Annotated in this window: 55 protein-coding genes (1 of these 55 running past the window's edge); 24 read left to right on the top strand and 31 right to left on the bottom strand. The window is 75.2% G+C overall.

Features of this window, described 5'->3' with window-relative positions; translation table 11 throughout:
* The 9 genes from ACI78V_RS17235 to ACI78V_RS17195 all read left to right on the top strand — a co-directional run.
* Positions 1-106: the final stretch of a LysE family translocator gene (locus tag ACI78V_RS17235; protein ID WP_456852908.1), read on the top strand. The gene continues 539 nt to the left of window position 1, outside the view; the window shows 106 of its 645 coding nt (coding positions 540-645); its start codon lies off the left edge, out of view; it ends in the stop codon at positions 104-106.
* Between the two features lie 173 nt (positions 107-279).
* Positions 280-1,767 (top strand): sugar transferase, encoded by a 1,488-nt coding sequence (locus ACI78V_RS17230; protein WP_456852906.1) that lies wholly within the window; start codon positions 280-282, stop codon positions 1,765-1,767.
* A gap of 8 nt (positions 1,768-1,775) precedes the next feature.
* Positions 1,776-3,032, top strand: a complete 1,257-nt coding sequence (locus ACI78V_RS17225) for an O-antigen ligase family protein (protein ID WP_456852904.1) — start codon at positions 1,776-1,778, stop codon at positions 3,030-3,032.
* Positions 3,033-4,139: a glycosyltransferase gene (locus ACI78V_RS17220; protein ID WP_456852902.1), complete on the top strand. Its 1,107-nt coding sequence runs from the start codon at positions 3,033-3,035 to the stop codon at positions 4,137-4,139.
* Positions 4,136-5,155: a hypothetical protein gene (locus ACI78V_RS17215; protein ID WP_456852900.1), complete on the top strand. Its 1,020-nt coding sequence runs from the start codon at positions 4,136-4,138 to the stop codon at positions 5,153-5,155. Before ACI78V_RS17220 ends, ACI78V_RS17215 begins: the two co-directional genes overlap by 4 nt.
* Before the next feature lie 73 nt (positions 5,156-5,228).
* Positions 5,229-6,665, top strand: coding sequence for an oligosaccharide flippase family protein (locus ACI78V_RS17210; protein ID WP_456852898.1), 1,437 nt, complete (start codon positions 5,229-5,231; stop codon positions 6,663-6,665).
* A 38-nt stretch (positions 6,666-6,703) separates the two neighbouring features.
* A complete protein-coding gene (locus tag ACI78V_RS17205; protein ID WP_456852896.1) occupies positions 6,704-7,837 on the top strand; it encodes a glycosyltransferase family 4 protein in 1,134 nt (377 codons plus the stop codon).
* Positions 7,834-8,955 (top strand): glycosyltransferase, encoded by a 1,122-nt coding sequence (locus ACI78V_RS17200; protein WP_456852894.1) that lies wholly within the window; start codon positions 7,834-7,836, stop codon positions 8,953-8,955. Before ACI78V_RS17205 ends, ACI78V_RS17200 begins: the two co-directional genes overlap by 4 nt.
* Positions 8,956-9,290: 335 nt before the next feature.
* The gene (locus ACI78V_RS17195) at positions 9,291-10,436 is read left to right on the top strand and encodes a putative glycoside hydrolase (protein ID WP_456852892.1); all 1,146 of its coding nucleotides are present in this window, start codon (positions 9,291-9,293) and stop codon (positions 10,434-10,436) included.
* Between the two features lie 70 nt (positions 10,437-10,506).
* On the opposite strand, the gene ACI78V_RS17190 is transcribed toward ACI78V_RS17195, so the two are convergent.
* The gene (locus ACI78V_RS17190; protein ID WP_456852890.1) at positions 10,507-10,869 is read right to left on the bottom strand and encodes a VOC family protein; all 363 of its coding nucleotides are present in this window, start codon (positions 10,867-10,869) and stop codon (positions 10,507-10,509) included.
* Positions 10,870-11,864: 995 nt separating this feature from the next.
* Here ACI78V_RS17190 and ACI78V_RS17185 point away from each other — a divergent pair.
* The gene (locus ACI78V_RS17185; RefSeq protein ID WP_456852888.1) at positions 11,865-12,104 is read left to right on the top strand and encodes a hypothetical protein; all 240 of its coding nucleotides are present in this window, start codon (positions 11,865-11,867) and stop codon (positions 12,102-12,104) included.
* 16 nt (positions 12,105-12,120) lie between these two features.
* Here the strand turns inward: ACI78V_RS17185 and ACI78V_RS17180 are convergent, their stop codons facing one another.
* On the bottom strand, positions 12,121-12,540 hold the full coding sequence (locus tag ACI78V_RS17180) for a hypothetical protein (protein ID WP_456852886.1): 420 nt from the start codon (positions 12,538-12,540) through the stop codon (positions 12,121-12,123).
* Between the two features lie 83 nt (positions 12,541-12,623).
* On the opposite strand from ACI78V_RS17180, the gene ACI78V_RS17175 reads away from it, so the two are divergent.
* The 7 genes from ACI78V_RS17175 (at position 12,624) to ACI78V_RS17145 (ending at position 18,872) form a co-directional block, all read left to right on the top strand.
* Entirely contained in the window at positions 12,624-13,841 is a 1,218-nt protein-coding gene (locus tag ACI78V_RS17175; RefSeq protein WP_456852884.1) for a MalY/PatB family protein, read from the top strand.
* 34 nt (positions 13,842-13,875) lie between these two features.
* Positions 13,876-14,652, top strand: a complete 777-nt coding sequence (locus ACI78V_RS17170; RefSeq protein ID WP_456852882.1) for a glycerophosphodiester phosphodiesterase — start codon at positions 13,876-13,878, stop codon at positions 14,650-14,652.
* Positions 14,637-15,545, top strand: a complete 909-nt coding sequence (locus ACI78V_RS17165; RefSeq protein ID WP_456852880.1) for a lysophospholipid acyltransferase family protein — start codon at positions 14,637-14,639, stop codon at positions 15,543-15,545. Before ACI78V_RS17170 ends, ACI78V_RS17165 begins: the two co-directional genes overlap by 16 nt.
* Positions 15,546-15,591: 46 nt before the next feature.
* Positions 15,592-16,938 (top strand): MFS transporter, encoded by a 1,347-nt coding sequence (locus tag ACI78V_RS17160; RefSeq protein WP_456852878.1) that lies wholly within the window; start codon positions 15,592-15,594, stop codon positions 16,936-16,938.
* Positions 16,935-17,690, top strand: coding sequence for a thymidine kinase (locus tag ACI78V_RS17155; RefSeq protein ID WP_456852876.1), 756 nt, complete (start codon positions 16,935-16,937; stop codon positions 17,688-17,690). The genes ACI78V_RS17160 and ACI78V_RS17155 overlap by 4 nt, the downstream gene beginning before the upstream one ends.
* Before the next feature lie 182 nt (positions 17,691-17,872).
* Complete coding sequence (locus ACI78V_RS17150) at positions 17,873-18,217, top strand: RNA polymerase-binding protein RbpA (protein WP_091322337.1); 345 nt, start codon at positions 17,873-17,875, stop codon at positions 18,215-18,217.
* Between the two features lie 97 nt (positions 18,218-18,314).
* On the top strand, positions 18,315-18,872 hold the full coding sequence (locus tag ACI78V_RS17145) for a dihydrofolate reductase family protein (protein WP_456852874.1): 558 nt from the start codon (positions 18,315-18,317) through the stop codon (positions 18,870-18,872).
* Positions 18,873-18,878: 6 nt separating this feature from the next.
* On the opposite strand, the gene ACI78V_RS17140 is transcribed toward ACI78V_RS17145, so the two are convergent.
* The 8 genes from ACI78V_RS17140 to kdd all read right to left on the bottom strand — a co-directional run bounded on the left by ACI78V_RS17140 (position 18,879) and on the right by kdd (position 27,365).
* On the bottom strand, positions 18,879-19,376 hold the full coding sequence (locus tag ACI78V_RS17140) for an FxsA family protein (RefSeq protein WP_456852872.1): 498 nt from the start codon (positions 19,374-19,376) through the stop codon (positions 18,879-18,881).
* 40 nt (positions 19,377-19,416) lie between these two features.
* On the bottom strand, positions 19,417-20,202 hold the full coding sequence (locus ACI78V_RS17135) for a polyprenol monophosphomannose synthase (protein WP_456852870.1): 786 nt from the start codon (positions 20,200-20,202) through the stop codon (positions 19,417-19,419).
* Positions 20,199-21,800 carry an apolipoprotein N-acyltransferase gene (gene lnt, locus ACI78V_RS17130; protein WP_456852868.1) on the bottom strand — a complete coding sequence of 534 codons (1,602 nt, stop codon included), beginning with the start codon at positions 21,798-21,800 and terminating at the stop codon, positions 20,199-20,201. The genes ACI78V_RS17135 and lnt overlap by 4 nt, the downstream gene beginning before the upstream one ends.
* A 165-nt stretch (positions 21,801-21,965) precedes the next feature.
* Entirely contained in the window at positions 21,966-22,391 is a 426-nt protein-coding gene (kal, locus tag ACI78V_RS17125) for a 3-aminobutyryl-CoA ammonia lyase (RefSeq protein WP_456852866.1), read from the bottom strand.
* Positions 22,388-23,191: a lysine 5,6-aminomutase subunit beta gene (gene kamE / locus ACI78V_RS17120; RefSeq protein ID WP_456852864.1), complete on the bottom strand. Its 804-nt coding sequence runs from the start codon at positions 23,189-23,191 to the stop codon at positions 22,388-22,390. Before kamE ends, kal begins: the two co-directional genes overlap by 4 nt.
* On the bottom strand, positions 23,184-24,773 hold the full coding sequence (gene kamD, locus ACI78V_RS17115; protein ID WP_456852862.1) for a lysine 5,6-aminomutase subunit alpha: 1,590 nt from the start codon (positions 24,771-24,773) through the stop codon (positions 23,184-23,186). The genes kamE and kamD overlap by 8 nt, the downstream gene beginning before the upstream one ends.
* Before the next feature lie 34 nt (positions 24,774-24,807).
* Positions 24,808-26,319 carry an amidohydrolase gene (locus ACI78V_RS17110; protein ID WP_456852860.1) on the bottom strand — a complete coding sequence of 504 codons (1,512 nt, stop codon included), beginning with the start codon at positions 26,317-26,319 and terminating at the stop codon, positions 24,808-24,810.
* Positions 26,316-27,365 carry an L-erythro-3,5-diaminohexanoate dehydrogenase gene (gene kdd, locus ACI78V_RS17105; protein ID WP_456852858.1) on the bottom strand — a complete coding sequence of 350 codons (1,050 nt, stop codon included), beginning with the start codon at positions 27,363-27,365 and terminating at the stop codon, positions 26,316-26,318. Before kdd ends, ACI78V_RS17110 begins: the two co-directional genes overlap by 4 nt.
* A 49-nt stretch (positions 27,366-27,414) precedes the next feature.
* Between kdd and ACI78V_RS17100 the strand changes: the two genes are divergently transcribed.
* Both ACI78V_RS17100 and ACI78V_RS17095 read left to right on the top strand, forming a co-directional pair.
* Positions 27,415-28,857 (top strand): KamA family radical SAM protein, encoded by a 1,443-nt coding sequence (locus tag ACI78V_RS17100; RefSeq protein ID WP_456852856.1) that lies wholly within the window; start codon positions 27,415-27,417, stop codon positions 28,855-28,857.
* 65 nt (positions 28,858-28,922) lie between these two features.
* Positions 28,923-29,453 (top strand): GNAT family N-acetyltransferase, encoded by a 531-nt coding sequence (locus ACI78V_RS17095; protein ID WP_456852854.1) that lies wholly within the window; start codon positions 28,923-28,925, stop codon positions 29,451-29,453.
* 12 nt (positions 29,454-29,465) lie between these two features.
* Here the strand turns inward: ACI78V_RS17095 and ACI78V_RS17090 are convergent, their stop codons facing one another.
* Both ACI78V_RS17090 and ACI78V_RS17085 read right to left on the bottom strand, forming a co-directional pair.
* Positions 29,466-30,338: a lysophospholipid acyltransferase family protein gene (locus ACI78V_RS17090; RefSeq protein WP_456852852.1), complete on the bottom strand. Its 873-nt coding sequence runs from the start codon at positions 30,336-30,338 to the stop codon at positions 29,466-29,468.
* A gap of 47 nt (positions 30,339-30,385) precedes the next feature.
* Positions 30,386-31,552: a glutamate--cysteine ligase gene (locus tag ACI78V_RS17085; RefSeq protein ID WP_456852850.1), complete on the bottom strand. Its 1,167-nt coding sequence runs from the start codon at positions 31,550-31,552 to the stop codon at positions 30,386-30,388.
* 244 nt (positions 31,553-31,796) lie between these two features.
* Between ACI78V_RS17085 and ACI78V_RS17080 the strand changes: the two genes are divergently transcribed.
* On the top strand, positions 31,797-32,642 hold the full coding sequence (locus tag ACI78V_RS17080; protein WP_456852848.1) for a hypothetical protein: 846 nt from the start codon (positions 31,797-31,799) through the stop codon (positions 32,640-32,642).
* 31 nt (positions 32,643-32,673) lie between these two features.
* Here ACI78V_RS17080 and ACI78V_RS17075 read toward each other — a convergent pair whose 3' ends face one another.
* Genes ACI78V_RS17075 through ACI78V_RS17065 form a run of 3 tightly spaced genes read right to left on the bottom strand, consistent with a single transcriptional unit; the run spans position 32,674 to position 35,470 of the window.
* Positions 32,674-33,813 carry an Rv2578c family radical SAM protein gene (locus ACI78V_RS17075; RefSeq protein ID WP_456852846.1) on the bottom strand — a complete coding sequence of 380 codons (1,140 nt, stop codon included), beginning with the start codon at positions 33,811-33,813 and terminating at the stop codon, positions 32,674-32,676.
* A gap of 45 nt (positions 33,814-33,858) precedes the next feature.
* Positions 33,859-34,350 carry an Lrp/AsnC family transcriptional regulator gene (locus ACI78V_RS17070; protein ID WP_456852844.1) on the bottom strand — a complete coding sequence of 164 codons (492 nt, stop codon included), beginning with the start codon at positions 34,348-34,350 and terminating at the stop codon, positions 33,859-33,861.
* Complete coding sequence (locus ACI78V_RS17065) at positions 34,325-35,470, bottom strand: M24 family metallopeptidase (RefSeq protein WP_456852842.1); 1,146 nt, start codon at positions 35,468-35,470, stop codon at positions 34,325-34,327. The genes ACI78V_RS17070 and ACI78V_RS17065 overlap by 26 nt, the downstream gene beginning before the upstream one ends.
* A gap of 66 nt (positions 35,471-35,536) precedes the next feature.
* Between ACI78V_RS17065 and ACI78V_RS17060 the strand changes: the two genes are divergently transcribed.
* Positions 35,537-36,442, top strand: coding sequence for a 5'-3' exonuclease (locus ACI78V_RS17060; protein ID WP_456852920.1), 906 nt, complete (start codon positions 35,537-35,539; stop codon positions 36,440-36,442).
* Between the two features lie 9 nt (positions 36,443-36,451).
* Here the strand turns inward: ACI78V_RS17060 and ACI78V_RS17055 are convergent, their stop codons facing one another.
* The 8 genes from ACI78V_RS17055 to ACI78V_RS17020 form a co-directional block, all read right to left on the bottom strand.
* Positions 36,452-37,099 (bottom strand): DUF4333 domain-containing protein, encoded by a 648-nt coding sequence (locus ACI78V_RS17055; RefSeq protein WP_456852840.1) that lies wholly within the window; start codon positions 37,097-37,099, stop codon positions 36,452-36,454.
* A 102-nt stretch (positions 37,100-37,201) separates the two neighbouring features.
* A complete protein-coding gene (locus ACI78V_RS17050; protein WP_456852838.1) occupies positions 37,202-40,048 on the bottom strand; it encodes a DEAD/DEAH box helicase in 2,847 nt (948 codons plus the stop codon).
* A gap of 9 nt (positions 40,049-40,057) precedes the next feature.
* Positions 40,058-40,945: a diacylglycerol/lipid kinase family protein gene (locus ACI78V_RS17045; RefSeq protein WP_456852836.1), complete on the bottom strand. Its 888-nt coding sequence runs from the start codon at positions 40,943-40,945 to the stop codon at positions 40,058-40,060.
* Positions 40,946-41,023: 78 nt separating this feature from the next.
* Positions 41,024-41,983, bottom strand: a complete 960-nt coding sequence (gene tatC, locus ACI78V_RS17040) for a twin-arginine translocase subunit TatC (RefSeq protein WP_456852834.1) — start codon at positions 41,981-41,983, stop codon at positions 41,024-41,026.
* A gap of 23 nt (positions 41,984-42,006) precedes the next feature.
* The gene (tatA, locus tag ACI78V_RS17035) at positions 42,007-42,318 is read right to left on the bottom strand and encodes a Sec-independent protein translocase subunit TatA (RefSeq protein WP_456852832.1); all 312 of its coding nucleotides are present in this window, start codon (positions 42,316-42,318) and stop codon (positions 42,007-42,009) included.
* 91 nt (positions 42,319-42,409) lie between these two features.
* On the bottom strand, positions 42,410-42,601 hold the full coding sequence (locus tag ACI78V_RS17030) for a hypothetical protein (protein ID WP_456852830.1): 192 nt from the start codon (positions 42,599-42,601) through the stop codon (positions 42,410-42,412).
* Between the two features lie 9 nt (positions 42,602-42,610).
* A complete protein-coding gene (locus tag ACI78V_RS17025; protein WP_456852828.1) occupies positions 42,611-43,606 on the bottom strand; it encodes a helix-turn-helix transcriptional regulator in 996 nt (331 codons plus the stop codon).
* Complete coding sequence (locus ACI78V_RS17020) at positions 43,603-44,571, bottom strand: helix-turn-helix transcriptional regulator (RefSeq protein WP_456852826.1); 969 nt, start codon at positions 44,569-44,571, stop codon at positions 43,603-43,605. Before ACI78V_RS17020 ends, ACI78V_RS17025 begins: the two co-directional genes overlap by 4 nt.
* Before the next feature lie 80 nt (positions 44,572-44,651).
* Here ACI78V_RS17020 and ACI78V_RS17015 point away from each other — a divergent pair, with 80 nt between their 5' ends.
* Positions 44,652-45,749, top strand: a complete 1,098-nt coding sequence (locus tag ACI78V_RS17015) for a DUF3866 family protein (RefSeq protein WP_456852824.1) — start codon at positions 44,652-44,654, stop codon at positions 45,747-45,749.
* A 169-nt stretch (positions 45,750-45,918) separates the two neighbouring features.
* On the opposite strand, the gene pafA is transcribed toward ACI78V_RS17015, so the two are convergent.
* From pafA to ACI78V_RS16975, 8 genes are all read right to left on the bottom strand, one after another.
* Complete coding sequence (gene pafA, locus ACI78V_RS17010; protein ID WP_456852822.1) at positions 45,919-47,277, bottom strand: Pup--protein ligase; 1,359 nt, start codon at positions 47,275-47,277, stop codon at positions 45,919-45,921.
* Positions 47,278-47,387: 110 nt separating this feature from the next.
* Positions 47,388-48,251, bottom strand: a complete 864-nt coding sequence (gene prcA, locus ACI78V_RS17005; RefSeq protein ID WP_456852820.1) for a proteasome subunit alpha — start codon at positions 48,249-48,251, stop codon at positions 47,388-47,390.
* Between the two features lie 4 nt (positions 48,252-48,255).
* Positions 48,256-49,098, bottom strand: a complete 843-nt coding sequence (gene prcB / locus ACI78V_RS17000; protein WP_456852818.1) for a proteasome subunit beta — start codon at positions 49,096-49,098, stop codon at positions 48,256-48,258.
* Positions 49,095-49,748 carry an endonuclease domain-containing protein gene (locus ACI78V_RS16995; RefSeq protein WP_456852918.1) on the bottom strand — a complete coding sequence of 218 codons (654 nt, stop codon included), beginning with the start codon at positions 49,746-49,748 and terminating at the stop codon, positions 49,095-49,097. The genes prcB and ACI78V_RS16995 overlap by 4 nt, the downstream gene beginning before the upstream one ends.
* Positions 49,749-49,876: 128 nt before the next feature.
* On the bottom strand, positions 49,877-50,086 hold the full coding sequence (locus ACI78V_RS16990; protein ID WP_456852816.1) for a ubiquitin-like protein Pup: 210 nt from the start codon (positions 50,084-50,086) through the stop codon (positions 49,877-49,879).
* A 117-nt stretch (positions 50,087-50,203) separates the two neighbouring features.
* Positions 50,204-51,709, bottom strand: a complete 1,506-nt coding sequence (gene dop, locus ACI78V_RS16985) for a depupylase/deamidase Dop (RefSeq protein WP_456852814.1) — start codon at positions 51,707-51,709, stop codon at positions 50,204-50,206.
* 239 nt (positions 51,710-51,948) lie between these two features.
* On the bottom strand, positions 51,949-53,724 hold the full coding sequence (gene arc / locus ACI78V_RS16980; protein WP_456852812.1) for a proteasome ATPase: 1,776 nt from the start codon (positions 53,722-53,724) through the stop codon (positions 51,949-51,951).
* Between the two features lie 126 nt (positions 53,725-53,850).
* Complete coding sequence (locus ACI78V_RS16975) at positions 53,851-54,762, bottom strand: tRNA (adenine-N1)-methyltransferase (RefSeq protein ID WP_456852809.1); 912 nt, start codon at positions 54,760-54,762, stop codon at positions 53,851-53,853.
* 83 nt (positions 54,763-54,845) lie between these two features.
* Between ACI78V_RS16975 and ACI78V_RS16970 the strand changes: the two genes are divergently transcribed.
* A complete protein-coding gene (locus ACI78V_RS16970; protein ID WP_456852807.1) occupies positions 54,846-55,808 on the top strand; it encodes a RecB family exonuclease in 963 nt (320 codons plus the stop codon).
* Between the two features lie 118 nt (positions 55,809-55,926).
* The gene (locus ACI78V_RS16965) at positions 55,927-57,102 is read left to right on the top strand and encodes an amidohydrolase family protein (RefSeq protein WP_456852805.1); all 1,176 of its coding nucleotides are present in this window, start codon (positions 55,927-55,929) and stop codon (positions 57,100-57,102) included.
* The last annotated feature ends 128 nt before the right edge of the window (positions 57,103-57,230 follow it).

Raw genomic sequence — 57,230 nt, 5'->3', positions numbered from 1 at the left:
CGCGGGGGCGTGGTTCCGGCGGCCACGGGTCCGGCGGCGGCTGGAGGCGGTCAGCGGCACCGTGTTCATCGCCCTGGGGGTCCGCGTCGCCGCATCCACTCGCTGAGCCCGTCGGGCAGCGAGCGGGGCTGCCACGGGGAGCGGCGGACCAGACGGGCTGCCGTGGCGCTCACCCGGTCGGATGGCGATGTCCTGACCGGGTCAGATGCAACCACGCCTTGCACGGGCGGCCCCGGAGCCCCTCGGTTAGCGTGTCGTGGCCGACACGCGGGAGGTGCCGTGACCGAGCAGGCGAACGAGGCCGCCGGCCCTGACGTGGACGTGGTCCCCCGGGTCGCCGGCCCGGGGGACCACGTCCTGGCGTCCGACGACGGGCCGGGTGGGAAGCCCGTCGCGCTGCCCCTCGAGGCGGAGTGGCGCAACCCGGAGCCCTGGTGGTTGCGCGGCGGTGTCCGCCCCTACCTCGTCCTCGGCGACGTGTTCGCCTTCGTCGTCGCCACCCTCATCACCCGGCCGACGTCCCCCGTCCACATCGCGGTGCTGGGCGTGAACCTGGTGGTGTTCTACGTGGCCGGGCTCTACCGGTCGCGTCTCAACCTCTCCCTCCTGGACGACCTCCCGTACCTGCTCGCGGCGTCGCTCGTGGGCTTCGCGATCAAGCTGGCGCTCATCCCGGTCTTCCCGAGGGTCGACCCGCCGTCCCGGCAGGTGGTCCACGCGCTCGTCCTGCTGGCCGCCGTGCTCGTCGTGCGGCGCGTCGCCTACACCGTCGTGCGACGGGCCCGACGCCGGCAGAAGGTCCGACACCGGACGCTCATCGTCGGGCTGGGGCAGGTGGGCGTCCGGCTCGCCAGCACCCTGCAGGACCGGCGCGAGTACGGCCTCGACCCGGTCGGCTTCGTCGACTCCGCGCCGCCACCACACGAACCGGCCATGCTCCCCGCGCCTGTGCTGGGGGGCTACGAGCAGCTCGGACGCGTCATCCGCGAGCACGCCATCCGCGACGTCATCGTGGCCTTCGGGTCGGCCGGCGAGGACGAGCTCGTCGACATCCTGCGGACCTGTGACCGGCTCGACGTCGAGGTCTTCCTGGTGCCCCGGTTGTTCGAGTTGCACAACGTCAACCGCTACGTCGACGAGGTGTGGGGCATCCCGCTGGTCCGGGTCCGCAGAGCGGCCTTCCGGAGCCCGTGGTGGAAGGCCAAGCGACTGGCCGACATCGTCGTCGCCGGGAGCGCCCTCATCGTCCTGTCGCCGGTGATGGCCCTCTGCGCGCTGGCGGTCCGGTACGAGGGCGGACCCGGCATCATCTTCCGGCAGCAGCGGGTCGGCGTCGACGGACGGCCGTTCGACGTGCTCAAGTTCCGGTCGCTGAAGCCGGTCGACGACACCGAGTCGCAGACGAACTGGAACATCAAGCACGACGACCGCCTCGGCCCGGTCGGGCGGTTCATCCGGACGACGTCGCTCGACGAGCTGCCGCAGCTGTGGAACATCCTGCGGGGCGACATGAGCCTCGTGGGGCCCCGGCCCGAACGGCCGCACTTCGCCGAGCAGTTCGCCACGCACATCCCCCGGTACACCGCCCGCCACCGCGTGCCGGCCGGCCTCACCGGCTGGGCGCAGGCGCACGGACTGCGGGGGGACACGTCCATCGAGGAGCGCGCCCGCTTCGACAACTACTACATCGAGAACTGGTCCCCCTGGCTGGACATGAAGATCGTGGCGAAGACGGTGGGCCAGGTCCTGCGACGGCAGGGAGGTTGACCGCGCACGTGCCCGCCGCTCGGGCCCTACCGGAGCCGGCCGACCAGCGCCGCGTGCCGGCGGCAGGGGCCAGGCTGCTGCAGGTCACGCTGGTGGCCACACTGGCCCTGGCCCCGCTCGAGGGCTACGTGCAGGAGGTCGACGCGAACCTCGGCAAGCTGGCGCCGGCGTTGTTCCTGGTCACCTGGCTGGGCAACCGGCTGGTGCACGACCGGCCGATCGGTGTCTCGCACCCCGTGACCTGGTGCGCCGTCGGGCTCATCCCGCTGGTCCTCGCGTCGACCGCCGTCAACCTCGACAACGGCTACGCCCTGATGTACGCCGTACGCTGGCTGCCCTTCCTGCTGCTCGTGGTCGCCCTCGTCGACGTGCTGACCCGCGACGTCGACCCGTGGGTCGCCCTGTACGCGCTGGTCGCCGGGGCGGCGGCCAGCGCCCTCGGCGCCGTGGTCAGCTTCGCCTTCCTCGGCTCGCCACGGGCCACCGGTCCCCTGGAGGACCCCAACGACCTCGCCTACGTGATCACGGCCGCCGTCCCCATCGTGCTGCTGGCGGTCCGCAGGGCCGGCAGGCCCGCGGCGGCGGTCGCCTGGGGGGCCGTCCTGGCCTTGTTGCTCGTGGGAGCGTTGGCGACGCTGTCGCGCGGCGGGATCCTCGCCACCACGGCCGTCCTCGCCTGGGGCCTGGCGCGGGGGCTGGTCCCGGCGCGCTTCCTCGCTGCCGCCGGAGCGCTGTTGGCCGCCCTCGCGGTGCCCATCCTGCTGTTGGCGCAGGACGTGGTGCGCCAGGCACTGGACCAGAAGCAGTACATCGCCGCGAGCAACGTCGACACCCGCCTGCTGCGGTGGCAGGCGGCGGCGCGCATGCTGGCGGACAACCCGCTGCTGGGGGTGGGACCCGGGGGCTTCCGCGGCGGTTACGTCGAGTACTCGGGCTTCGCCGAGCTGGCCGAACTGACCCCGGTCGCCCACGAGATGTACCTGGAGGTCGGCGCCGAGCTGGGGGCACCGGCCCTGCTGCTCTTCGTCGGTGGCATCGTGGCCGCGGTCGTCGCGAGCGAGCAGGCGATCCGGCGGCGCCGGGCCGAGGGGGCCGCGTTCGGCGACACTCGTGTCCTCGCCGCACTCGCCGTCCAGGGCAGCCTGCTCGCCGTGTGCGTCAGCTCGGTCTTCCTGTCCGAGCAGTACTACATGCCGCTGTGGGCGGGGCTGGCGATCGCGGCAGCGGTCGACCTGCGCAGCCGCAGCCGGGAGAGGAGCGGGTGAATGCACGTCCTGCACGCCATCGGGGAGATGGGCACGGGCGGGGCGGAGTCCCTGGTCGTCGAGCTCGTCCGACGGGGACCCGAGGTCGGGTGGCGCTCGTCCGTGGCGAGCGCCGGGGGATCCCGGGAGGACGAGCTCGTGCGCGACGGGCTGGCCGACGTCCACCGCGTGCCGCTGTCACGTCGCCGGCCCGCGGGGCTGGCCCGCGCCGTCGTGGCGACGCGCCGCGCGCTCGTGGACGCCAGGCCCGACGTGGTGCTCGCGCACAACGTCGGGGTGACGGCGGCGGTGACGCTGGCGCAGCTGACCCGGCGGTCGCGCGTGCCGGTGGTGACCGTGTTCCACGGTGTGGCCGCCGAGGACTACCGCACCGCCGCGCGGCTGCTGAGCGCGGCGCCCCGTGCCGTGGTGACGGTCAGCGAGGCGATCGCCGGCCGGCTGCGGGCCGCCGGGCTGCGGCGCTCGCCGGTCGTCATCCCCAACGCGGTGACCGCGCCCGCCCTCCCGGACCGCGCGGAGGCCCGTCGGGAGCTGGGCCTGGGGCCGGACGCCCCGGTCGCCCTGTGCGCGGCGAGGCTCGTGGACCAGAAACGCCACGACGTCCTGCTGCGGGCGTGGGCGCGCGTGCCCGAGCACTGCGTCCTCCTCGTCGCCGGCGACGGGCCCAACCGGCCGGCGCTGGAGGCGCTGCACGCCGAGCTGGGGTTGGGCGACCGGGTGCGGCTGCTCGGCAACCGCACCGACGTCCCCAGGCTGCTCGCGGCCGCGGACGTCGCCACGCTCGCCTCGGACTGGGAGGGCCTGCCCGTCTTCGTGCTGGAGGCGATGGCGGCCGCGCGGCCGATCGTCGCCACCGAGGTCGACGGCCTCACCGAGACCCTGCGCGACGGCGGGGGGCTGCTGGTGCCGCCGGGCTCGCCGGACGCCCTCGCCGCGGCCCTGGAGCGGCTGCTCACGGACGCGGCTGCCCGGTCGGCCGCGGCGGAGGCGGCGAAGCAGCGGATCGCCGCCGAGCACGACCCCCTCCGCATGGCGCGGCGGTACGACGCACTGTTCCGCGACCTGGTCACCGGGGCGGCGCCCGCGGTCCCCGGGGTGGCCCGGTGACGCGCTCCCAGGCCCTGGCGGCGCTGCGCCGAGCGCTCGTCCCCGCCCTGCTGGCCGCCGCCGCGGCGATGGCGCTCGTGCTGGCCCTGCTGCTGACCCGCGACCCCGTCTACCAGGCCCGTGTCGGCATCGTGGCCACCCCCGTCGCCGGCACCTCGGAGGCAGCCCCCGAGTACGGCGCCGTCGTGAGCTCGGTCATGCCGGCGCTGCCCGAGGTCGCGGTGTCGACGCCGGTCCTCGACCGCCTGGCCACCCGGCTGCCGGAGCTGGACGCCACCACGCTCGCCGAGTCCGTCGCGGTCGAGCTGGTCCCCGCCTCCGGTGTCGCCCGCGTGACCGTCACCGGGGACAGCCCCGAGACCACGACGGCGATCCTGCGGGCGGTGGTCGGCCAGATCCAGGACAGCGCGTTGCTCGCGCCGGTGGCGACGTTCACCGTGCTCGGTGACGTCGACGTCGCGCCCACGCAGGTGGAGCCGGACCCGCTGCTCGCGGGGGGCCTGGGCGCGCTGGCGGCGGTCGTCGTGGGGCTCCTCGCGGTCGCCGCCGTCCAGGTGCTGCGTCCGCGGCTGCTCACCGTCGCCGACGTGGAGCAGGTGGTGCGAACCGTGGCCACGCCGGAGGTGCCGGTGGTCGCCGTCGGGCGCGGCCAGCAGGGGGTGGACGTCCTGGTCTCGCGGCTCGCCGCGTGGGCCCCGGCAGCCACCCGGATCCGCTCCTTCCCGGCCGGTCCGGGGGCCGAGGACGGCGTCGTGACGGCGATCGACGAGCGGCTGGCCCGGCGCGCCGCCGAGCGGGGTCCCGGACCGGTCACCGTGGCCGGCGACGACGGGGCGTCTGCGAGGGTCAACGGCCGGGTGACCACCGACGCGCGCCACCGCGTCCGTGAGGCGGTGCCGGCCGAGCCGGCGGTCGTCACGGTGCGGCTGCGGCGCACGAGCGCGGAGGAGCTCACGTCGGCCCTGCTCGCGGCCCTGGACTCCGGCCACGAACTCGGTGCGGTGGTGGCGCGGTGACCGACCCGGGCGGTGCCGGCGCTCCCCGGCAGTGCCACGCTCCCCGACACGACCACGGTCGGCGGGGCCGCCGGTGAACCGGGGACTGGCGGGCGCAGCCTCGCGCGGAGCGCTCTGGCTCGGGCTGGTCAACCTGCTGAGCAAGGGCTCGCAGGTGGCGGTGACCCTCGCCCTGGGCGTGTTCCTGACCGCCGGTGAGCTGGGAACGGTGACCGTCGCCGTGGCGGTGGTGAACCTCGCGCTGGTCCTGCAGTCCGCGGGTGTGTACGACGTCATCTCCCGGACCTCCGAGGACCCCCGCCGCTTCGCGGGGACGGTGGCCTCGCTGTCGGTCGGTGCGGGCGCCGTCATCGCCCTCGTGACCGCGGCCCTGGCGCCCCGCATCGCCGGCCTGGTCGGCGCGCCCGGCGCGGCCGACCTGCTGCGGGTGGCGGTGCTCAGCCTGCCGTTCACCGCCCTGGCCGGGGTGCAGATGGCCTACCTGCACCGGAACCTGGACTTCCGGCGACGTCTCGTACCCGACGCCGGCAGCGCGCTGGTCGGCGCGGCGGTCACCGTGCTCGCCGCCGCGGCGGGCCTGGGGGAGTGGTCGCTGGTCGCCGGGCTGGTGACCACCGCCGTGCTGGCCCCGCTGCTGGGACTGGCCGTCGGCATCAGGGTGCCCCTGCGGTGGTCGGGACCCCACGCCCGGAGCACCGCCCGGTGGGCCGCGGTGACCGGGCCGGGGGCGGTGCTCGGCCTCGTCCTGCTCAACCTCGACTACGTCGTCATCTCCCGTGCCCTGGGGGAGGCGGCGACCGGCGTCTACTCCTTCGCCTTCCGCATCGCCTTCGTGCCCTACGTCATGGGCGCCGTCGTGCTGGGCGGCGTCGCCTTCCCGCTGTACGCCCGGCTCATGGCCACCGGGGGTGAGCGAGCGATGTCACCGGCAGTGCTGCGCTTCCTGCACGTGGTGCTGGCGACGACCGGCGGGGCGTACACCGCCCTCGCGCTCCTCGCCGACCGCATCGTCGTGATCGACCCCCGGTGGGCGGAGTCCGCGCCGGTGCTGCGGGTGCTGTGCCTGTACGGCGTCCTCCTCGGGGCGGTGCTCATGGGGCACGAGGCCCTCCGGGCATCCGGCCGCCCCGGCCTGTACCTCCGGGCGCAGGTCGTCCACGTGGTCGTCCTGCTGGCCGCTGCGATCGCACTGGTCCGGTTCGGCATCGTGGGGGTCGCCTGGGCCCAGGTCGGCGCGGTGACGGTCGCCGCCGTCGTCGTCGCCGTGATGCTCGCGGGGGCGGGGCTGCTGGGGCCCGGACTCGGCCGCGTGGTGCTCGGACCCCTGGTCGCCGCCGCCGTCGTCGCCGCCGTCCACGAGGCGTCCCGCTGGTCCGGCCTCCTCCCGCCCGCGGCCTCGCTGGTAGGAGGAGCCCTCACCGGGGTCCTCGTCGTGGGGGTCTACTGCGGCGTCCTGGTCCTCGTCGACCGGCCCCTGGTCCGGGACCTGCGCGCGGCCGCGGGACGGTGAGCATCCCCGGTGGATCGGTCGACGGAGGGAGCCCGACGATGAGCAGTGGCCCGGCGGCGCCCCGGCGCCTGGCGTACCTCCTCACCCAGGACCGCGGCGGCCCGGTGGACGTCACGGTGGAACTGGCCCTGGCGGTGAGCAAGGTGCCCGGCTGGGAGGTGCGGCTGTTCGGCCCGCGCCCGGCCCGCGGCGCCGAGCGGGTGGCCCACCTCCACACGGAGGTCCTGGTCGAGGGCAAGGGCGCCGCGGGGGCGATCCGGCGGGCCCGGCGCCGGCTCCTCGAGTGGCAGCCCGACGTCGTCCACGCGCAGGACCGTCGCTCGGGTCTGGTCTGCGCCGGCGCCGCCTGGGGCCGACCCGGCGGAGGCCGGCCGCGGGCCGTCGTCCACACCTACCACGGCGTGCCCGACGACGTGGCCGAACCGTGGTTCCGGGGAGGGCGCGGAGGAGGGCCCTCGCGGTACACGCGCACCGTCCTGGCCGCGGACGCCGTGGTCGCGCGGACCGTGACCCGCACCGTCGTGCCCGCCTCCTCGATGGGCCGGTTCCTGCGGGAGCGGCTACGGGTCCCCGCCGGCCGGGTGGTCCACATCGACAACGGCCTGCCACTCCCTCCGGCGACCGTGCCGCGGGGGCCGGTGCGGCGGTTGCTGTTCGTCGGGCTGCTCGTGCGCCGCAAGGGTGTGCACGTCCTGCTCGAGGCCCTGGCGGCCGCCGCACTGCCGCCCGACGTGACGCTCCAGGTGGTCGGCGACGGGCCGGAGCGGGCAGACCTCGAGGCGCTCGCGGCCCGTTCGGGGCTGCGCGGGCGGGTCGAGTTCCTGGGCTTCCGCACTGACGTGCCGGCCCTGCTGGCCGAGGCCGACGCCTTCGTGCTGCCGTCGGCCATGGAGCAGCAGCCGCTGGTGCTCATCGAGGCCCTCGGAGCCGGCAAGCCGGTCGTCGCGACCGACGTCGGGGGGGTCGCCGAGATGGTGGCCGGCGCGGGGATCGTCGTGCCCCCGGAGGACGTCCCCGCGCTGCGCCGTGCGCTGGAGCAGCTGACCACCGGCGGGGACGCCGGGCAGTGGGGGACGCGAGCGGCGGCCCTCGCCCGGGAGCGGTACTCGGTGGACACCGCACGGGACCGGCACCTGGCCCTGTACACGGAGCTCCTGGGGGAGCAGTCGTGACCGTCCACGTGGTGCACGTCACCCAGCCCACCACCGAGGGCGTGGCCCGCTGCGTCGTCGGGCTGGTCCGCCACCAGGTGGCCGCCGGGCTCGAGGTCACCGTCGTCTGCCCGGACGACGGGTGGCTGGCGTCGGAAGCCGTCGCCGGCGGGGCGCGGCACGTCCCCTGGGCGGCCGGCCGGAACCCGGGACCGGCCGTCGCCCGGGAGACGGCCGCCCTCCGGCGGGTGCTGCGCGACCTGCACCCGACGGTGGTCCACCTGCACAGCGCGAAGGCCGGGCTCGCGGGCCGCCTGGCGCTGCGGGGCAGGGTCGCCACGGTCTTCCAGCCACACGCCTGGTCGTTCCTGGCGGTCCGGGGAGCCCTGCGGCGGGCCACCCTGGCCTGGGAGATCTGGGCGCTGCGGTGGGCCCGGCGGGTGGTCTGCGTCAGCGAGGCCGAGCGTCGCGAGGCCGTCGCCCTGGGCGTACCGCTGGACGGCAGGGTGCGCGTCGTGCCCAACGGCGTGGACACCGACCGCTTCCGGCCGCAGGACCGCGCGGACGCCCGCGCCCGGCTCGACCTGGGGGACGGGCCGGTCGCCGTCTGCGTGGGCAGGCTCAGCGAGCAGAAGGGCCAGGACGTGCTGCTCCGGGCCTGGCCGGCGATCCGGGCGGCGGTGCCCGGGGCTCGGCTGGTGCTGGTGGGGGAGGGGCCGTGGCGCGAGCGGCTCTCGGCGGTCGCGGAGCCGGACGTCGTCCTCGCCGGCAACAGCCGGGACCCCCGGGACTGGTACGCGGCGGCCGACGTCGTCGTGGTCCCCTCCCGCTGGGAGGGGATGGCCCTGGTCCCGCTGGAGGCGGGGAGCAGCGGGCGCAGCGTCGTGATGACCGACGTCGCCGGAGCCCGTGAGGCCGTGCCGCCCGGGACGGGGGCGGTGGTGCCGGCCGAGGACCCCGCCGCGCTCGCCGAGGCCGTGGGGGTCCGGCTGCGGGACCGGGCGGCGGCCGACCGCGAGGGCACCGCAGCTCGTCGGCACGTCGTGGAGCACTTCAGCCTGTCGGTCAGTGGTGCCCGGATGCAGGCCGTGTACCAGGAGCTGCTCGGGCTGCATCGACGAGACGACCGGCACCGGTGACGGGAGAACTCCACTGCCGCCCGGCGCCCGCCCACCGAGGTCGGATCCGACCGGGCACCGGGACGCCGAGGAGGACGCACGAGCCGATGCCGTGAGGACGAGCTGTGAGACGGGTTCCGCGACGGCAACCGGCGGGCGGCCCGCCCGAGGAGCCGGGACCGCCGGCGCGTCACCCGGACGGGCCATCGAGGAGAGGGCCGGACCCGCCGATACCTGGTGATGTGAACCGTCTGCTCAGGACCCGACGAGTGTGGCGCGCGGGGGGAGCGGTCCTGTCGGCTGCGCTCGTCGTCGTGCCCAGCGCCTCCGGCTCCGGCCCCGGGACGGATCCGTCGGTGTCCGCGACCTGCCGCCCGTCCGCCGGAGCCGCCGTCGCCGAGCCCCTGGTGCGGCGTGGTCTGTGGTACGCCATCGGCGACCGGCCCACGGAGCAGGAGATCGACGACGCGGCATCCCGGTACGGCGTCGTCGTCCTCAACCCCTGGGAGACCTGGGCCCTCGAGCGGCTCAAGCAGCGGGACCCCTCCGTGGTCGTGCTCGTCTACAAGGACCTCGCCAGCACCCGTAGCTACCACACGGGCCCGCTCCCGCCGACCGGTGTGGGCCACGGCGAGGCCGATCCCTCCTGGTTCGCCCTCGACGACGCGGGGGCGCGGATCGAGTGGGACCCCTACCCGGGGCACTGGCAGATGGCCGTGTGGGATCCGGCCTACCAGCAGCGCTGGGTCGACAACGTCGTCGAGGAGGTCGTCTCGGGCGGCTGGGACGGCGTCCTCGCCGACAACGACCTGGCCACGCTGCGGTGGTACGACGCGGCGGTGGTCGCCGGCACCACGTCAGCAGCCGAGACCGATGCCCGACTCCAGGAGGGGCTGCAGGAGCTGGTGACCCGCGCGGGACGGGCTCTGCAGGACCGGGGGAAGCTGCTCGTCCCCAACACCTCCGACGCCCGCCTGCAGCACGGGCGGTGGGAGTCGCACACGGCGTTCGGCGGTGGCATGGAGGAGAACTTCGTGCACTGGGGGACCGACCCGGGGAGCGGGTTCCTGTGGGACTGGGGCCAGACCGGCTGGCTGACCCAGACCGGACAGCTGACGGCCCCCGGCGTCACCCTCACCGTGACCCGGGCCGCTGCGGGGGACTCCCGGGCCCTGTCGTACGGCTACGCCAGCGTCCTCGTGCGTGGTGACGGCGGCGACTACTGGACTCCGTCGACAACCGGTCCGGGGGACTACAGCGAGCCGGAGTGGGTGCCCGAGATGTCGATCCCGATCGGCGCAGCGACGTCCGAGGCCGTCCGCGAGTCCTCCGGCGCCTGGACCCGCAGGTTCGCCGCGGGGTGGGCGGCGGTCAACCCGACCCAGGCGACGGTCACGGTCGTCCCGCCCAAGGGTGCGGTGCAGCCGGATGGCAAGCCTGCTCGTTCGGTGACCCTGCCGCCGACGTCCGGCACGGTCCTCGAGGTGCCGTGCGGTCGCTGATGGCGGCCGTGGCGCCGGAGCCCGGAGGGGCAGGGACGGCCGTCCCCGCCCCGTGGCTGCCCCTGCGGGGTCAGAGCGTGTGCGTCAGGTTCACGACGTTGCCGTCGGGGTCCTTGACGTGGGCGACCCGCTGGCCCCACGGCATGTCGTTGGCCGGGCCGGGTGCCTGACCGCCCAGCGCCTCGACCCGTGCCAGCCGCGCGTCGACGTCGTCCACCTCGATGCTGAGCAGCATGCGCCCGGGGTCGCCCGGGACGACCGAGGTGTCGGCGGACAGGCCGAGCTCGGAGTCGCCGAGCGCGAGGCCGACGTAGGAGGCCGGCCCCTCGTCGGGGAATCGGATCACCTGCGTCGCGCCCAGCAGGCCGGTGTAGAAGGCGAGGAGCCGGTCGAGGTCGGCGGTGACGATGATCGGGCGGACGGTGCTCGGCACGGGCGGTTCCTCCTGTCCGACGGGTGTCGCTGACCCGACGGTCCCGGGGCGGGGAAGTCATCGTCACAGTGACGTAATCCGGTGGACCGGCGGACGGGGCGGCTGACCCAGCCAGCCTCGGCCATACCGTGGGTCATGACCAGGACCGTCAACGTCCACGAGGCGAAGACGCAGCTGTCCCGACTGCTGCCGGCGGTCGAGGCGGGGAGGACGTCGTCATCGCCCGGGCCGGCAAGCCGGTGGCCCGACTCGTCCCCGTGACGGTGCGCAGCGAGCCCCGGGTCCCCGGCAGATGGCGGGGCGCGTCGTCATCGCGGACGACCTCGACGAGACGCCGGAGACACGGACGTCTGCTGTGGTGCCTGGGTGTGGACGACTGGCTGACCCCGACGATGCGGGAGACGACCGCGGATCCCGGCACGGCGGTGGCGGTGTCGGCCGCGTCGACCCGGGAGATGGCGATCAAGGCTCAGGCGGCGCGGCGGCTGGTGGGGTCACCGCGGACCGCCGTGTCGCCGGCTACGGCGTTCCGGTGTTCGGATAGGGGGACTCTCCCCGGACGTGAGTTGACATAATGTGCATTATCGGCGGTATGCCTGGGAGCCTGGGGTGACCCGTCGATGTCCCGGTCCGGGCGTCATCGACGGCCGTGGTCGGGTTCGGCGGGCGCCGGCGCGGTGCGGCCGGTGGCCCGTGGCGCCCGAGGCCGTCCGGCCGGTGGCCCGTGGCGCCCGAGGCGGTCGCCGGTGACGACGTCCGGCTCGCCGGGCGCGCCGCCGGATCGCCGTCCTCGTCTGCTGTCGCGGTGATCGGCGGTCCCGACTCCCCCGGCGCCCGCCGTCCCGACGATGATCATGGTCTCCGCCGGTGGCGCCGGCGGAGCCACCCCTTCCCCGGGTCCGCTGACCCGCCCGCCATTCCGTCACTGTGACGTATCCACGGCGGTGTGGGCGGCTCGACGGGCGCGCCGACCGGGTGCTGCATAGGGTCGGGCCATGCAACTCCGACGCCCGATCGCTGCCCTGCTGACCGCCCTGGCGCTGTTCGGAGGCGGTGCGACGATGACCGCCTGCCAGGCAGCCGGGCAGGACCAGCGGGACGGCACCACCGACGACGAGAGCGTCAACACCGAGACCAACGACGAGTCCGACGAGTCCCAGGACAACGTGCCCGACCTCAGTGACCCCGAGGACGGTGCCGAGCAGGGCGAGGGCAACGAGGAGGAGGACGGCTGACCGGCGGCCGTCGACGTCAGCCGGCGCGCTCGGTGACCCAGAGCCGGTCGAGCCGGCCGGTGGAGCGCACGAGGTCGGACAGCGAGCGTTCCAGCTCGGCCTTGGTGGGCCGCTCGGTCAGCAGCGTCTGCACGTCCTCCAGCGCGCAGCGCAGCTGGTAGAGCCGGTCCTGCAGGCCGTCGAGCTCGGCCCGGGTCACCAGGACGACGTCGCCGGACAGCCCGGCCTTCGCCGTCGCCGAGCGCTGCTCGTAGGCGCGCTGCCGGCACGCCTGACCGCAGTACTGCCGCGGGCGCCCCACGGAGCCCTGCTGTGGGAGCACCCGGCAGCACCAGCCGCAGCGGCGCTCGGCTCCGCTCCCCAGCCGCGGGCTGGGGAGCTCGGTTCCGGTCGTCGCCTCCTCGTCGGTCACCTGGGTGGTGTGCTGCTTGGCCACGGTGCGCACGGTAGACGGCCCCACCGACAGCACCGAGGGACACGCCCGACACGCGGAGGGCCGGTCGGGCCGGGAGGAGAGCCGTGCCGCAGGACCGGAGGACCCACTTCGATTCCGTCACCGAGGAGGCCCTGCGCGCGGCCGGCGGGCTGAAGTGGACGCGTTACGGGACGGCGATCGGGGCCTTCGTCGCCGAGATGGACTTCGGGACCGCTCCGGAGGTCGCCCGGGTGCTGCACGAGGCCGTGGACCGTGGCGCGTTGGGCTACCTGACCCCGCAGGCGGCGGCGGCGATGGCCGGGGCCTGCGCCGGCTGGTACGCGACACGGTACGGCTGGTCCCCGCCGCCGGAGTGGATCACGCCGCTGCCCGACGTCGTGGCCGGACTGCGGGCCGCGATCGAGCACTTCACCCCGCCCGGCGGCGCCGTCGTCCTGCCGACACCGGCCTACATGCCGTTCCTGACGGTGCCCGGACTGCTCGGCCGGGAGCTGGTCCAGGTGCCGATGATCGAGCGGGACGGGGTGGCCACCTACGACCTCGACGGCATCGCCGCGGCCTTCGCGGCGGGCGGGGCGTTGCTGGTGCACACCGATCCGCACAACCCGACGGGCCGCGTCTTCTCGGTGGAGGAGCAGCTCGCCCTGGCCGACGTCGTCGAGCGCGCCGGCGCACGGGTGTTCGCCGACGAGATCCACGCGCCGCTGGTGTACCCGGGCGCGGTGCACCGCCCGTACGCGTCGCTGTCCCCGGCGACGGCGCGGCACACGGTCACCGCGACGTCGGCGTCCAAGGCGTGGAACCTGCCCGGGCTCAAGGCCGCGCAGCTGCTGTTGTCCAACGAGGCCGACGCCGAGCACTGGGCGCGGGTCGGCTTCTTCGGCGTGCACGGCGCCTCGACCCTCGGCGTCCTGGCCGCCACGGCCGCCTACACCGAGGGGGGTCCGTGGCTGGCCGACGTCCTGGCCTACCTCGACGGCAACCGGCACCGGCTCGGGGAGCTGCTGGCCGAGCACCTCCCGCACGTGCGGTGGACCCCGCCGGAGGGCACCTACCTGGCCTGGCTGGACTGCCGCGCCCTCGGCCTGCCCACGTCCCCGGGGGCGTACTTCCTCGAGCACGCCGGGGTCGCGTTCGTCGACGGCCCCGAGTGCGGCGCGCCGGGTGCCGGGCACGTCCGGCTCAACCTGGCCACTCCCCGGCCGGTGCTGGAGGCGATCGTCGCGCGCATGGCCGACGCCGTCGCGCTGCGGACGCGCGGGGCGCAGGAGACGGGTGGGGCCGGCGCACCGAGGCCCTGACCGGCGCGGGCGCCTGCGGCGTTAGCGTGTCGGCGTGGTCCCTGCCCGCTACGCGTTCCTCGACGGGCCGACCCCGATCGCCATGGCGCACCGCGGCGGCGCGATCGAGCACCTGGAGAACTCCATGCCGGCCTTCGAGGCCTGCGTCGCGCTGGGGTACCGGTACCTGGAGACCGACGTCCGGGTGACCGCCGACGGTGTGCCGATCGTCTTCCACGACGCCGTCCTCGACCGCGTCACCGACCGCACCGGCCGGGTCGACCAGCTGCCGTGGTCGGAGGTCTCCACGGCCCGCATCGGGGGGCGCGAGCCGATCCTGCGGCTGGAGGAGCTGCTCGGCGCCTGGCCGGACACCCGGTTCAACCTCGACATCAAGGCCGCGGGCGTGCTGGCCCCGCTGGTCCGCACGGTCCGGAGGCTGGGCGTCGCCGACCGCATCTGCCTGGGGTCCTTCTCCGACGCCCGCATCGCCGCGGCCCGGCGGCTGTTCGGGCCCTCGGTGTGCACCTCGCTCGGCCCGCGCGGGGTGGCCGCGTTGCGGCTGTCGTCGTACTCCCCCCGCGCGGCGGGCCTGGTCCGCATCCAGGCCGGCTGCGCCCAGGTGCCGCTGCAGCTGGGCGGCCGGGCGCTGGTCGACGAGCGGTTCCTGGCCGCCGCGCACGCCCGGGGCCTGCAGGTGCACGTCTGGACGGTCGACACCGCGGAGGAGGCGACGGCGATGCTGGACCTGGGCGTCGACGGCGTGATGACCGACCGCCCGGCGATGCTGCGCGAGCTGCTGGAGAAGCGCGGTCAGTGGGCGCCGCGATGACCGCCCTGGGCGCGCGGATCCGCGCCTGGCGGCCGAAGCCGCCCCCGCTGCCGGACGACGTCGCGCACCTGCTCGGCCCCGACGACCCCGAGTGGTTCGCCCGTGAGCTGGCGATCGCGGCGAACCCGCCGTGGTGGTTCTGGCGCGTCGCGCTCCGGTCGTTGTCGTGGCTGCCCGGCGTCGTCGGCCGCATGCAGGTCACCGGCTCGATCCGCGAGGACTGGCTGGAGGGGCCGCTGCTCCTGGCGGCCAACCACATCGGCGACTTCGACACCTTCGTCGTCGCGGTGGCGCTGCACAGGGCCGGCGTGACGCCGCGGTTCCTGGTCACCGGCGGCATCATGCGCTCCCCGGTGGCCGGTCCCCTGCTGGAGCGGGCCGGCGGCATCCGCGTCGAGCGCGGCACCGACGTCGCCGCGCACGCCCTGACGGTGACCCGGGTGGCGCTGGCGCACGGCGGCCACGTCGTCGCCTATCCCGAGGGACGGGTCGGCCTGTCCCCCGACGGCTGGCCCGAGCGCGGCCGCACCGGGCTGGCCCGCATGGCGCTGGCCGCCGACGTCCCGGTCATCCCGGTCAGCCAGTGGGGTGCGCACGAGGTGCTGCAGTACGCCAACGACTGGGGCAAGCTGCGCACCCTGCTGCGGGCGTTCTGGCGGCAGCCGGCGCTGAAGGTGCACATCGGCCCGCCGGTCTGCTTCGAGGACCTCCGTCCGGGGCGGGTGGGCGACGCCAACCGCGCCCGCACCCGCATCGCCGCGGCGATCACCCGCGGCCTGGCGCCGTTGCGGTCCGGTGAGCCGGCCGACCGGCCGGCCCACCTGGACCCGACCCGGCCGACGACGGCGACCGCGGCGTTCCCGGGTGGCGTCGTCCCCGACGACATCCCGTGACCACCCCGTGCTGGACGGTCACGGGCCCGGCTGACACCCTGCGCGCGTGACGACGGCCGCCACCCCGACCGCCCCCTCCGCCGACCCGGCCCTGCGCCGCGAACGGTTCGGCTGGTACTCCTACGACTGGGCGATGTCGGTGTTCAACACCAGCGTCACCACCGTCTTCCTGGGTCCCTACCTGACCTCGGTCGCCGAGGACGGCGCCGGACCCGACGGCCGGCTGGCGGTGCTGGGCCTGTCCATCCCGCCCGGCAGCTGGTTCTCCTACGTGCTGTCGCTGTCGGTGGTGCTGCAGGTGCTCGTGCTGCCGCTGACCGGCGCGGTGGCCGACCGCACCGGTCGCAAGCGGGAGATGCTGGCCGCCTTCGCCGCGCTCGGCGCGGTCGCCACCACCGGGCTGTTCTTCGTCGCCGACGGCCGCTACCTGTTGGGCGCGGCGCTGTTCGTGCTGGCCAACATCAGCTTCGGCGCGGCCACCGTCGTCTACTACTCGTGGCTGCCCGACCTCGCCGGGCCCGACGAGCGGGACGCCGTCTCCAGCCGGGGCTGGGCCTTCGGCTACGTCGGCGGCGCCCTGCTGCTCGCCGTCCACCTGGGGCTGGTCCTCGGGGCGCCGTCCCTGGGCCTGACCACCGGCGAGGCGGTCCGCATCTGCCTGGCCACGGCGGGGCTGTGGTGGGGCGCGTTCACCGTGTTCACGGTGTCGCGCCTGCGCAACCGGCCGGTGCGGGAGTCCGCGGCCCGCTCGCGCAGCGGCTTCCGGCAGCTGGCCACGACCCTGCGGGAGATGCGGGCGTTCCCGCTGACCCTGTGGTTCCTCGGCGCCTACCTGCTGTTCAACGACGGCGTCCAGACGGTCATCTCGCTGTCGGCCACCTATGCCACCGAGGAGCTCGGGCTGGACCAGTCCGTGCTCACCGGGGCCATCCTCATGGTCCAGGTGGTGGCGATCGCCGGGGCGCTGGGGCTGGGCCGGCTGGCCGGCCGCTTCGGTGCCAAGCGGGTCGTCCTCGGCAGCCTGGTCGCCTGGATCGGCGTCCTCCTGGCCGCCTTCTCGCTGCAGGAGGGCGCGGTCGCCCAGTTCTACGCGCTGGCCGCGGTGATCGGGCTGGTGCAGGGCGGGACGCAGGCGCTGTCGCGGTCGCTGTTCAGCCAGCTCATCCCGGCCGGCAAGGAGGCCGAGTACTACGGCTTCTACGAGATCAGCGACCGGGGCACCAGCTGGCTGGGACCGCTGGCGTTCGGGCTGACCTACCAGTTCACCGGCTCCTACCGGTACGCGATCGTCAGCCTGGTCGTGTTCTTCGTGGCCGGCTTCATCGCGCTGGCCACCCTCCCCGTCCGCCGCGCCGTCCTCGCGGCCGGCAACACGCCCCCGGAGCGCCTGTGACCGCCCTGCGCGACCCCGACCCGGCCACCGACCGGCGGATGTCGGCCGTCCCGGTGGCCGGTGACCGCCGCCGGCACCCGGCCCCGGCGCACCTGCGGTTCTTCCACGGGCCGATGGACTGCGGCAAGTCCACGCTGGCCCTGCAGGTGGACCACAACCACAGCCGGCAGGGACGGCGGGGCCTGCTGCTCACCCAGGGCGACCGGTCGGCCCGGCCGCTGATCAGCTCCCGGGTGGGCCTGTCGCGGCAGGCCGTCGAGGTGGGCCCGGCCACCGACCTGCGGCTGCTGGTCCGCGCCTCCTGGGCGGCCGGCGACCGGGTGGACTACCTGATCGTCGACGAGGCGCAGTTCCTCACCGCCGCGCAGGTCGACCAGCTCGCCGAGCTCGTCGACGACTCCCACGTCGACGTCTACGCCTTCGGGCTGACCACCGACTTCCGGGCCCGGCTGTTCCCCGGCACCCAGCGGCTGCTGGAGGTCGCCGACGACGTCCAGCGCATCCAGGTGGAGGTGCTGTGCTGGTGCGGCCTGCCCGGGCTGCTCAACGCCCGCGTGGTGGACGGCGCCATGGTGCGGGAGGGCGAGACCGTCGTCGTCGCCGACACCGCGCCCACCCCGGCGCCCGACCAGCCCTCCCCCGGGGCCGGCCCGGAGCCGGAGGTGCACTACCAGGTGCTCTGCCGGCGGCACCACGTGCTGGGCCAGCTGGGGCCGGCCGCGGTCGGCCCGGGGCAGCTCGCGTTGCCCTGAACCCACCCGTCGGGGGGTGGTCGGGGGGCGGTTTACCACCCCATGCGATGATTGTGAACCGACTCAGCGGAATCTCTCCGCGAAATCCGTCGTTGGTTCTTTCGACCCCGTCATCCGGTGGGTACTCCCGCCTGCGACGACGAGATCCGACCGACACCACCAGCACGAGAGGACGGTGTGCCATGGGCGAGCGTTCCCTGCGGGGTAGCCGACTGGGCAGCGTGAGCTACGAGACCGAGCGGAACACCGCGCCGATCGAGCGTCAGTACGCGGAGTACCGGTGCCCGTCGGGTCACCTGTTCACCGTGCCCTTCGCTGACGACGCCGAGCTCCCCGACACCTGGGAGTGCAAGTTCGACGGTTCCGCGGCCAAGCTGGTCGGTGGCGCCGAGCCCGCCCCCAAGAAGGTCAAGCCCCCGCGGACCCACTGGGACATGCTGCTCGAGCGCCGGTCGGTGGAGGACCTCGAGGAGGTCCTCGCCGAGCGCCTCGAGGTGCTGCGCGGCCGGCGGACCCGCGCCAGCTGACCCTCGGCACGACACGGAACGGCCCCGGTGGGACTCCCCCACCGGGGCCGTTCCGCGTCTGCGATGAGTCCGCCGGCCCGCCGCGGTCTGCACCGACATGACACACGTGATCGCCGGGCTCACCGTCTCCCTCGACGGGTTCTTCGAGGACGCCGACGGCAGCGCCGCCGCGCTGTACACCGACCTCGAGCAGCTGCAGGACTCGCCGTACCTGAAGGCCATGCAGGCCGAGACCGGCGCCGTGCTCATGGGCCGGCGGACGTTCGGCATGGGTGGCGACTGGGACCTCTACGCCGATGGCTACGAGTTCCAGGTGCCCCTGTTCGTCGTCACCCACCGGGCGCCCGACCGGACGCCGAGGGGCAACGACCGGCTGTCGTTCACGTTCGTCACCGACGGGCTCCGGTCCGCCGTAGCCCGGGCGACCGCGGCCGCCGGCGACCGGGCGGTGACCGTCGTCGGCGGCGGCGACCTGAACCGTCAGCTCCTCGCCGCAGGGCTCGTCGACGAGCTGCGCATCGACGTCATGCCGGTGCTGCTCGGCAGCGGGCGGCGGCTGTTCGACGGCGTGGACCCCGGCGCGGTCCGGCTGGAGAAGACCGGCGTCGAGGAGGCCGGGGAACGGACGAGCCTGTCCTTCCGGGTGCTGCGCTGACGGGCCTCAGGCCGGCGGTCGCCCGTCGGGACCGCGCACGACCTCGCCCTCGATGACCAGGGGACGCCCGGGGCGGGGCTCGGCGTAGGCCACTCCCTCGGCCCGGCGGCTGCGCACGTGCACCGGCCCGCGCAGATCGGCCGGCAGGCGGGTGGCCAGCGCCCGGCCGAGCAGCCCGCGCACCAGGAAGCGCGTGGGCGGCAGCAGGCACAGCAGGCCGACGACGTCGCCGATGAAGCCGGGCAGCACCATGAGCAGCCCACCGACGGCGATCAGCCCGGCATCGCCCAGCGCCCGGCCCGACGGCCGGCGTTCCCGGGCCCGGTCGCGCAGCTCGGCGAGCGCGCGGGTGCCCTGGCGGGCCAGCAGCGCCCACCCCAGCGCACTGGTGGCCACGGTGGCCAGCAGCGTCCAGCCGACGCCGATCCAGCCGGCGACCAGCACGAAGACGACGACCTCGGCCAGGGCCAGCAGCCCCACCCCGATCCGCACGCGGCGACCCACGGCTCTCCTCGGTCCGCCGGGGCCGGCGGTCCCGGTCCGCCTACCGGACCGTGCGCGACCGCCCGCCGTCGCGGACCCGTTCCGGCACGGGGCGGCGGACCCGGCCCGGCAGCCGATCGGCCAACCGGTCCTGCAGGCCCCACCAGGTGACCCGTACCAACGCCTCTGTAACGATCGAGCCGCTCATCTTGCTCCTGCCGAAGCGGCGTTCGGTGAAGGTGATGGGGACCTCCACCACGCGCGCACCGGCGCGCACGGCCCGCCAGGCCCAGTCGACCTGGAAGCAGTAACCCTGGCTGGCGACGTCGTCGAACGGCAACCGGTCCACCAGGGTCCCGCGCACGGCGCGGTAGCCGCCGGTGGCGTCGGCCAGCGGCAGGCGCAGCGCCCAGCGGGTCCACAGGTTGCCCGCCCGCGACAGGAGCAGCCGGTGCACCGGCCAGTCCTCCACCCGCCCCCCGGGCACGTACCGGGACCCGAGCGCGAGGTCGGCGTCCTCCAGCGCGGCGAGCAGGCCGGGGAGCTGCTCGGGGTGGTGCGAGCCGTCGGCGTCCATCTCGACCAGGACGTCGTAGCCGCGCGCGCGGGCCCAGCGGAAACCGGCGACGTACGCGGGGCCCAGCCCCGCCTTCGCCGTGCGGCGCAGCACGTGCACGCGGCCGTCGAGCGCGGCGAGCTTCTCGGCCAGCTCACCGGTGCCGTCGGGTGAGCCGTCGTCCACCACCAGCGCGTGCGCGTCGGGGACGCTGCGGTGCAGCCGGTCCAGGATCGGCTCGAGGTTGTCGACCTCGTCGTAGGTGGGGACGACGACCAGCACCCGGCTCATGCCGACCTCCGGTGGGCCCGGCGACGCGCGGGACCCGGCAGCACGACGGCGAGCACGGCGCCGGCGCCCACCGCGGTGAGCGCCCACTCCGGCGCCGCGCCCAGCCGCTCGGCGAGGGTGGTGGAGTCGCGCTGGGCGACGTCCTCGACGAACACGGCCGGCTCGAACAGCTCCGAGCGGGCGGCCAGCGACCCGTCCGGGGCCACGATCGCGGAGATGCCGCTGGTGGCCGCCACGACGACGGTGCGGCCGAACTCGACCGCGCGCAGCCGGCTGGCCGCGAGCTGCTGCTCGCTCTCGTCGGTGTAGCCGAAGGTGGCGTTGTTGGTCTGGACGACGATCATCCCGGCGCCGGCCTGCACGACGTCGCGCACCAGGCCGTCGTAGACCACCTCGAAGCAGATGACGTCGCCGACCCGGGCGCGGCCCATCTCGAGCACGCCGACCTCGGTGCCGTGGACGAAGTCGCGGCGCACCAGGTCGACCTTGTCGCTGAAGAAGCGGAAGAAGTCGCGGGCGGGCACGTACTCGGCCAGCGGCACCGGGTGGCGCTTGACGTAGGTGTCGCCGGGCCCGTCCTCGGGGTCCCAGACGATGCCGGTGTTGCTGATGAACCGGCCCGGCCCGTCGACGACCGCGCCGACCAGGATCGGCGCGTCGACCGCCGCGGCGGCGCGGCTGATCTGCCGGGCGGCGTCGGCGTTGCGGTAGGGGTCGATGTCGGAGCTGTTCTCCGGCCAGATGACCGCGTCGGGGCGCGGCTGCTCCCCCGCCGCGACCGCCTCGGCGAGCTCCAGGGTGCGCGCGACGTGGTTGTCCAGGACCGCCCGACGCCGCTCGTTGAACTCCAGGCCGGGCTGGGGCACGTCGCCCTGGATGACGGCGACGGTGGCCGTCGGCCCGCCGTCGGTGAGCGAGGGCCCGGGCAGCGGCAGCCAGGCCAGCCCGCCCAGCACGGGCACCGCGACGGCGCCGGCCGCGGCGAGGGCGGCGGCGCGCCGGCGGCGGCGCAGGGCGAGCAGTGCGGCGGCCAGCAGGGTGCCGGTGAGGGCGACGGCGAAGCCGACCACCGGCACCCCGCCGTAGGCGGCCAGCGACAGGAACGGCCCCTCGGTCTGGCTGAGTCCCAGCCGGCCCCAGGGGAAACCGCCGAGCACGAACCGGCCGCGCAGCGCCTCGTCGGCCACCCACAGCGCCGCCGTCCACAGCGGCCACAGCGGCAGCCGGGAGGTGGCGGCGGCCGCGGCGCCGAGCAGCGTGAGGTGCAACGCCTCCCATCCCGCGAGCGCCAGCCACGGGAACGCGCCGACGTAGATGCCGCTCCACGACAGCAGCGGTACGAAGAAGGCCAGGCCGAACACCAGCCCCAGCCACGCGCCGCCGCGGGCCCGCTGCCCGTGGACGGCCAGCGCGAGCGCCGCCGGGCCGAGCGGGGCCAGCGCCCAGACGCCGTACCCGGGGAAGGCGAGGAGGAGCAGCAGGCCCCCGGCGGCGGCGAGCAGGCTGCGCCCGGGCCAGCGCGGCCGGCGACTGGCGCCGCTCGCCGGGCGCGGTGCGTCCGACGGCCGCTCCAGCGTGTCCGGGGCGACTGCGCCCACCGTCACCTCCCGTGCCCCCGGCGCCTGCGCGCGAACCACCCCGCGCCGGTCGGACGGGGCCTGCGACCGCCGGCGCCGTCGCCGCGGTCGAGCCCAGCATCCCATCCCGGAGCGGTCCGACGGCTGCCCGCGGGAGCGGGCGTCGTCCGCGCCGGCCCCGAGGGGTCAGTGACGAGCGGGAACGCCGTCGTCACGGCGTGGCGCCGGCTCCGGGACGACGAGCGTGGCCGTGGCCTCGACGACCGGCTGCGGCGGGTCGAGCACCCGGGCCGCGGACGGGCCGCGCTCCGGCTCGGCGCGCGCCACCACCCGGGCGCTGCAGCGCAGCTCGCGGCTGCGCCGGCCGATGCGCACCACCTCCGCGGTGGCCTCCAGGACGTCACCGGCGCGCACCGGCCCGAGGAAGCGGACCTCGGTGTAGCCGGCCAGCAGGCCCTCGTCGCCGTCCATGACGATCGCGACCTCGGTGGCGACGTCGCCGAACAGGCCCAGGGTGTAGGCGCCGTCGACCAGCGAGCCGCCGTAGTGGGCGTGCGCGTACGGGACGTACCGGCGGTGGGTGACGGTGAGGCCGAGGCGGGGGTCGGTCATGGGGCGGCTCCAGCGGGGACGAGGGCGGACACGAGGTAGCTGGCCACCTCGCCGGGCGTCGTCCCCCGGCCGAAGACCTTGTCGACGCCGAGGTCGGCGGCCGTCGCCGGGTCGAAGCGGGGGCCACCGACGACCAGCAGCGGGCGGGACTCCCCCATCGCCTCGCGGAACGCCGCGGCGAGCTCGCGGGTGTTGCGCAGGTGGGCGTCGCGCTGGGTGACCACCTGGGAGACGAGGACGGCGTCGGCGCGCTCGGCGCGGGCCCGGGCGACCAGCTCGGGCACGCTGACCTGCGCACCGAGGTTCAGCACCTGCATCTCCCGGTGGTACTCCAGGCCCTTCTCCCCCGCGAAGCCCTTGAGGTTGAGGATCGCGTCGATGCCGACGGTGTGCGCGTCGGTGCCGATGCAGGCGCCGAGGACGACCAGCTTGCGCCGCAGCCCGGTGCGGATGGCGCCGTTGACCTCGGCCGGCGACAGCAGCGGGTACGCCCGCTCCTCCACCTGCACGGCGTCGAGGTCGACCAGGTGGCGGACGCTGCCGTAGACGACGAAGAAGGTGAACGCAGCGCCGTCGCCGCTCCCGATGCCGTGGCTGTGCACCACCATCGCCGGCTCCAGGCCCATCTTCGCGGCCAGCTGCAGCGCGGCGCCGTCCGCCCGCGGGCCGGGCGCCACGGGCAGGGTGAACGACAGCTGGACCATGCCGTCGCCGCTGGTGTCGCCGTACGGGCGGACCACGCTGCCCACCGTCCCGGGTGTCCCCGGGCCGACGTGGTCGTTGCTGCCGTGCTCAGGCACGGGTCACCTCCGGCTCCAGCAGTTCCAGCGCCGGGTTGTAGGAATCCGGGGCGAGCCGGATGACGCCGTCGAGGCCCTTGCCGCGGTCCGGGGGACGCCTGGTGATGCCGAAGGTGCCGTCGGCGATCGCCTGCAGCAGCCCCTCCTCGGCGATGCGCTCCAGCAGCTGCACCGCCTCGGTGAGCACCGTGTGCGCGCGGCGGTCGATGAAACCGCCCCTCGGCGGGGCGAAGTCCTCCGTCAGGCCGCCGGCGGCGTCCAGGACGTAGCGCACGTTGCGCAGCGCGAGATCGCGGTCGGACAGCCACGGGGTGACGACGGCCTCGGTCATCATCCCGACCAGCAGGATGCCCTGGCCGGTCAGCGCCCCCGCCAGGTTGAAGAAGCCGTCGAGCAGGTAGCCGCGGAAGACGTCGCCGGTCATGTGCTTGGTCGGCGGCATCCACTTCAGCGGGGCGTCGGGGAACAGCGCCCGGGCCAGCATCGCGTGGGCCAGCTCCAGCCGGAACGACTCCCGCCGGTCGGGGTCGATCTCGAAGGCGTGGCCCAGGCCCAGCTGCCAGTCCTGCAGGCCGGCCTCGTGGGCGAGGGTCTCGTTGAGCAGCTGGCTGACGGTGACGGTGTGCGCCTCGTCGACGGCGTCGGCGGTGGTGAGGTAGTTGTCCTCGCCGGTGTTGATGACGATCCCGGCGCGGGCGTGCACCATCCGGCTGAACCGCTGGTCGACGAAGGTGCGCTGCGGGTTGATGTCGCGGAAGAGGATGCCGTACATCGCGTCGTTGAGCATCATGTCCAGCCGCTCCAGCCCGGCCAGGACGGCGATCTCGGGCATGCACAGGCCCGACGCGTAGTTGGTCAGCCGCACGTAGCGGCCCAGCTCGGCGCTCACGTCGTCCAGGGCCGCCCGCATGAGCCGGAAGTTCTCCTGGGTGGCGTAGGTGCCGGCGTAGCCGGTGCGGGTGGCGCCCTCGGGGACGTAGTCCAGCAGCGACTGGCCGGTGGAGCGGATGACGGCGATGACGTCGGCGCCGGCCCGGGCGGCGGCCTGCGCCTGCGGGATGTCCTCGTGGATGTCGCCGGTCGCCACGATCAGGTAGACCCACGGCCGGCGCGGCGGGTCGCCGAGGGTGGCCACCAGCTGCTCGCGGCGGGCGCGGTGGGCGTCGATGCGGGCGATCCCGGCGGCCACGGCCTCCCGGGCGGCGTCCCGGGCCCGCTCGGCGGCGGCCCCGGTGGGCACGGCGAACCGCGCCGTGCCCGCGCCGACCCGCTCGGCGAGGGACTGCAGGTCCGGCGCCGCCCCGGAGGTCAGCGCGTGCCACACCGGCAGCGCGACGCCGGCCTCCAGGCCCACCTGGTCGCGGACGGCGTCGACCACCCGGTTCACCCACGGCACCCGGTCGGTGGCCGCACCGTCGCCGGTGACCGGGTCGGTGCCGGTGAGCCCGGCCAGCCGCAGCACGGCGCGCTCGACGGAGACGGTGGTGTGCCGCCGGGCGAGGTCGACGACGGGTTGCGCCGCGCGGGCGGCGAGCTCCCGCGCCCGCGCCACCAGCACCGGGTCCAGCTCCAGCACGTTCACCCGACCTCCCCGGGGGCAGGCATGGCCGTTCTCCTCACGTGTCTCCGATCGGGTCGCCGTCGACCACCAGCAGGCGGCAGGCCGGGCGGGACCGCTCGGCCAGGACGCCGGACAACGTCTGCCCCGTCGCCCACAGCGCCAGGTGCGCGGGCGCGCCGACGGCCAGCGGGCCCTGCGGGTGCTCGCCCCTGACGGCGTGCCAGCCGCCGTGGGTGGCCGCGTCGAAGGCGTCGAAGGGCCGCAGTCCGGACGAGGGCGTGCGGTGGTCGACCGCGGCGTGCACCCCGCCCCAGGGGTCCATGGGGGTGACCGGGGCGTCGCTGCCCAGCGCCAGGGCGACCCCACCGTCGGAGAGGTCGGCGAACGGGTTGCAGGCCCGGGCCCGCGCCGGGCCCAGACGCTCGGCGTACATCCCCTCGCTGCCGCCCCACGCCGCGTCGAACCCGGGCTGGACGCTGGCGACCATCCCCCAGTCGGCCATCCGCGCCACCGCCGAGGGGCCGGCCATCTCCACGTGCTCCAGCCGGTGCCGGCAGGCGCGCACCGCGGCGCGGCCGAGCTCCGCCACCACGGTGCCGACCGCGGTGAGCACCTGCTCGACGGCGGCGTCGCCGATGCAGTGGAAGCCGGCCTGCACGCCGGCGACGGTGCAGGCGCGCACGTGGTCGACGAGGGACGCCGTCGGGAAGCGCAGGCTGCCGGCGGTGCCGGGCCGGTCGGCGTAGGGCGCGCTGAGGGCCGCGGTGTGCGAGCCGAACGCGCCGTCGCAGAACAGGTCCCCCCCGGCTCCGGCCAGCCCCAGCTCGCCGACCACCGCCAGCCCCCCGCGCTCGGCGAGCTCCCCCCAGTACCCGAGGACCAGCGGGCCGGGCTCCTCGGCGGCGAGGGCGAGCAGCCCGGCGAGGTCCTCGGTGCCGGAGACCTCCGGACCGGCCATCTCGTGCACACTGCCGATGCCCAGGGCGGCCGCGGCCGCGAGCGTGGCGCGCTGCGCGGTGCGGCGCTGCCCGGCGCCCACCGCGCCGTAGGCGGCCTGCCGCGCCGCGTGGTGCGCGTCGAGCCGCAGCCGGCCGTCCGGCGCGAACCCGGGCAGCCCGGCGATCCCCGGCACGCGGTCCAGCAGGGCGGTGGAGACGGTGGCCGAGTGGACGTCGACCCGCGCCAGGTAGGCCGGGCGGTCGCCGACGACGGCGTCCACGTCGTGCCGGGAGAGCCCCCGTCCCTCGGGCCAGCCGGTCTCGTCCCAGCCGGTGCCGAGCACGATGCCGTCCCCACGGTGGGCGGCATGCGCGGCGACCGACGCCAACGTCGCCGCCAGGCTCACGCTCGAGTGGAGGTCCAGACCAGTGAGCGCCAGGCCGGTCGCCGTGGCGTGCACGTGGGCGTCGACGAAGGACGGGGTCAGCAGCGCCCCGTCCCCGGCGACCACCCGGTCGGCCGGCGCGGCGTCGGCCGCGTCGCCCAGCCAGGCGATCCGGCCGGCCTCGACGCGCACCGCCCGCTCCCGGCGGTCGCCCACGGTGACGTCGGTGACGAGCAGGCTCATGCGTGCACCCTCGGGTCGATCAGCGCCCGCACTCCCGGGGTGGACCGGTAGAGGTCCAGGGCCAGGGCCGCGTGCCCCGGCGTGTAGCCGTTCCCGATCAGCATGGTCACGTCCGCCGCCATCCCCTCCGCTCCGAGCGCCGCCTGCGCGAACGACGTCGCCATGGAGAAGAAGATCACGGTGCCCCCGTCGGCCGTGGCGAGGACCGCCCCGTGCTCCGCGCCGGGCGCGTCCACGCAGACGACGGTCACCTCGGCCGGCGTGCCGACGGCGGCGGCCACCGCCAGCGGATCGGTGGCGTCGGCGACCACCACCCGGTCGGCGAGCCCGGTCGCGGACAGCCGCGCGGCCTCCCGTTCGTCGCGCACCAGCCCGGTGAGCCCGGTGGCGCCGGCCACCCGCGCCGCGGCCAGGCTCAGGCAGCCGGACTTGCCCGCCGCCCCGAGGACGACGACCGACCGCGCGCCGGTGCGCCCGACGACCCGCGCCGTGGCCGCGGGCGCGCCGCACACGTCGAGGACGGCGAGGGCGACCGCGTCGGGCAGGTCGTCGGGGAGGACGGCGGCCAGCGAGCGGGCGAACAGGACCGCCGTCCCCTCGGCCGGGACCTGCTCGCTGCGCCCGTCCCAGCGGGTGAGGCCGTCGGTGATGGCCAGCGGCGTCAGCGTGAGCGAGACGAGGGTGGCCACCCGCTGGCCCACGGCGAGCCCCAGCGGCGACTCCGGGCCCACCGCGTCGACGACCCCGATGAGCATGCCGCCGGAGCCGGTGACCGGGTTCTGCATCTTCCCGCGCCCGGCGACGATCCCCAGCACCGCCGCCCGCACCGCGTCGCCCTCCCCGCCGCAGGACTGCGCCAGCTGCCGGAAGGACGCCGCGTCGAGGTTCAGTCGCTGTACCGCGACGCGCACCTCGTCCGCCCCGATCGCGGGGTCGGCGTCCAGCCGGCGGGCCGCCTGCGGCAGCACGCCGGGCGGGTCGAGCACCCGGTGCACCCCCAGCGCGCGCGCCGCCGGCAGCAGCTCCGTCGCCATCCTGTCGCTCATCACCGCAGAACCTATCGTGTGGAGCCCGAAAAGCCGAAGATCCTCCCGTATGGTCGGCGCAGACGCGAAGAACGAGGAGGCCCCGACCGTGCTGGAACAGCCCTACGAGTACACCGCCCGCACCCTCGTGGAGCCCGACTGGCGTCGGCTGCCCGGTTTCGCCGACGTGACCGCCGAGCAGTGGCGCGACGCCCAGTGGCAGCGCGCGCACTGCGTGAAGAACGTCCGGCAGCTGCGCGGCGTGTACGGCGACCTGCTCGACGAGGCCTTCTACGCCGACGTGGAGGCCGACCAGGCCGGACGCGCCACGATGTCGCTGCTGCTGCCGCCGCAGATGATCAACACGATGGTGCCCGACGCCGTGCCGGACACCGCCGCGCTGCTGGCCGACCCGGTGCGTCGCTACATGCTCCCGGTCGCCTCCGACCGGCTGCCCGGGGACGCCGCCAGCCACCCCTACGCCGCGCGCGACTCCCTCCACGAGCACGAGATGTGGGCGGTCGAGGGGCTCACCCACCGCTACCCCACCAAGGTGCTGGCCGAGCTGCTGCCCACCTGCCCGCAGTACTGCGGTCACTGCACCCGGATGGACCTGGTCGGCAACTCCACGCCCGCCGTCGCCAAGCTCCGGTTCGACCTCAAGCCGGTCGACCGGCACGCCGCGATGCTGGACTACCTGCGGGCCACCCCCGGGGTGCGCGACGTCGTCGTCTCCGGCGGGGACGTCGCCAACCTGCCGTTCCGCAGCCTCGAGGCGTTCGTGTCCGGGCTGCTGGAGATCGAGTCGGTCCGGGACGTCCGGCTGGCGTCCAAGGCGCTCATGGGCCTGCCGCAGCACTGGCTGCAGGACGACGTCGTCGAGGGCATGGGCCGGCTGGCCGCGACGGCCCGGGCGCGCGGGGTCTCCCTCGCGGTGCACACCCACGTCAACGCCGGCCAGCAGGTGACCCCGCTGGTGGCCGAGGCGGCGCAGGCGATGCTGGCGGCCGGGGTCCGCGACGTGCGCAACCAGGGCGTGCTGCTGCGCGGGGTCAACGCGACCGCGCCCCAGCTGCTGGACCTGTGCTTCGCCCTGCTCGACGGCGCGGGGATCACGCCCTACTACTTCTACATGTGCGACATGGTGCCCAGCGCCGAGCACTGGCGGGTCTCCCTGGCCCGGGCCCAGACGCTGCAGCACGACCTCATGGGCTACCTGCCCGGCTTCGCGACGCCGCGCATCGTCTGCGACGTCCCCTACGTCGGCAAGCGCTGGGTGCACCAGGTCGCCGAGTACGACCGCGAGCGCGGCATCAGCTACTGGACGAAGAACTACCGCACCGGCATCGAGCGGGACGACGAGGACGCCCTCGACCGCCGCTACACCTACTACGACCCCATCCCGACGCTCCCCGCGAGCGGGCAGGCGTGGTGGCGGGTGCGGGCGGGCTGGGACCTCGACGCCGCCGACCGCGCGGCCGCCGCGTCGCGGGCGGTGTCCCTGGCCGACTGAGCAGGCCACCCGCGCCGGCAGCGTCCCGGGTGGTGGCCGGGAGGGCCGGGGGGTAGGCAGGGCGGGTGACGGCCGACGGCAGGGTGCTGCAGACCGCGCGGCTGCGGCTGCGGCCGTGGAACACCTGCCGGGACGACCTCGCCCGGCTGCTGGACCTCTACGGCCGCGACGAGGTCACCCGCTGGCTGGGCGGGTGTCCGTCGGTGACGCCGGTGGAGCTCGTGGCGCGCTGGGCGGCGGTGTCCGCGGTCGACGAGCGATCCGGTGTGTGGGCGGTCGAGGTGGCCGGCACCGGCGTCGTCGCCGGCACGCTGCTGCTCAAGCCGCTCCCCGGCGGGGTCGGGGAGGTCGAGGTGGGCTGGCACCTGCACCCGGACTCCTGGGGCCACGGGTACGCCACCGAGGCCGCCCGCGTGGTCATCGACCGGGCGTTCGCCGCGGGGCTGCCGGAGGTGTACGCCGTCGTGCGGCCGGGCAACGCGCCGTCCCTGGCCGTCTGCCGCCGGCTGGGCATGACGCACCTGGGCCGGATGCGGCGCTGGTACGACGTCGACCTCGAGGTGTTCCGGCTGATGGCGCCGGTGGTCGTCGACTGAGGGCGGACCCCGTCAGCGAGCGGTGCGCCGGCGGGCCAGCACGGCCTTGATGCGGGCCACGGGGTGCGGCCGCGGCAGCCTCGTGGCGGTGCCCCGGACGTCGTGGTGGTCCCGGTGGGTGGCCTCCTCCGGCGTCGGCGCGGTCCCGCCCAGGTGGGCCGGCAGCCACCAGCGGTCCTCGGGGCCGGCCGGCCGCTGCGGGTAGCTGCGCTGCGCCTCGTCGACCAGGGCCTCCATCGACGCCCGGATCCGCCGCAGCAGCTGCTGGGTCTTCTCCCCCGGCTCCGGGACCAGGGGCTCCCCCAGCACCACGGTGATCGCGACGTCGCGCCGGAGGTCCACGGGATGGCCCTTGGTCGCCACCCGCTGGCCGCCCCACACCGCGGCCGGGATGACCGGCACGCCGGCGTCGATCGCCATCCGGGCGGCACCGGCCTTCAGCTCCTTGACCATGAAGCTGCTGCTGATCGTCGCCTCGGGGAAGACGCCGACGACGTGGCCGTCCTTGAGCGCCCGGACGGCGGCCTCGAAGGCGGCCGCGCCGGCGCGGCGGTCGACCGGGATGTGCTGCATCGCGCGCATGAACGGGCCGGAGAAGCGGTGGTGGAACACCGACGCCTTGGCCATGAACCGCACCAGGCGCCGCTGCGGCAGCGCGGCCAGGCCGAGGAAGGTGAAGTCCAGGTAGCTGACGTGGTTGCTGCAGATGATCGCCCCGCCGGACGCCGGGACGTGCTCGCCGCCGCGGACGTCGAACCGGAAGCGGAGCAGGCGGAAGACGACCAGGGCCAGGCGGATGACCGCCCGGTAGGGCCGGTCGCGCGGGTCGGGGCGGGGTCCGAAGAGGTCCCTCCGGACGACGTCGCGCCAGCTCGCGGTGTACATGGGCGGACCATATCCGTCCCGGCCGGACGGCGTGCCCGGGCCCGCGGTCACCGGTGGGTGACCTCGACGGCGGCACGCACGACCGCGGCGAGGTCGCCGGTGTCCTCGTGGACCCGGCGCTGGAACTCCGCTCCGGTGCCCCGGTCCAGGACGGCGGCGACCCCGTCGGCGACCCGCTGCTGGTCGCCGGCCTGGGCCAGCGCCGGCCGGACGTGGTCGAGCAGCGCGGCGACGACCTCGGCGGCCGGCGCGGGGCGGCCGGTGCGCGGGTGGACGAGGTCCCCGGCCAGACCGGAGCGGCCGGCCCGCCAGGCCGCCACCCGGATGACCTCGCTGCGGACGGCGGGCGCGGGCACGCCGTCCCGCCACTCCCCCGCGGCGGTCGTCACCAGGCCGCGGACCAGCCCGGCGAGGGTGACCGCGTCCTCGGCGCGCAGGGCGACGTCGGCGATGCGCACCTCGACGGTGGGCCAGCGCTCGGACAGGCGGGCGTCGAAGTAGACCATCCCGGTGTCCACGATCGTCTCGGTGGCGACCAGCTCGGCGATGAGCCGGTGGTAGGCCGCGGCGTCGGCGAACAGCTCGGTGGGACCGGAGGAGGGCCAGCGGTTCCAGGCCTGGGAGCGGAAGCTGGCGTGGCCGCTGTCGCGCCCCAGCCAGAACGGGGAGTTGGTGGTCAGCGCCGTGAGGACCGGCAGCCACGTGCGGATCCGGTTCAGGACGGCGACGCCCTCCTCGTCGTCCTCCACCGAGACGTGCACGTGGCAGCCGCAGGTGAGCTGTTCCAGGGCGGTCAGGCCGAAGGTCTCGGTCATCTCGGTGTAGCGCTTCCCCGGCGTGGTGACCGGCTCGACGTCGACCGGGGAGCTGGCCAGGGCGGCGACCCGTGCGCCGACGGCCCGCGCGGCGGCGTCGGCACGTCCGCGCCAGTGCCGCAGGTCGGTGAGCACGTCGGTGAGGTCGGCGCAGACCCGGGTGGCGAACTCCAGCTGCTGGGCCTTGAGCTCGGGGACCAGGTGTCCCCGCGGGTCGCCGCCGTCCCCGTCGTCGGGTGCGGCATGATCGGTGCGCTCGCGGTCGGCCCGGTCGTGCTCGGGGACGGTCTCGCCCTCGCCACGGCGGGCGGCGACCTCCAGGGCGGCCGGCCCGCGCGGCACCGGCCGCCCGTCGGGGTCGACGACCAACAGCTCTTCCTCCACGCCCACGGTGCGCACCAGCTCATGATCACCAGCGGCGGGCTCCGGCGCGCGCCGAGCGGGCGAGACGTCGGGCACTCTCCCGTTATGCCCAAGTGTTCAGAAAGAACACTGGTCCCTGCCGGGGCCAGTGCCCCTCCCCGTGCCGACGCGAGGGCGGACGCGCTCGCTGCTCCGGCGCCGCAGGCGCCGCGCGTGGTCGATGGCAGGTGACCACAGCAACGGGTTGCTTTTTTGTTGGGGATAACGGTAGACTTCCGTCATGACGGGTGGGTGGCAGCAACCGCTGCCGTCGATGCCGGCTCCTCCGGCGGAACGCTCCTGGCGGCGCCTGCGCCCGCCCGAGGGGTACGAGAAGCAGTGGCGCCGGCTGGTGGACGCCGCGCTGGAACTGGGCCTGAGCCCCGACTCCCTCGCCGAGGACGGGCTGACCCCCATCGCCGCCGCCCGGGGCTGGAAGCCGGCGACCGTGGCGCTCTACAGCAAGGTGGCCCGCTACGGCGGCGTGGCGCTGCCGACGGTGCGCACCCCGGAGCCGGATCCGCCCGCGCTCGACCTGCGCCCCCTGACCCGGATCCGCAGCGACGACCCCGAGCACCTGCGCACCGTCGCCTGGTGCGCGCTGGCGCTGAACTGGCCGGGCACCGTCGGGCAGTTCCGGGCGCTGCGCCGCGACCAGGTCCACGCCACGGCCCGCCGGCTCCTGGTGCGGACCGACGACGGCGAGTGGTCGGTGCCCGGCGCGCTCACCGCCTGGCACGCCTGGGAGGCCCGCCGCGCCCGGTTCCCCGCGCTGGCCGACAGCCCGTGGGTGCTGCCGGCGCTGCGCCGCGGTCCCGGCCTGGCCTCGGCGGTCGGCGGGCAGCTGTCCACGCAGGCGCTGCAGGTGACCTTCGCCAAGCACGCCGTCCGGACCGCGCACCACCTCCGGCTGACCGCTCCGCCGTCCCGCCGGGAGCAGGCCGAGGCGCTGGCGGTGGCCTACCTGACGCTGTCCTACGACTCCTACCGGCGGCTCGCGCTGGCCGCCGGGGCCGCGCCGGTCAGTCCCCGCGGCGCCGTGCGGGCGCTGCGCACCGTCGCCCGCACGGCGCGGCGAGCCGGCTGACGCGGGGCCCGCCGAACGGTCGCCGGGCGCCTCAGAGCAGGGCCAGCTGCTCCGGCGCCGCCGGCGGGGCGGCCCGCGACGCCCCGTCGGGGAACGCCGGGCGCGCGGGCCCGCGCCGGGCCGGCGGCAGGCTCCCGGCCGGGAAGTCGCCGTCCTCGTCGCCCGGGAGGCCGCGGGGCGTGGCCTCCGCCGCCGGGGTGCCGCGCGCCGCTCCCCCGGCCTGCCGGTCCAGCCCGTGCGCCGCCAGCAGCGGCGCCACCCGACCGGCCAGCCACCGGCGGTACTCCGGTGCCACCGCGGCGCCGCGGCGGTAGAGCTGCCGGTAGCGCGGCACCAGCCGCGGGTGCTCGCGGGCCAGCCACGCGGAGAACCACTCGCGGGCGCCGGGCCGCAGGTGCAGCGGGACGACGGTGACCCCGCTCGCGCCGGCCGCGGCGATCGCCGCGATCGCCGCGTCCAGGTCGGCGCGGCGGTCGGTCAGACCGGGCAGCACCGGGGCCAGGAACACCCCGCAGGGCAGCCCCGCGTCGGTGATGGCCCGGACCAGCTCCAGCCGGGCCCGCGGGCTGGGCACCCCCGGCTCCAGGGAGCGCTGCAGCTCGTCGTCCAGGATCGCGACCGACACCCCCAGGCCGAGCGGGACGTCGCGGGAGGCGGCGGCCAGCAGCGGCAGGTCCCGCCGCAGCAGGGTGCCCTTCGTCAGGACGGAGAACGGCGTGCCGGAGCCGGCCAGCGCGGAGACCACGCCGGGCATGAGCCGGTAGCGGCCCTCGGCCCGCTGGTAGGGGTCGGTGTTGGTGCCCAGCGCGACGTGCTCCCGCCGCCAGGACGGCCGGCCCAGCTCCCGGCGCAGCACGTCGACGACGTTGGTCTTGACCACGACCTGGGAGTCGAAGTCCCGCCCGGTGTCCAGCTCCAGCCACTGGTGGGTGCCGCGGGCGTAGCAGTAGACGCACGCGTGACTGCAGCCCCGGTAGGGGTTGACGGTCCAGCGGAAGGGCACGGGCGAGGGGCCGGGGACCTCGTTGAGCGCGCTCCTGCTGCGCACCTCGTGGAACGTCAGGCCCGGGAACTCCGGCACCTGGACGCTGCGCAGCAGCCCGCGCACGGTGGGCATGCCCGGCAGCGTCGCCGGCTCCACGGCGTCGATGCGCTGCACGTCCCATCGCATGCCCGCCATCCGAACACACGTTCGAGGCGCTGTCCAGGTGGCGCGTCAGAGGGGCGGGCGGTCCTCGTAGAAGGTCGAGAGCACCACCGTCGTCCGGGTCGTGACGTTGGCCGCCGCGCGGATCCTCTGCAGCAGCACCTCCAGCCCGTCGGGCGAGGGGACCCGCACCTTGAGGATGTAGCTCTCCACCCCGGCCACCGAGTGGCACGCCTCGATCTCGGTCAGGTGGGCCAGCCGCGCCGGGGCGTCGTCGGGCTGCGCGACGTCGATGGGCGTGATGGACACGAACGCGGTGAGCCCCAGCCCCAGCGACCGGGCGTCGACCTTCGCGTGGTAGCCGGTGATCAAGCCGCGCTGCTCCAGCCGGCGCACCCGCTGGTGGACCGCGGACACCGACAGCCCGACCCGCTCGGCGAGCTCGGTGTAGCTGGCCCGGCCGTCACGGGCGAGCGCGGCCAGCAGCGCGCGGTCGACGTCGGCCGACGGCGTGGCCGCGCCGCCTCCCCCGGACTCAGCCGGCGAGGACGGCGAGCCCACGGGGACCCTCGTTGACGCTCACGACGCCGTCCCCGGTGCAGACGACGATGTCCTCGATGCGGGCGCCGCAGCGGCCCGGCAGGTAGATGCCCGGCTCCACGGAGAACGCCATGCCCGGCACCAGCGGCAGGTCGTTGCCGGCCACGATGTAGGGCGCCTCGTGGGTGTCCAGGCCGATCCCGTGCCCGGTCCGGTGGATGAAGTACTCGCCCCACCCGGCGGCGGTGATGACCTCGCGGGCCGCGGCGTCGACCTGCTCGGCGGTCACCCCGGGCCGGACGGCGGCGGTCCCGGCCGCCTGCGCCTCCTGCAGGACGGCGTACCACTCGGCGACCTCCCCGTCCGGCTCCCGGCCGACCGCGTAGGTCCGGGTGCAGTCGGAGCGGTAGCCGGTCGCCGTCTCCCCGCCGATGTCGACCACGACCACGTCGCCGTCCTCGATCACCCGGTCGGAGAGCTCGTGGTGGGGGCTGGCCCCGTTGGGCCCGGAGCCGACGATGGTGAAGTCGACCGCCACGTGGCCCTCGGCGAGGATCGCCGCGGCGATGTCGGCGCCCACCTGCGCCTCGGTGCGCCCCACCCGCAGCCACTCGCCCATCCGGGCGTGCACCCGGTCGATCGCGGCACCGGCCGCGGCCAGCTCGGCGACCTCGGCCGGCGTCTTCACCATCCGCAGCCGGTCGACGACCGGGGCGGCCAGCTCCAGCGCCGAGCCGGCCAATGCGCGCTGGACGCCGAGGGCGTGCTCGGCCCACGTGCGCGAGCCGACGGCCACGCGGACGGGGGCGCTCCCGAGGCGGGCGGTGGCGGTGGCGGCCAGCAGCGCGAACGGGTCGTCGGTCTCGTCCCAGGCCAGCACCTCCAGCCCGAGCCCGCCGGCCGGGCCGGCGTCGACCATGGGCGCCTCCAGCCGCGGGACGACGAGGAACGGCTCGCCGCGCCGCGGCACCGCCAGCGCGGTGAGCCGCTCCATCGCGTGGGCGTGGTAGCCGCACAGGTAGCGCAGGTCGGAGCCGGGGGTGACCACGAGCAGGTCGATGCCGAGCCCGGCGGCCACCTCACGCGCGGAGTGCACGCGCTCGACGGTCACCAGCGGCCCGGACGGGGAAGAGGTCGGCACGGACCGCAGACTAGCGACGCGCACTGCGACCGCCCCCGGCCGTTACCGTCGCGGGCTGTGACGACGATGCTGCTGGACGCGGCCAGCCTCTACTTCCGGGCCTTCTACGGCGTGCCGACCAGCGTGACCTCCCCCGACGGCCGCCCCGTCAACGCCGTCCGCGGCTTCCTCGACATGACCGCCCGGCTGCTCACCGCCCACCGCCCGCAGCGGCTGGTCGCCTGCTGGGACGACGACTGGCGCCCGGCCTTCCGCGTCGAGGCGCTGCCCTCCTACAAGGCACACCGGGTGGGCCCCGAGGGCGGCGAGGAGACCCCCGACGAGCTCGGTCCGCAGGTGCCGGTGCTGGTCGACGTGCTCGCCGCGGCCGGCCTGGCCCGCGTGGGCGCGCCCGGCTACGAGGCCGACGACGTCATCGGCACCCTCGCCGAGCGCGCCGAGGGGCCGGTGGACGTCGTCACCGGCGACCGGGACCTGTTCCAGCTGGTGGACGACGCGCGAGGGGTACGGGTGCTCTACACCGCCCGCGGGATCACCGACCTGGAGCTGGTCGACGAGGCGGCGGTGACCGCGAAGTACGGCATCCCGGGGCGGGCCTACGCCGACTTCGCCGTCCTGCGCGGCGACCCCAGCGACGGGCTGCCCGGCGTGGCCGGCATCGGGGCGAAGACCGCGGCGGCGCTGATCACCGAGTTCGGCGACCTGGCCGGCATCCGCGCCGCCGCCGCGCGCACCGTCGTCCCGAGGGCGCCGCTCACCAAGGGCGTGCTCGAGAAGCTGCACGCCGGGGCGGACTACCTCGACGCCGCGCCGGTGGTGGTGGCCGTGGCCCGGGACATCGACCTGCCGCCGGTCGCCGACGAACTGCCCCGCCGACCGGCCGACCCGGACGCGCTGGCCGCGCTGGCGGCCGCGCACGGCATCGAGTCCTCGGTCAGGCGGCTGGGTGCCGCCCTCGGCTGGCCGGCCTGACCGGTCGGGTCAGATCTCGTCCCAGGAGTACTCGGCCAGGACCACGTTGGTGATCCGGATCTCCAGGGTGACGTCCTCGCCGTCGGCCGTGGTGCCCGAGCACTGGTAGACGGCGTCGGGCTCGACGGTCATCTCCGCCGGACAGTCGAGGTCGATGGCCACGCCCTCCCGCTCCTCGAACTGCGCCGCGACGTCCCGTTCGACGGCCGACGGGTCGAGGACGGTGTCACCGAGGACCCGAGCGAGGACGACCGCGAGGGCCAGCAGCACGCCGAGGGTGAGCAGGCCGAGCAGGAGACGCAGGCGCGACCTCCGGGGCGTCGTCGCGGCCCCGTACGGAGGCCGGCCCGGTCCGTGGGCCGGCTGCGGACCCGGCGGCCCGTACGGCGGCTGGCCGTACGGCTGACCGGGCGGCCCGTACTGACCGGGCGGGCCGTACGGACCCGGCTGCCCGTACGGCTGACCGGGTGGGCCGTACGGACCGGGCGGGCCGTAGGGCCCCGGGGGCTGCTGGCCGTACGGCTGCCCGCCGTACCCACCCGGCGCAGGCCCGCCGTACGGCCCCGGCTGCTGCGGGGGCTGGCTCCCGGGCGGGCCGTACTGCCCCGGCTGCCCGTACGGCCCCGGCGTGCCGCCGCCGGGGGGTGGGTTGGTCATCGTCGCTCCCGGTCGCGGATCTGGCAGGCCCGTGACCGCGCGTCACCGGGCGGGTGGATTGTGCACCACGGGCGGCGCCCGGACGGGGCTGCGAACCGCAGGTCAGCCACCCACCGCGACCGCGACCACACCCCGCCGCACCCGGTCCACGGCCCTGCGGGCGGTCGCGGCCACCGGGTCCTCGGCGCTCTTGGCCAGCTGGTCCAGCAGGTCGATGAGCTGCCGCGCCCAGCGCACGAAGTCCCCGCCCGACAGCTCGGTGCCGGCCTGCTCGGCACCGGCCAGGACGCGGTCGAGGCTCTGCCCGTCGGCCCAGCGGTAGGCCGCCCACGCGAAGCCGAGGTCGAGGTCCCGGGTGCCGGGCACGCCGTGGTCGAGCTCCACGTCCTGCAGCCGCGCCCGGACCCGTCGCATCTCGGCGATCGCCGCGGCGACCTTGCCGGCCGGCACGGCGGGCTGGCTCGGGTTGTCGCGGCGGGCCTCGAACACCAGCGTGGAGACCGCGGCGGCCAGCTCGGCCGGGTTCAGCCCCCGCCAGACGCCGCCGCGCAGGCACTCGGCGACCAGCAGGTCGGCCTCGGACCAGATCCGGGCCAGCCGGCGTCCGTCATCGGTGACCACGGGGACGTCGTCGACGGCCGGCACGGCCTCGGTGTCCGCCGGCACCAGCGGCGCCACCTCCGGCACGAGGTAGCCCAGTTCCTCCAGGACGTCGCAGGTGCGGTCGAACTGCCGGGTGAGCGAGCCGGTGCGCTCGGCCATCCGGCGGTGCGTGGCCTCGGCCTCCCGCACGGCGCGCAGCCAGCGTTCGGCGGCGCGCACCCGCTCCTCGCGGTCGGGCAGTGAGTGCACGGGGTGGGCCCGCAGCGCGCGCCGCAGGTCGTGCAGCACCGGGTCGTCGGCGGCGGCCGAGCGCTGCTTGACCCGGCGCGCGCCGAGGTCGTGCTCGACCCGGGCGTTGCGCAGGGTGGCGGCGAGGTCCCGGCGGGCGTGCGGGCTGCGGTGGTTGAAGTTCTTGGGCACCCGCACGCGGGCCAGCGCGGTGACCGGCGTCGGGAAGTCCACCGTGCCGAGCCGGCCGGCCCACTTGTCCTCGGTCAGCACCAGCGGCCGGGGCTCGGCGAGGTCGGTGACGCCCGGGTCCAGGACGACGGCCAGCCCCTGCCGGCGGCCGGTCGGCACCCGGATGACGTCGCCGGGCCGCAGCGCGGCGAGCGCGTCCGCGGCCTCCATCCGGCGCTTGGCCTGGGAGTCCCGGGACAGCTCCTTCTCCCGGTCGGCGACCTGCTGCCGCAGGAGGGCGTACCCGCCGACGTCGCCGTGGTCGGAGTGCATCTCCGCGGCCCAGCGCTCGGCGTCCTTCTCGTGGCGGGCGGCGGCACGGGCCAGCCCCACGACCGAGCGGTCGGCCTGGAACTGGGCGAAGGAGGAGGCCAGCAGCTCCCGGGCCCGCGCCCGGCCGAAGGAGCCGACCAGGTTGACCGCCATGTTGTAGCTGGGGCGGAACGAGGAGCGCAGCGGATAGGTGCGGGTGCTGGCCAGCCCGGCGACGACGGAGGGGTCCATGCCGGGCGCCCAGACGACGACGGCGTGCCCCTCGACGTCGATGCCGCGGCGGCCGGCCCGGCCCGTGAGCTGGGTGTACTCCCCCGGCGTCACGTCGACGTGCGCCTCGCCGTTCCACTTGACCAGCCGCTCGAGGACGACGGTGCGCGCGGGCATGTTGATGCCCAGCGCGAGGGTCTCGGTGGCGAACACCGCCTTGACCAGCCCGCGGACGAAGCACTCCTCGACGGTCTCCTTGAACGCCGGGACCAGCCCGGCGTGGTGGGCGGCCAGCCCGGCCAGCAGCCCCTCGCGCCACTCCCAGAAGCCGAGGACGTGCAGGTCCTCCTCCGGCAGCGACCCGGTGCGCTCGTCGATGACCGCGGCGATCTCCGCCCGCTCGCGCTCGTCGGTGAGCCGCAGGCCGGCCCGCAGGCACTGGTCGACGGCGGCGTCGCAGCCGTTGCGGCTGAAGACGAAGGTGATCGCCGGCAGCAGCCCGGCGCGGTCGAGCCGCTCGATGACGTCGGGCCGGGCCGGTGGTTTGTAGCGGGGCTTGTGCCAGTCCCGCTCCCGGCGGGAGCCGCCGTTGCCGCCGCCCCAGCTGTCGATCCGCCGCTCGTACTCCCGCACGTACCGGACCAGCTCGGGGTCGACGACGCTCGCGCCCCGGTCGCGGGTGGACAGCACCCGCGGCGACTCGCCCTGCTCGGCGGCGTGCGCGGCCGGGCGCAGGGAGAACAGGTCGAACACCCGGTTGCCGACCAGCATGTGCTGCCACAGCGGGATCGGCCGGACCTCGCTGACGACCACCTTCGTGTGCCCGCGCACGGTGACCAGCCAGTCGGCGAACTCCTCGGCGTTGCTCACCGTGGCCGACAGCGACACCAGGGTCACCGACTGCGGGAGGTGGATGATCACCTCCTCCCACACCGCGCCGCGGAACCGGTCGGCGAGGTAGTGCACCTCGTCCATGACGACGTAGCCGAGGCCGTCGATCGCCGGCGACTCCGCGTAGAGCATGTTGCGCAGCACCTCGGTGGTCATCACGACCACCGGCGCGTCGCCGTTGATGGCGTTGTCACCGGTGAGCAGGCCGACCTTCGCCTCGCCGTAGCGCTCCACCAGGTCGGCGTACTTCTGGTTGGAGAGGGCCTTGATCGGCGTCGTGTAGAACGCCTTGCGCCCCTCGGCCAGCGCCCGGTGGACGGCGAACTCCCCCACGACGGTCTTGCCGGCGCCGGTGGGGGCGCAGACCAGCACGCCGGCGCCCTCCTCCAGCGCCTCGCAGGCCTCCACCTGGAAGGGGTCCAGGGAGAAGGACAGCTCGGCGGTGAAGTCGGCCAACGTGGGATGGGCACTGCGCCGCCGGGCAGCCGCGTACCGCTCAGCGGGGCTGGACATGGCTCCACGTTAGGCCGAGTGGCCGACCTCGGCTCGGCCGGTGCCGACGACGCGCACGGCCCCGGGCACGCAGACGCTCACGGCCGGCAGCGGGGTGACCGGCTCGCCGTCGGCGTAGGTGCGCAGCCCCTCCCCCGCCAGCTCCACCCGGGCGGCCCGGTGCACCGCGACGGCGGGGTGGGTGACGTGCGTGCCGGCGCCCAGCCGCGGCCGGGTGCGCACCAGCTCCCGGCGGCTGACCGGGCCGACGACGGTGACGTCGAACCACCCGTCGCCCGGATCGGCCCCGGGGCAGACCCGCAGTCCGCCGCCGTACCAGGCGGTGTTGCCGACGGCGACCAGCGTCACCGGCAGGGTGCGGGGCACCCCGTCGAGCACGAGCGTCACCTCGCACGGCCGCAGCCGGGCCAGCTCGGCGAGGACCGCGACGTCGTAGCGGCGGGGCCCGCGGGGCCAGCGCAGCCGGTTGGCGCGGTCGGTGACCGCGGCGTCGAAGCCGCAGCACAGCACCGTGGCCCACCAGCGGTCCCCGGTGCGCCCGGCGTCGAGGTCCCGGGCCACGCGCGCGTGCAGGTCCTCGGCGGCGGCCCGCGCGGCGGCGACGGGGTCGGCCGGCGTCCCGAGGGCCAGGGCCAGGTCGTTGCCGGTGCCGGCCGGGACCACCGCCAGCGGGGTGCCCGTGCCCGCGACGGCCTGCAGTCCGGCGTGCGCGGCGCCGTCCCCACCGACCGCCACGACCGCCCGGACGCCGGAGGCGACCGCCGCGGCGGCCTGCCGCTCGGCGTCGGCGCGGGTGGTCGCCGGCAGCAGCCGCGGCGGGAGGCCGGCGGAGCGCAGGACCGCGAGCACGGCGTCGGCGGCCCCGCCGGCCCGGCCGCGGCCCGCGGCGGGGCTCACCAGGACGGCGACCCCGGCGTCGGCCCCCCTGCACGGGCCGCCCGTGGCACTGCGGGGGACGGCGGGCAGGCGGTCCCCTCAGCGGGAGGAGCGGACCGCAGGACCCTCGACCGGCTCGTCGTCCTCCCGGCGCAGGTCGTCGACCGGCGTGGGCGCGACGTCGAGCTCCGACGGGGCGGCGTCCAGCGGGGAGGCCTCGTCGTCGGACAGGTCGTGGAAGTGGTCGGCGGCGGCGCGCTTGGCCCGGCGGCGGTCCACGAACCGGGCGATCTGGATGGCCATCTCGAACAGCAGGATCATCGGCCCGGCCATCAGGAGCATCGTGAACGGGTCCTGGGTGGGGGTGACGAACGCGGCGAAGACGACGGTGAGGAAGAAGATCCACCGCCGGCTCTTGCGCAGCACCTCGTAGCTGAGGACACCGACCAGGTTCAGCGCGATCGCGATCAGCGGCACCTCGAAGCTGACGCCGAAGGCCACCAGCAGCGAGAGCACGAAACCGATGTAGTCCTGGGCGGTGAGGGCGACCACCACGCCGTCGCCGGCGAGGCTGAGCAGCAGCTCCAGACCGGCCGACAGCGAGATGTAGGCCAGCACCGCGCCGAGGGCGAACAGCGCCGTCGACACCGCGACGAAGCCGATGCCGTAGCGCTTCTCGTTGCGCTTGAGGCCGGGGGTGATGAACGCCCACAGCTGGTAGAGCCAGAACGGCGCCGACAGCACCGTGCCGACCAGCAGGCTCACCTTGAGCCGGATGAACACCCCGCCGAAGACGTCGGTGATCAGCAGGCCGCAGGGGCTGCCGGAGTCGCCGTAGCGCAGCTCGCCGGGCAGGCCGCAGTACGGCGCCCGGATGAAGTCACCCAGACCGTGGGCGTACCACCAGAAGGCGAACCCGGCGGCCAGCACGAGCGCCAGCAGCGCCTTGGCGACGCGGTTGCGCAGCTCGGTGAGGTGCGCGATGAGCGTCATCGTCGCCGCGGCGTCACGCGGCGGACGGCGTCGCCGTCGGAACCGTCGCGGGCCGTCGTCGCTCATGGTGGTGCCGGGGTGCGAGGGGCTCAGCGGGCGCTGTCGCTGCGCCGTGCGGCGCGCGCCCGCAGTTCGGCGGCCCGGGCCTCCGCGGCCAGCGCCTCGGCCTCGAGGGCGGCGGCGTCGGGGCCGGTCGGCGGGAGGACCTCACCGCGCACGGGGGTGGTCTTGGCGGCGTCCTTGGTGCGGACGTCGTCGTCCTTCATGCCCTTCATCTCGCCCTTGAAGATGCGCAGCGAGCGCCCGAGCGAGCGCGAGGCGTCCGGCAGCTTCTTGTAGCCGAAGAGCAGCAGGATGGCCAGGATGATCAGGCCGATCTCCAGGGGGCCGAGTCCGGCCATGACGGTCCTCCAGGGGTGCGGTGGGCACCGACGATGCTACGTGGCCGAGCCCCGTGTGCATCCCCCGCAACCGGGGGGTCGGCGGGTGAGATCAGGGTGAACGTCCGGTGTCCGCCGCCCGCGCCGCGGCCGACTGCACCTCGGCGAGCACCGGGCGCACGTCGCGCTCGAGCGCCTCGAGCTCCCGGCGCAGCCGGGTGAGCGCGCCGAACAGCCCGTAGCCGAGCGCGCCGAGCACGACGACGGCGAGCACGGCGACGGCGATCCAGACGACCAGCAGCACGGGGCGACCCTAGTCCCCGGCCCGCGGCGACCGCGGCGGCTCCACCCCGTACCGCGCCAGCGCCGCCCGCGCGTCGGCGGCGACGGCCGCGGCCAGCTCGGCGGGCTCGTCGACCGTGGCCGCGCCGCCGAGGGAGGCGACCAGTCGCCGCGCCCAGGCGACGTCGGCGGTGCGGACGGCCACGGCGAGCCCGCCGGGCGGGTCCTCGACCTCGCGGACCTCCTCGACCGGGTAGTACTCGGCGACCCAGCGGGCGGTGCGGGCCAGCCGCAGGCGCACCACCGGCGACCCGGGCTCGGGCTGGTAGAGCCCGGCGTCCACGTCGCGCAGGTGCAACCCCGGCGGCGGAGCCGACGGCTCCTCGAGGACCTCGACGTCGTCGATCCGGTCCAGGCGGAACAGCCGGACGCCGGCGACCTCGCGGGACCAGGCCTCCAGGTACCACCGCCCGTCGACCAGCAGCAGCCGGATGGGGTCCACGGTGCGCTCGGTCCGCTCGTCGCGCGTGGGCACGTAGTAGTGCAGGTGCAGCGCCCGCTGCCGCTCCAGCCCCTCCCGGACGACGGCCAGCGCCTGCTCCCGGGCGTCCACCGACAGCGCCACCGGGCTGACCCGCTCGCCGGCGTGTCCGGCGGCCGCCGACACCTTGGCCAGCGCACGGCTGACCGCCTCCCGCTCGGCCAGGCCCGGCAGCTCCAGCAGCGTGCGCAACGCGACCACGAGGGCGACCGCCTCGTCGGTGGTCAGCCGCAGCGGCCGCACCATGCCGGCGGTGAAGGTGACCCGCACCCGGTCGCCCTCGAAGGCCAGGTCGATGAGGTCGCCGGGCCCGTAGCCGGGCAGGCCGCACATCCACAGCAGCTCGAAGTCACGGCGCAACTGCCGCTCGGGCACCCCGAAGTCGCGGGCCACCTCCGCCAGCGGCACCCCCTCGGGACGGGCGGTGAGGTACGGCACGAGCGCGAGCAGCCGGCTCATCCGCTCGGTGGTCGTGGGCGCCGTCACGCCATCGCCGCCAGCCGGGTCAGCCGCTCGACGACGGCGTCGCGGACGTGGGCAGGTGCCTCCACCACGACGTCCGGGCCGTAGGCGGCGAGCTGGTCGGCCAGGCGCATCGGCTCGGTGGTGCGCACCTGCAGCCGGTCGTCACCGTCCTCGGCCGGCCCCAGCGGGACGGCGTGCCGGCGCAGCCCGACCGCGGTGCCCGGCCGGGCGCGGACCACCACCAGCTGCTCCTCCCCGCGGGACTGCCCGGCGACCATGGCCGCGAGGTCGACGCCCTCCGGCGGCTCGAACGCGCCCCCGGGGCCGACGGGCCGGGGCGTGCCCACCACGCGGGAGAGCCGGAAGACCCGGGGCGCCTGGCGGTCGAGGTCCAGCCCGCCCAGGTACCAGCGGCCGTGCCAGGCCACCACGCCCCACGGCTGGACGTGCCGGCGGGTGGGTGCGTCCTCGTCGGGACGGCGGTAGTCGAACTCGATCACCCGGCGGTCGCGGGCCGCGGCGTAGCAGGGCTCGAACGCCGGCTCGTCGGAGTCCAGGCGGGGGCGCAGCGGGATGGACCGGCTGGTGTCGACGTCCACCCCGGCGGCCTTGAGCTTCACCAGCGCGCTCTGCGCGGCCCCGGCGAGCTGCGCGGACTCCCACAGCCGCAGCGCCAGGCCCACCGCGGCGGCCTCCTCGCCGGTCAGCGTGATCTCGGGCAGCTCGTAGTCGGCCCGGGCGATCCGGTAGCCGTCCTCGGTGTCGAAGACGCTGGTGCGGCCGGTCTCCAGCGGCACGCCCATCTCGCGCAGCTCGGCCTTGTCCCGCTCGAACATCCGCTTGAACGCCTCGTCGGCGCGGGCGGTGCCGTCGTCGGGCTCGTAACCGGGCACCGTGGCCCGGATCTTGGCCGCGGTCACGTACTGCCGGGTGCCGAGCAGGGCGATGACCAGGTTCACCAGCCGTTCCGCCCGCTTCGCCGCCACGCGCCCAGGCTAGTCACGTCGGCCCCGGGTGGTGGGGTGGGCGGCCAGCGGGGCGCACCCGGCCTGGCTAGCCTGCCCGCGTGGGGGAACACGGGACGACGCAGCAACGGATCCGCTGGCGACGGGGCAGGGTGACGGCTCTGGGCCGCTCCTGGCGGGACGCGCAGGAGCTCACGGCCGAGGTGCCGGAGGACGGCGAGGTGCGCGCGCTGGCCCACCCGTCGCTCGTGGGCGTGCCCGAGGTCGGTGACACGGTGCTGCTCAACACCACGGCGTGGGCGCAGCGCCTGGGCACCGGCGGGTACGCCCTGGTGGTCGCCGTCCCCGACCGGCTGCCGCCGGACCCGGCCGGGCCCGGGCACCTGGTCAAGGCCCGGTACACGCCGCTGCAGGTGACCGTGCAGGGCGTCGACGAGCAGGACACCGAGCACCACGGCACCATCGCCGACGCCGAGGACCTCGGTGGCATGCCCGTCGTCGTGGCCGACCTGCACTCGGCGCTGCCCGCGGCGCTCATCGGCGTGCTCGCCACCGACCCGGACCTCCGGGTCGCCTACGTGATGACCGACGGCGGCGCGCTCGTGGCCGGCTTCTCCCGCACGCTGTCGGCGCTGGCGCCGTCCCTGGCCGGGGTGGTCACCGTCGGGCAGGCCTTCGGCGGGGACGTCGAGGCGGTCACCCTGCACACCGGCCTGCTGGCCGCCCGGCACGTCCTGGGTGCGGACGTGGCGATCGTGACCCAGGGGCCGGGCAACCTCGGCACCGGGACACCGTGGGGCTTCTCGGGGGTCGCCGCCGGCGAGGCGTGCAACGCCGTGTCGGTGCTGGGCGGACAGCCGATCGGGGCGCTGCGCATCTCCGACGCCGACCCCCGCCCACGCCACCGCGGGGTCTCGCACCACTCGCTGACCGCCTTCGGCAGGGTGGCGCTGGCCGGGGTGACGCTGGTGGCGCCCCGTGGGCTCGGGTCGGAACTCGGGGGCCAGGTCGAGGAGGACCTCGCCGGTCAGCCCGAGCGCAACCCCGTGGTCTGGATGGACGTGGAGGGGCTGGAGGAGGCGCTGGGCCTGTCCCCCGTGCCGCTGTCGACGATGGGCCGCGGCTACCCCGAGGAGCGGGCCTACTTCCTCGCCGCGGCCGCCGCCGGCCGGTACGCCGCGCTGCGCGTGCCGCTGTGACACTCGTCGGCCGCCGGCCGACACCGCCGCCAGGAGCCGTCCCGGGCTCGCCCTGAGCCCCGCCGTCGCGCCGCGTCGGAGAGCCTCCGGCCCCCGCGCGGCGGGGCGGCCCTCGCAGGGCGGCTGCCGGGGCCTCCTCGCGCGAGCCTCCGGCTCCCGCCGGCCGGCCTCACATGCTGGCGATGAGCTTGTCGACGCGCTCGTCGACGGCCTTGAACGGGTCCTTGCACAGCACCGTGCGCTGGGCCTGGTCGTTGAGCTTGAGGTGCACCCAGTCGACGGTGAAGTCGCGGCGCTTCTCCTGGGCCTTGCGGATGAACTCCCCCCGCAGCCGGGCGCGCGTGGTCTGCGGCGGCACGTTCTTGGCCTCGAACACCCGCGGCTCGTGGGCGACCCGGTCGACGGCGTTGTTGCGCTCGAGCAGGTAGTACAGGCCCCGCTTGCGGCTGATGTCGTGGTAGGCGAGGTCCATCTGGGCGATCCGCGGGTGGGACAGCGGGAGGTCCCGCTTGGCCCGGTAGCGCTCGATCATCGTGTACTTGGTCGCCCAGTCGATCTCGCGGTCGATCAGCGACAGGTCGCCGGAGTCGACGGCCTTGAGCACCCGGCCCCACAGCTCCAGCATCTGCCGGTGCACCGGCCCGAAACCCTCGCGGTCGACGAACTCCGCGGCGCGGCTGTGGTACTCGGCCTGGATCTCCAGCGCCGACATCTCCCGGCCGTTGGCCAGCCGGACCTTGCGCCGTCCGGTCATGTCGTGGCTGATCTCGCGGATGGCGCGGATCGGGTTCTCCAGCGCCATGTCCTTGATCGGGACGCCGGCCTCGATCATCCGCAGCACGAGGTCGGTGACGGCCACCTTGAGCAGCGTCGTGGTCTCGTTCATGTTCGAGTCGCCGACGATGACGTGCAGCCGCCGGTAGCGCTCGGCGTCGGCGTGCGGCTCGTCGCGGGTGTTGATGATCGGCCGGGAGCGGGTGGTGGCCGATGAGACGCCCTCCCAGATGTGCTCGGCCCGCTGGCTGACGCAGTAGATCGCCCCCCGCGGGGTCTGCAGCACCTTGCCGGCGCCGACGACGATCTGCCGGCTCACCAGGAACGGGATCAGCACGTCGGCCAGCCGGCTGAACTCGCCGTGCCGGCCGACGAGGTAGTTCTCGTGGCAGCCGTAGCTGTTGCCCGCGGAGTCGGTGTTGTTCTTGAACAGGTAGATGTCGCCGGTGACACCCTCCTCGGCCAGCCGCTGCTCGGCGTCGACCAACAGGCCCTCGAGGATGCGCTCACCGGCCTTGTCGTGCACCACGAGCTCGGTGAGGTCGTCGCACTCCGCGGTGGCGTACTCGGGGTGGCTGCCCACGTCGAGGTAGAGGCGGGAGCCGTTGCGCAGGAACACGTTGCTGCTGCGCCCCCACGACACCACGCGGCGGAACAGGTACCGGGCCACCTCGTCCGGGGACAGCCGACGCTGCCCGCGGAAGGTGCACGTGACGCCGTACTCGGTCTCGATCCCGAAGATCCGTCGCTCCACGGACCGAGCCTAGGCGCCGGGACCGACACTGGCCCGCCCGCGGCGCACGGCTGCCGCCACCGGCCGTGGGGCCGGCGCGGGAGCGCGCCGGCCCGTGGCCGGGAGGGGCGTCAGGTCGTGGGGGCCTGCCCTCCGCTGCCGGCGGTGCCCCCGGTGTCGGGCGCCGCCGGGTCGCCCAGCCCGGCCGGCGCGCCGGGCTGCGGCGTGCTGGGGGCGTGCGAGGCCGTGTGCGGCTCCTCGACGGTCTCGGCCGCCGCGGCGTCCCCCCGGTCCAGGAGGGTGCGCAGGGCGGCCCCCACCACCCGCCGGAACGCCCGCTTGGGGCGGCGCCGGTCGAGGACGGCGACCTCTAGCTGCTCGGCCGAGAGCAGCGCCGGCCCGCCGTTGCCGGCGGTGGTCGCCGGGCTGACCGCCGACAGCGCCTGCACGCCGACCTTGAGCGCCTCGACGAGGGTCATGCCGGGCAGGAAGTGCTCGCGCAGGTGGGTGCTGACGGCCTCGGCCTGACCGCCCATGACGACGAAGTCCGGCTCGTCGACGACCGAGCCGTCGAAGGTGAGCCGGAACAGCTGGTCGGACTCGGGGGTGTCGCCGACCTCGGCGACGCAGAGCTCGACCTCGTAGGGCTTGGTCTGCTGGGTGAAGATCTCGCCGAGCGTCTGCGCGTAGGCGTTGGCGATCACCCGGCCGGTGACGTCGCGGCGGTTGTACGAGTAGCCGCGGACGTCGGCCAGCCGCACCCCGGCGACCCGGAGGCTCTCGAACTCGCTGTACCGGCCGACCGCGGCGAAGCCGATGCGGTCGTAGAGCTCGCCGACCTTGTGCAGGGTGGAGCTGGGGTTCTCGGCGATGAACAGCACACCGTCGGCGTAGGTGACCACGGCGACGGAGCGACCACGGGAGATGCCCTTGCGGGCGTACTCCGAGCGGTCGCGCATCAACTGCTCGGGCGAGGCGTAGTACGGCATGGTCATGGGATCAGCCCTGCCCGTCCGCGGCGGACCGCTCGTCGACGATCGTCGTGGCGACGGCGGAGACCTCGTCGTCGGTGAGCCGGACGGCGCCCTCGGCGTCCACCCGGTACACGATCGGGTAGAGCCGCCGCACCGGGTCGGGCCCGCCGGTCGCGGAGTCGTCGTCGGCGGCGTCGTAGAGCGCCTCGACGAGGGTGCGGGTGGCGGCGTCCCCGGACAGGCCCGGTCGCCACGTCTTCTTCAGCGAGTTGCGGGCGAACAGCGAGCCGGAGCCGACGGCCGAGTACCCCCGCTCCTCGTAGTTCCCGCCCGTGACGTCGTAGCTGAAGATCCGGCCCGGGCTCACGCCCGGCGCGGCGTCGAGGTCGAAGCCGGCGAACAGCGGGACGACGGCCAGCCCCTGCAGGGCCGCGCCGAGGTTGCCGCGGATCATCTGCGCCAGGCGGTTGGCCTTGCCGTCGAGGGACAGCGTGAGCCCCTCGATCTTCTCGTAGTGCTCGAGCTCCACCTGGTAGAGCTTCACCATCTCGATGGCGATGCCCGCGGCACCGGCGATGCCGATGACCGACCAGGCGTCGGCCGGGTAGACCTTCTCGATGTCCCGGCTGGAGATCAGGTTGCCCATGGTGGCGCGCCGGTCGCCGCCCATGAGCACGCCGCCGTCGTAGGTGACCGCCACGATCGTGGTGCCGTGCGGCGTGACGTCACCGACCGGCAGCTGCGGGACCGGCCGGCGGCCGGGCAGCAGGTCCGGCGCGGTGACGGCGAGGAAGTCGGTGAACGAGGAGCCCACCCGGTCCAGATAGGCGGGCGGGAACCCGCTCCGGCCAGCTGACGACTCGTTCACCCATCCGCCTCTCCCGCCGTGTCCTGCCGGCGTGACCCGCTGCCTCGCCCGGTGCTGCGCGTGCTCCCCGGGCGTCGCTGCGACCCTACCGGCGGGCTCCCCGGCCGGCTGGCCGTGCCCGGAGCGGTGCCCGCGGACTGCTGGAGCCGGTCCGGCGCCTGACGCCGGCGGTGCGACTCCACGGAGCAGGCCGCCACGTGCAGCAGGTACGGGTCGCCCCGGAACCGGCCGAGGCCACCGTTGCCGGGGAAGCTCAGCAGCGCGCGGACGGCGCCGGTCCCGTGGTCGTGGTCGACGTGCGCCGCGGGAGCAGTCCGGCAGATGGCACCGAGACCGCCCTGTGCTCCGAGCACGAGATCCGCCTCGGCGGCTGTGATGCCGTACCGACGGGCCAGGTGGTACGTCCGCCTACCGCCTACCGCCGCCCGGTTCCGTCTGCCGCGAGCGTTGTGGCACGGCAGGCAGTACGCCCCGTGTCCGCTGGCGGCGGCCCGGGATCGCGGGAAGTCCGTCAGCGGGCGGACCTTCGCGCAGTCGGGACACCACTTGTGGCCGTCCGGGACTGTCAGTCCTGTCGGGACCCTGCGGTAGCGACGTGGCTGCGTCCGCCTGGCGTCCCGACTCCGGGCCGACCGTTCGGCCAGGTGCACTCGGCAGTGGAAGGCCAGCCCGTCACGCGACCGCTTGTTCTTGCTGGACTCCGACACAGGCCCGTGTGCGCCGCAGTCCCGGCAGGACTTCGTCTCCACCGAACAAGGTCACCAGAAGATGACCTTGTTCACTGGCCGCCCTTCTGCACGTACGAGCGCACGAACTCCTCGGCGTTCTCCTCGAGCACCTCGTCGATCTCGTCGAGGATGGAGTCGACGTCCTCGGTCATCTCCTTGTGGCGCTCGGCGACCTCGGTGTCGACCGAGGCCTCGACCTCGTCGGTCTCCTCGCGGGTGCGGGTGGCCTTCTGCTGCCCGCCGGTGTCCCTCGTGGCCATGGCTGCCTCCAGGTGGTGTCGTGGCTGGTGCCTGGGACGAAAGCTACCCGCGGGGAGTGACGAACGGGTGTCGGCGGGCGGCCGCGGGACCGTCCGGCGCCCGGGCAACCGCTGAGGTCAGCCGCTGGTGATGGTGTCGACCAGTTCCTGGGCCGAGGAGGTCGACTCGAACAGCCGGCCCACGTGGTCGCGGGTGCCGCGCAGCGGCTCCATGGTGGGGATGCGCACCAGGTTCTCCCGGCCCAGGTCGAACACCACCGAGTCCCAGGACGCCGCGGCGACCTGCGCCGGGTAGCGCCGCAGGCACTCGCCGCGGAAGAAGGCGCGGGTGTCGGTCGGCGGGTGCACCACCGCCCGGGCCACCTCCTCGTCGGTCAGCAGCCGCTGCATGGACCCGCGGGCCACCAGCCGGTGGTAGAGCCCCTTGTCCGGCCGGACGTCGGAGTACTGCAGGTCCACCAGGCGCAGCCGCGAGTCGCCCCAGTCCAGGCCGTCCCGCGACCGGTAGCCCTCCAGCAGCCGCAGCTTGGCCGGCCAGTCCAGCCGGTCGGCGCAGCGCATCGGGTCGATCACGAGGTCCTGCAGCACCTCGGCCCACCGGCGCAGCACGTCGGCGGTCTGCGCGGCGCACTCCCCGGTGCGCTCGACGTGCCGCTGCGCCATCTCCAGGTAGGCCTCCTGGACCTCCAGCGCCGTCATCCGCCGGCCGTCGCGCAGCCGGACCTTGTGCGACAACGAGGGGTCGTGGCTGACCGCCTGCAGGGCCTCCACCGGCTCCTCGATGCTGAGGTCCTGGGTGAGGGTGCGCGCCTCGATCATGGCCAGCACCAGCGACGTCGTCCCCACCTTGAGGTAGGTGGACAGCTCGGCCAGGTTGGCGTCGCCGATGATCACGTGCAGCCGGCGGTACTTGTCGGCGTCGGCGTGCGGCTCGTCGCGGGTGTTGATGATCGGGCGCTTGAGCGTCGTCTCCAGGCCCACCTCGACCTCGAAGAAGTCGGCGCGCTGGGAGAGCTGGAAGCCGCGGGTGCGGCTCTCCGTGCCGATGCCCACCCGCCCGGAGCCGGCGAAGACCTGCCGGGTGACGAAGAAGGGGATCAGGCCGCGGATGATCTCCAGGAACGGCGTCCGCCGGTCCATGAGGTAGTTCTCGTGCGACCCGTAGGAGGCGCCCTTGCCGTCGGTGTTGTTCTTGTAGAGCTGGATCGGCACGGTGCCGGGGATCCGCGCGGCCCGGCGGGCGGCCTCGGCCATGACGTGCTCGCCGGCCTTGTCCCACAGGACGACGTCGCGCGGGTTGGTGACCTCCGGCGTCGAGTACTCGGGGTGGGCGTGGTCGACGTAGAGCCGCGCCCCGTTGGTCAGGATGACGTTGGCCATCCCGGAGTCCTCGTCCAGGTCGTTGTGGTCCAGCGCCTGGGCCGGGGAGAGGTCGAACCCGCGGGCGTCGCGCAGCGGCGACTCCTCCTCGAAATCCCACCGCGGCCGGCGCGGGGTCGGGGCCTCGGCCACCGCCCAGGCGTTGACCACCTGGCTGGAGAGGGTGGTCGGGTTCGCCGTCGGCTGCCCGGGCACCGAGATGCCGTACTCGACCTCGGTGCCCATGACCCGCCGCACGCTCATGCACCAACCCTAGGCCGCGGCACCGACACCGTCCGGCACGGCCCGTGCGCCCGGCGCGGGGCCCGGCCGCGGTGCGCCGGGCCCCGCGCCACCGCCGTGGGGACGCCGACGGCCCGGCTCCCGCGCACAGCGGGGACCGGGCCGTCGACCGGCCTCGTCCCGGGCGCACCCCGGGACTGCGGAGGTGGGCCGGACGGGTCCTGCCCACCTCGGGGAGGCCGGGCCTCCCCGAGGTCCTCCTACAGGTACTGGCCGGTGTTGGTCGCGGTGTCGATGGCGCGGCCGGACTCGGTGCCCTTGCCGCTGATGAGCGTGCGGATGTAGACGATCCGCTCGCCCTTCTTGCCCGAGATCCGCGCCCAGTCGTCGGGGTTGGTGGTGTTGGGCAGGTCCTCGTTCTCCTTGAACTCGTCGACGCAGGCCTGCATGAGGTGGCCGACGCGCAGCCCCCCGGTGCCGGTCTCCAGGCGCTCCTTGATGGCCATCTTCTTGGCGCGGTCGACGATGTTCTGCAGCATCGCCCCGGAGTTGAAGTCCCTGAAGTACAGGACCTCCTTGTCACCGTTGGCGTAGGTGACCTCGAGGAAGCGGTTCTCCTCGCTCTCGGTGTACATGCGCTCGACGGTGCGCTGGATCATCGCGGCGATCGTCGCCTCGCGGCTGCCGCCGTGCTCGGCGAGGTCGTCGGGGTGCAGCGGGAGCGAGGTGGTCAGGTACTTGCTGAAGATGTCCCGCGCGGCCTCGGCGTCCGGCCGCTCGATCTTGATCTTCACGTCCAGCCGGCCGGGCCGGAGGATGGCCGGGTCGATCATGTCCTCGCGGTTGGAGGCGCCGATGACGATGACGTTCTCCAGGCCCTCGACGCCGTCGATCTCGCTGAGCAGCTGGGGCACGATCGTGGACTCCACGTCCGAGGAGACCCCCGACCCCCGGGTGCGGAAGATCGAGTCCATCTCATCGAAGAAGACGATGACCGGCGTGCCCTCGCTGGCCTTCTCCCGGGCCCGCTGGAACACCAGCCGGATGTGCCGCTCGGTCTCGCCGACGTACTTGTTGAGCAGCTCCGGGCCCTTGATGTTCAGGAAGTAGGACTTCGCCGCGCGCGAGCCCTCGCCCTGCACCTCGGCGACCTTCTTGGCCAGGGAGTTGGCCACCGCCTTGGCGATCAGCGTCTTGCCGCAGCCGGGCGGGCCGTAGAGCAGGATGCCCTTGGGCGGGCGCAGCTCGAACTCGCGGAACAGGTCCGCGTGGAGGAACGGCAGCTCGACGGCGTCGCGGATCTGCTCGATCTGCCGGGACAGGCCACCGATGTCGGCGTAGTCGATGTCGGGGACCTCTTCGAGGATGAGCTCCTCGACCTCGCTCTTCGGGATCCGCTCGTACACGTAGCCCGAGCGGGACTCCAGCAGCAGCGAGTCGCCGCTGCGCAGAGGCTGGTCGATGAGGGAGTCGGCGAGGTAGACCACGCGCTCCTCGTCGGTGTGGCCGATGACCAGCGCCCGCGGCGTGACGCCGTCGATCGGCTCCAGCAGCTCCTTGAGCATGACGATGTCGCCGGCGCGCTCGAAGCCGCACGCCTCCACGACGTTCATCGCCTCGTTGAGCATGACCTCCTGGCCGTGCTGCAGCGTCTCGACCTCCACCGACGGGGAGACCGACACCCGCAGCTTGCGGCCACCGGTGAACACGTCGACGGTGCCGTCGTCGTGCCGGCTGAGGAAGACGCCGTAACCGGACGGGGGCTGCCCGAGCCGGTCGACCTCCTCCTTGAGCGTGACCAGTTGCTCGCGGGCGTCGCGCAGCGTGCTGGTGAGCTTGTCGTTGCGCTCCGAGAGGAACGCCGCGCGCCCCTCCGCCTCGGCGATCCGCTCCTCCAGCGCCCGCACCTGCCGGGGGCTCTCGGCCACCTTGCGGCGCAGGAGACCGATCTCCTCCTCCAGGTAGGAGATCTGGCTGAGCAGCGCGGCCACGTCACGCTCACGCCGCGCTCGGAACTCGTCGGGACCCAGGCCCATCGCGCACCTCCGCACACATCGGGAGAGCCAGGAGGCAAATCTATACACGCCCGGCGACAGCCTGCCGGGGGCTCGCGGAACGGTCGGTCACGGCCCGGCTACGAGTGTGTTCCGGGACGTGTCGGTTCAGTGCTTCTGCGCGCGCCGCTGCCGCGTGGGGGCGACGACGCCCTCGGCGAGTCGGCGTGCCGTGACCAGGAACGCCGTGTGGGCGACCATCCGGTGCTCGGGCCGGACGGCCAGGCCGACCGCGTGCCAGGGCCGCACCAGCGACTCCCACGAGTACGGCTCGGTCCACCCGCCCTGCGCGCGCAACGCCTCCACGTAGGTCGACAGCTGGGTCACGGTGGCGACGTAGCCGACGAGCACCCCACCGGGCCGCAGCGCGGCGGCCACCGTGGGCAGCACCGCCCACGGCTCCAGCATGTCGAGGACGACGCGGTCGACGGTCTCCTCCGCCGGGTGGTCGGCGAGGTCCCCCAGGCGCAGCGACCAGTTGGCGGGCACCTCCCCGAAGAAGGCCGCCACGTTGGCGCGGGCGACGTCGGCGAAGTCCTCCCGCCGCTCGTAGCTGGTGACGGTGCCCCGCTCCCCCACCGCCCGCAGCAGCGAGCAGGTCAGCGCCCCGGAGCCGGCGCCGGCCTCCAGCACCCGCATCCCCGGGCCGACGTCGCCGGAGCCGACGATCTGCGCGGCGTCCTTGGGGTAGATCACCTGCGCGCCGCGGGGCATGGACAGCACGAAGTCGGCCAGCAGCGGGCGCAGCGCGAGGTAGCCGGTGTTGGCGGTGGAGTGGACGACCGAGCCCTCCGGCGCGCCGATCAGGTCGTCGTGGGCGATCGCCCCGCGGTGGGTGTGGAACAGCCTCCCGGGCTCGAGGACGACGGTGTGCAGCCGGCCCTTGGGGTCGGTGAGCTGCACACGGTCGCCGGCCACGAACGCCCCGGGGACCGGGGCCGGGGGCTCGGCCAGGGGGGCCTCGGCGGTCTCGGGGGCCTGCTGCTCGTCGTCCACGGGGGCCTGCTGCTGCTCGTCCACGGGCGGCCAGCCTACGGAGTGCGTGGCAGGGCTCTCGGCGCGCGCACTCGGAACTGTCGGTGGGCCGACCTAGCCTCGGTCGCATGACGGCGATGGTGCAGACCGGGCAGCCCCCTCAGCCGGCTGCCGCTTCCCCGGACGCCCCCGTCGGCGACGCCGGGACCCCCGCGCAGACGGAGCCGCGCCGGCCCTCGCTCTCCCCCAGCCGGGCGGCGGACTTCAAGACCTGCCCCCTGCTCTACCGGTTCCGCACCATCGACCGGCTGCCCGAGCGCAAGAGCCTGGCCGCGGTCCGCGGCACGCTGGTGCACGCGGTCCTGGAGAAGCTCTACGACCTCCCCGCCCGGCAGCGCACGGTGCAGTCGGCCCAGGAGCTGGTCGCCCCGGCGTGGGAGGAGCTGCGGTCGGACCCGGAGGTCGCCGAGCTGTTCGCCGAGGGCGCCGCCGCCGCCGACGGCGACCCGGCCGGGCAGTCGCTGGAGGCGTGGCTGGCCTCGGCGGGTCGGCTGGTGGAGACCTACTTCTCGCTGGAGGACCCGTCGCGCATCGAGCCGCAGGGCCGCGAGGAGCTCGTCGAGGTCACCCTGCCCGACGGGCTCCTGCTGCGCGGGTACGTCGACCGCCTGGACGTCGCGCCGAACGGGGCGCTGCGCGTGGTCGACTACAAGACCGGCTCGGTGCCGCGCGAGGCGTTCGAGGGCAAGGCGCTGTTCCAGATGAAGTTCTACGCGTTGGTGCTCTGGCGCACCCGGGGGGTGGTGGCCAGCCAGCTGAAGCTGCTCTACCTGGGCAACGGTGACGCGCTCACCTACGCGCCCGACGAGGGCGAGCTGGTGCGCTTCGAGCGGACCCTGCAGGCCATCTGGGCGGCGATCGAGCGGGCGGTGGCCACCGGCGACTTCCGGCCCAACCGCACGCGGCTGTGCGACTGGTGCGACCACCAGGCGCTGTGCCCGTCCTTCGGCGGCACTCCCCCGCCGTTCCCGGCGCAGGCCGCGGCCGCCGCCGGCTGGCACACCCAGCTGCCGGTCGTCGAGCGGGACTGACGAAGGCCCCGTCCCGCCACCGCCGGCGGGCTCGCGGCGGGCCGCGGAACGGGGCGGCAGCAGCCCAGGCCGGCCGAGGTCCTTCCGCCGACCGCCGAGCGGGTCGACAGTGGCCTCCGTGCGGGGATACCGGGCAGCGCGGGCCTTCGACGGCGAGCGTGTCCTCCCCGCCGGTGCGCTCGTCCTCGTCGAGGGCGAGACGATCGTGGCGGTGGAACCGGCCACCGCCCCGGCTCCGGACGGGTGCGCCGTCACCGACCTGGCGGACGCCACGCTGCTGCCCGGGCTCATCGACACGCACGTCCACCTCTGCGGGGACGGCAGTCCGCGCGCCCTGGAGCGCATCCCGGAGTTCTCCGTCGAGGAGCTCGCCACGGTCGTCGACACGGCGCTGCACCAACACCTGCGGGCCGGCGTGACGACGGTGCGCGACCTCGGTGACCACCGCTGGACCGTGCTCGCCCGCGCCGGCGGCTGGGGTCCCACGGTCGTCGCGGCCGGACCGCCGTTGACCTCACCCGGGGGGCACTGCTGGTCCATGGGTGGGGAGGTCGTGGGCGCCGAGGCGCTGCGCCGGGCGGTCCGCGAGCGCGCCGAGCGGGGCGCGGGGGTGGTCAAGGTCATGGCCAGCGGCGGCCTGACGACCCCGGACACCGACCTGAACGCCTGCCAGTTCGGCCTCGAGGAGCTGCGGGCGGTCGTGGACGAGGCCCACCGGCACGGGCTGCCGGTCACGGCCCACGCGCACGGGCTGGCCGCCGTCGAACGCAGCCTCACCGCCGGGGTCGACGGCATCGAGCACTGCAGCTGTCTGACCCCCGACGGCGTCCGCACCCCGCCGGACCTGGCCGGCCGGCTCGCGGCGGCCGGCACCGTCGTGTGCCCGACCCTGGGGCGCACCCCTGGAGCGGTCGCGGCGCCGCACATCCTGGCGCGGATGGCGGCGCTGGGGGCGACCTACGAGGCCCAGCTCGGCAACGTGGCCGCACTGCACCGCGGCGGGGTGACGCTGCTGGCCGGCACCGACGCGGGCATCGGCCCCGCCAAACGGCACGGGCTGGTCCCGATGGCGGTGGCCGACCTCGTCGGCGCGTGCGGCGTCCCGGTCGCCGAGGCGCTGGCTGCCGCCACCGCCGTCGCAGCGCGGGCCTGCGGCCTGCAGGACCGTACCGGCCGGCTGCGGGCCGGCCTGGCCGCCGACCTCCTGGTCGTCGACGGCGACCCGCTGGCCGACGTCACCTGCCTGCAGCGGCCGCGCACGGTGGTCGCCCGGGGGCGGGAGGTGCGCCGCTAGCTGTACTGCCCACACACGTTGGTGACGGCGCGTTGCAGGTGACGTGAGGGAGGACCTCCGAGTGAGGTGGGGCTTGTCGAAGGCTTCACCGGCTCGGAGGTCCTCATGTCCCACGCTAATGCCGTCCT

The sequence above is a fragment of the Geodermatophilus sp. SYSU D00742 genome (genome assembly GCF_054049935.1).
The sequence above is the reverse complement of the archived record's forward strand: the minus strand, read 5'-3'. Positions and strand labels throughout refer to the sequence as shown.

Bases quoted from the DNA above. Each gene is read 5' to 3' on its own strand.
- ACI78V_RS17205 (WP_456852896.1), top strand. From the start codon at position 6,704: ATGAGCAGTGGCCCGGCGGCGCCCCGGCGCCTGGCGTACCTCCTCACC.
- ACI78V_RS17050 (WP_456852838.1), bottom strand. From the start codon at position 40,048: ATGTCCAGCCCCGCTGAGCGGTACGCGGCTGCCCGGCGGCGCAGTGCC.
- arc (WP_456852812.1), bottom strand. From the start codon at position 53,724: ATGGGCCTGGGTCCCGACGAGTTCCGAGCGCGGCGTGAGCGTGACGTG.
- dop (WP_456852814.1), bottom strand. From the start codon at position 51,709: ATGAGCGTGCGGCGGGTCATGGGCACCGAGGTCGAGTACGGCATCTCG.
- ACI78V_RS17220 (WP_456852902.1), top strand. From the start codon at position 3,033: ATGCACGTCCTGCACGCCATCGGGGAGATGGGCACGGGCGGGGCGGAG.
- prcA (WP_456852820.1), bottom strand. From the start codon at position 48,251: ATGACCATGCCGTACTACGCCTCGCCCGAGCAGTTGATGCGCGACCGC.
- ACI78V_RS17100 (WP_456852856.1), top strand. From the start codon at position 27,415: ATGGTCGGCGCAGACGCGAAGAACGAGGAGGCCCCGACCGTGCTGGAA.
- ACI78V_RS17150 (WP_091322337.1), top strand. From the start codon at position 17,873: ATGGGCGAGCGTTCCCTGCGGGGTAGCCGACTGGGCAGCGTGAGCTAC.
- ACI78V_RS17185 (WP_456852888.1), top strand. From the start codon at position 11,865: ATGCAACTCCGACGCCCGATCGCTGCCCTGCTGACCGCCCTGGCGCTG.
- ACI78V_RS17090 (WP_456852852.1), bottom strand. From the start codon at position 30,338: ATGTACACCGCGAGCTGGCGCGACGTCGTCCGGAGGGACCTCTTCGGA.
- tatA (WP_456852832.1), bottom strand. From the start codon at position 42,318: ATGGCCGGACTCGGCCCCCTGGAGATCGGCCTGATCATCCTGGCCATC.
- kal (WP_456852866.1), bottom strand. From the start codon at position 22,391: ATGACCGACCCCCGCCTCGGCCTCACCGTCACCCACCGCCGGTACGTC.
- tatC (WP_456852834.1), bottom strand. From the start codon at position 41,983: ATGAGCGACGACGGCCCGCGACGGTTCCGACGGCGACGCCGTCCGCCG.
- ACI78V_RS17145 (WP_456852874.1), top strand. From the start codon at position 18,315: ATGACACACGTGATCGCCGGGCTCACCGTCTCCCTCGACGGGTTCTTC.
- ACI78V_RS17055 (WP_456852840.1), bottom strand. From the start codon at position 37,099: ATGACCAACCCACCCCCCGGCGGCGGCACGCCGGGGCCGTACGGGCAG.
- ACI78V_RS16990 (WP_456852816.1), bottom strand. From the start codon at position 50,086: ATGGCCACGAGGGACACCGGCGGGCAGCAGAAGGCCACCCGCACCCGC.
- ACI78V_RS16970 (WP_456852807.1), top strand. From the start codon at position 54,846: ATGACGGCGATGGTGCAGACCGGGCAGCCCCCTCAGCCGGCTGCCGCT.
- ACI78V_RS17135 (WP_456852870.1), bottom strand. From the start codon at position 20,202: ATGAGCCGGGTGCTGGTCGTCGTCCCCACCTACGACGAGGTCGACAAC.
- kdd (WP_456852858.1), bottom strand. From the start codon at position 27,365: ATGAGCGACAGGATGGCGACGGAGCTGCTGCCGGCGGCGCGCGCGCTG.
- ACI78V_RS17110 (WP_456852860.1), bottom strand. From the start codon at position 26,319: ATGAGCCTGCTCGTCACCGACGTCACCGTGGGCGACCGCCGGGAGCGG.
- ACI78V_RS17075 (WP_456852846.1), bottom strand. From the start codon at position 33,813: ATGCGATGGGACGTGCAGCGCATCGACGCCGTGGAGCCGGCGACGCTG.
- ACI78V_RS17080 (WP_456852848.1), top strand. From the start codon at position 31,797: ATGACGGGTGGGTGGCAGCAACCGCTGCCGTCGATGCCGGCTCCTCCG.
- ACI78V_RS17060 (WP_456852920.1), top strand. From the start codon at position 35,537: ATGCTGCTGGACGCGGCCAGCCTCTACTTCCGGGCCTTCTACGGCGTG.